The organism is Pseudomonas sp. Q11 (assembly GCF_024494355.1).
GTDB lineage: Bacteria > Pseudomonadota > Gammaproteobacteria > Pseudomonadales > Pseudomonadaceae > Aquipseudomonas > Aquipseudomonas hefeiensis.
Map to the genome: position 1 here is coordinate 1 of NZ_JAKNQY010000029.1, position 57,671 is coordinate 57,671.

Annotated in this window: 49 protein-coding genes and 1 pseudogene (1 of these 50 running past the window's edge); 28 read left to right on the forward strand and 22 right to left on the reverse strand. The window is 61.1% G+C overall.

Annotated elements, in window-relative coordinates; all coding sequences use genetic code 11:
* Positions 1 to 148 precede the first annotated feature (148 nt).
* The 6 genes from recC (at position 149) to MA884_RS23630 (ending at position 11,868) form a co-directional block, all read left to right on the forward strand.
* Positions 149 to 3,601: an exodeoxyribonuclease V subunit gamma gene (gene recC, locus MA884_RS23605; RefSeq protein WP_256232774.1), complete on the forward strand. Its 3,453-nt coding sequence runs from the start codon at positions 149 to 151 to the stop codon at positions 3,599 to 3,601.
* Positions 3,598 to 7,287 carry an exodeoxyribonuclease V subunit beta gene (recB, locus tag MA884_RS23610; RefSeq protein WP_256232775.1) on the forward strand — a complete coding sequence of 1,230 codons (3,690 nt, stop codon included), beginning with the start codon at positions 3,598 to 3,600 and terminating at the stop codon, positions 7,285 to 7,287. Before recC ends, recB begins: the two co-directional genes overlap by 4 nt.
* The gene (gene recD, locus MA884_RS23615; RefSeq protein ID WP_256232776.1) at positions 7,284 to 9,380 is read left to right on the forward strand and encodes an exodeoxyribonuclease V subunit alpha; all 2,097 of its coding nucleotides are present in this window, start codon (positions 7,284 to 7,286) and stop codon (positions 9,378 to 9,380) included. Before recB ends, recD begins: the two co-directional genes overlap by 4 nt.
* 140 nt (positions 9,381 to 9,520) lie before the next feature.
* Complete coding sequence (locus MA884_RS23620; protein WP_256232777.1) at positions 9,521 to 10,096, forward strand: YfiR family protein; 576 nt, start codon at positions 9,521 to 9,523, stop codon at positions 10,094 to 10,096.
* Complete coding sequence (locus MA884_RS23625) at positions 10,093 to 11,361, forward strand: diguanylate cyclase domain-containing protein (protein ID WP_256232778.1); 1,269 nt, start codon at positions 10,093 to 10,095, stop codon at positions 11,359 to 11,361. The genes MA884_RS23620 and MA884_RS23625 overlap by 4 nt, the downstream gene beginning before the upstream one ends.
* 3 nt (positions 11,362 to 11,364) lie before the next feature.
* Positions 11,365 to 11,868 (forward strand): OmpA family protein, encoded by a 504-nt coding sequence (locus tag MA884_RS23630; protein ID WP_256232779.1) that lies wholly within the window; start codon positions 11,365 to 11,367, stop codon positions 11,866 to 11,868.
* Here MA884_RS23630 and MA884_RS23635 read toward each other — a convergent pair.
* Entirely contained in the window at positions 11,865 to 12,812 is a 948-nt protein-coding gene (locus MA884_RS23635; RefSeq protein ID WP_256232836.1) for a LysR family transcriptional regulator, read from the reverse strand. The genes MA884_RS23630 and MA884_RS23635 overlap by 4 nt on opposite strands.
* 143 nt (positions 12,813 to 12,955) lie before the next feature.
* Between MA884_RS23635 and MA884_RS23640 the strand changes: the two genes are divergently transcribed.
* Positions 12,956 to 14,482: a CoA-acylating methylmalonate-semialdehyde dehydrogenase gene (locus MA884_RS23640; RefSeq protein WP_256232780.1), complete on the forward strand. Its 1,527-nt coding sequence runs from the start codon at positions 12,956 to 12,958 to the stop codon at positions 14,480 to 14,482.
* A 10-nt stretch (positions 14,483 to 14,492) separates the two neighbouring features.
* A complete protein-coding gene (gene mmsB / locus MA884_RS23645) occupies positions 14,493 to 15,380 on the forward strand; it encodes a 3-hydroxyisobutyrate dehydrogenase (RefSeq protein WP_139051222.1) in 888 nt (295 codons plus the stop codon).
* A gap of 213 nt (positions 15,381 to 15,593) precedes the next feature.
* Here mmsB and MA884_RS23650 read toward each other — a convergent pair whose 3' ends face one another.
* Positions 15,594 to 15,938 carry a cupin domain-containing protein gene (locus MA884_RS23650; RefSeq protein ID WP_085701337.1) on the reverse strand — a complete coding sequence of 115 codons (345 nt, stop codon included), beginning with the start codon at positions 15,936 to 15,938 and terminating at the stop codon, positions 15,594 to 15,596.
* 95 nt (positions 15,939 to 16,033) lie between these two features.
* The gene (locus MA884_RS23655; RefSeq protein WP_256232781.1) at positions 16,034 to 16,918 is read right to left on the reverse strand and encodes a LysR substrate-binding domain-containing protein; all 885 of its coding nucleotides are present in this window, start codon (positions 16,916 to 16,918) and stop codon (positions 16,034 to 16,036) included.
* 234 nt (positions 16,919 to 17,152) lie between these two features.
* On the opposite strand from MA884_RS23655, the gene MA884_RS23660 reads away from it, so the two are divergent.
* Entirely contained in the window at positions 17,153 to 17,917 is a 765-nt protein-coding gene (locus MA884_RS23660; protein WP_256232782.1) for a sulfite exporter TauE/SafE family protein, read from the forward strand.
* Here MA884_RS23660 and MA884_RS23665 read toward each other — a convergent pair.
* Entirely contained in the window at positions 17,907 to 18,221 is a 315-nt protein-coding gene (locus MA884_RS23665; RefSeq protein ID WP_256232783.1) for a putative quinol monooxygenase, read from the reverse strand. The genes MA884_RS23660 and MA884_RS23665 overlap by 11 nt on opposite strands.
* Before the next feature lie 195 nt (positions 18,222 to 18,416).
* Between MA884_RS23665 and MA884_RS23670 the strand changes: the two genes are divergently transcribed.
* Together MA884_RS23670 and MA884_RS23675 are read left to right on the forward strand one after the other, a co-directional pair.
* Positions 18,417 to 19,007 carry an NAD(P)H-dependent oxidoreductase gene (locus MA884_RS23670; protein ID WP_256232784.1) on the forward strand — a complete coding sequence of 197 codons (591 nt, stop codon included), beginning with the start codon at positions 18,417 to 18,419 and terminating at the stop codon, positions 19,005 to 19,007.
* Between the two features lie 109 nt (positions 19,008 to 19,116).
* Positions 19,117 to 20,028 carry a LysR family transcriptional regulator gene (locus tag MA884_RS23675; RefSeq protein WP_256232785.1) on the forward strand — a complete coding sequence of 304 codons (912 nt, stop codon included), beginning with the start codon at positions 19,117 to 19,119 and terminating at the stop codon, positions 20,026 to 20,028.
* A gap of 93 nt (positions 20,029 to 20,121) precedes the next feature.
* Here MA884_RS23675 and MA884_RS23680 read toward each other — a convergent pair whose 3' ends face one another.
* Complete coding sequence (locus MA884_RS23680; protein ID WP_047229533.1) at positions 20,122 to 20,601, reverse strand: Lrp/AsnC family transcriptional regulator; 480 nt, start codon at positions 20,599 to 20,601, stop codon at positions 20,122 to 20,124.
* Between the two features lie 415 nt (positions 20,602 to 21,016).
* On the opposite strand from MA884_RS23680, the gene MA884_RS23685 reads away from it, so the two are divergent.
* Positions 21,017 to 21,997 carry a DUF6515 family protein gene (locus MA884_RS23685; RefSeq protein WP_256232786.1) on the forward strand — a complete coding sequence of 327 codons (981 nt, stop codon included), beginning with the start codon at positions 21,017 to 21,019 and terminating at the stop codon, positions 21,995 to 21,997.
* Positions 21,998 to 22,132: 135 nt separating this feature from the next.
* On the opposite strand, the gene MA884_RS23690 is transcribed toward MA884_RS23685, so the two are convergent.
* Positions 22,133 to 23,026: a cation diffusion facilitator family transporter gene (locus tag MA884_RS23690; protein WP_256232787.1), complete on the reverse strand. Its 894-nt coding sequence runs from the start codon at positions 23,024 to 23,026 to the stop codon at positions 22,133 to 22,135.
* Between the two features lie 28 nt (positions 23,027 to 23,054).
* A complete protein-coding gene (locus MA884_RS23695; protein WP_256232788.1) occupies positions 23,055 to 23,474 on the reverse strand; it encodes a polyribonucleotide nucleotidyltransferase in 420 nt (139 codons plus the stop codon).
* A 95-nt stretch (positions 23,475 to 23,569) separates the two neighbouring features.
* Between MA884_RS23695 and hrpB the strand changes: the two genes are divergently transcribed.
* From hrpB to MA884_RS23710, 3 genes are all read left to right on the forward strand, one after another.
* Positions 23,570 to 26,086: an ATP-dependent helicase HrpB gene (gene hrpB, locus MA884_RS23700; protein WP_256232789.1), complete on the forward strand. Its 2,517-nt coding sequence runs from the start codon at positions 23,570 to 23,572 to the stop codon at positions 26,084 to 26,086.
* Between the two features lie 110 nt (positions 26,087 to 26,196).
* Entirely contained in the window at positions 26,197 to 27,249 is a 1,053-nt protein-coding gene (locus MA884_RS23705; RefSeq protein ID WP_256232790.1) for a LacI family DNA-binding transcriptional regulator, read from the forward strand.
* A 161-nt stretch (positions 27,250 to 27,410) separates the two neighbouring features.
* A complete protein-coding gene (locus MA884_RS23710; protein ID WP_256232791.1) occupies positions 27,411 to 28,571 on the forward strand; it encodes a mandelate racemase/muconate lactonizing enzyme family protein in 1,161 nt (386 codons plus the stop codon).
* 57 nt (positions 28,572 to 28,628) lie between these two features.
* On the opposite strand, the gene MA884_RS23715 is transcribed toward MA884_RS23710, so the two are convergent.
* Positions 28,629 to 29,708 (reverse strand): endonuclease/exonuclease/phosphatase family protein, encoded by a 1,080-nt coding sequence (locus MA884_RS23715; RefSeq protein ID WP_256232792.1) that lies wholly within the window; start codon positions 29,706 to 29,708, stop codon positions 28,629 to 28,631.
* Between the two features lie 91 nt (positions 29,709 to 29,799).
* A complete protein-coding gene (locus MA884_RS23720; protein ID WP_256232793.1) occupies positions 29,800 to 30,462 on the reverse strand; it encodes a YciC family protein in 663 nt (220 codons plus the stop codon).
* A gap of 178 nt (positions 30,463 to 30,640) precedes the next feature.
* Here MA884_RS23720 and MA884_RS23725 point away from each other — a divergent pair, with 178 nt between their 5' ends.
* From MA884_RS23725 to MA884_RS23735, 3 genes are all read left to right on the forward strand, one after another.
* Positions 30,641 to 31,426, forward strand: coding sequence for a DUF2076 domain-containing protein (locus MA884_RS23725; protein ID WP_256232794.1), 786 nt, complete (start codon positions 30,641 to 30,643; stop codon positions 31,424 to 31,426).
* Between the two features lie 125 nt (positions 31,427 to 31,551).
* Positions 31,552 to 32,031 (forward strand): NYN domain-containing protein, encoded by a 480-nt coding sequence (locus MA884_RS23730; RefSeq protein WP_256232795.1) that lies wholly within the window; start codon positions 31,552 to 31,554, stop codon positions 32,029 to 32,031.
* Positions 32,032 to 32,053: 22 nt separating this feature from the next.
* Positions 32,054 to 32,665, forward strand: coding sequence for a PolC-type DNA polymerase III (locus MA884_RS23735; protein WP_256232796.1), 612 nt, complete (start codon positions 32,054 to 32,056; stop codon positions 32,663 to 32,665).
* Positions 32,666 to 32,799: 134 nt separating this feature from the next.
* On the opposite strand, the pseudogene MA884_RS23740 reads toward MA884_RS23735, so the two are convergent.
* Positions 32,800 to 33,246, reverse strand: a pseudogene (locus tag MA884_RS23740) (Lrp/AsnC family transcriptional regulator); the annotation flags it as partial.
* Positions 33,247 to 33,407: 161 nt separating this feature from the next.
* Between MA884_RS23740 and yedA the strand changes: the two are divergent.
* Positions 33,408 to 34,310 carry a drug/metabolite exporter YedA gene (gene yedA, locus MA884_RS23745; RefSeq protein ID WP_256232797.1) on the forward strand — a complete coding sequence of 301 codons (903 nt, stop codon included), beginning with the start codon at positions 33,408 to 33,410 and terminating at the stop codon, positions 34,308 to 34,310.
* Positions 34,311 to 34,367: 57 nt separating this feature from the next.
* On the forward strand, positions 34,368 to 35,705 hold the full coding sequence (locus tag MA884_RS23750; RefSeq protein WP_256232798.1) for a DEAD/DEAH box helicase: 1,338 nt from the start codon (positions 34,368 to 34,370) through the stop codon (positions 35,703 to 35,705).
* Between the two features lie 130 nt (positions 35,706 to 35,835).
* On the opposite strand, the gene MA884_RS23755 is transcribed toward MA884_RS23750, so the two are convergent.
* The 7 genes from MA884_RS23755 to MA884_RS23785 form a co-directional block, all read right to left on the reverse strand.
* Positions 35,836 to 37,071 (reverse strand): TIGR03862 family flavoprotein, encoded by a 1,236-nt coding sequence (locus MA884_RS23755; protein ID WP_256232799.1) that lies wholly within the window; start codon positions 37,069 to 37,071, stop codon positions 35,836 to 35,838.
* Between the two features lie 160 nt (positions 37,072 to 37,231).
* Positions 37,232 to 38,470 (reverse strand): OprD family porin, encoded by a 1,239-nt coding sequence (locus MA884_RS23760; protein ID WP_256232800.1) that lies wholly within the window; start codon positions 38,468 to 38,470, stop codon positions 37,232 to 37,234.
* A 152-nt stretch (positions 38,471 to 38,622) separates the two neighbouring features.
* Positions 38,623 to 40,362 (reverse strand): biotin carboxylase N-terminal domain-containing protein, encoded by a 1,740-nt coding sequence (locus MA884_RS23765; RefSeq protein ID WP_256232801.1) that lies wholly within the window; start codon positions 40,360 to 40,362, stop codon positions 38,623 to 38,625.
* On the reverse strand, positions 40,359 to 41,978 hold the full coding sequence (locus MA884_RS23770) for a 5-oxoprolinase/urea amidolyase family protein (RefSeq protein ID WP_256232802.1): 1,620 nt from the start codon (positions 41,976 to 41,978) through the stop codon (positions 40,359 to 40,361). The genes MA884_RS23765 and MA884_RS23770 overlap by 4 nt, the downstream gene beginning before the upstream one ends.
* A gap of 9 nt (positions 41,979 to 41,987) precedes the next feature.
* On the reverse strand, positions 41,988 to 42,794 hold the full coding sequence (locus tag MA884_RS23775) for a putative hydro-lyase (protein ID WP_256232803.1): 807 nt from the start codon (positions 42,792 to 42,794) through the stop codon (positions 41,988 to 41,990).
* The gene (locus MA884_RS23780; RefSeq protein ID WP_256232804.1) at positions 42,791 to 43,561 is read right to left on the reverse strand and encodes a LamB/YcsF family protein; all 771 of its coding nucleotides are present in this window, start codon (positions 43,559 to 43,561) and stop codon (positions 42,791 to 42,793) included. Before MA884_RS23780 ends, MA884_RS23775 begins: the two co-directional genes overlap by 4 nt.
* 28 nt (positions 43,562 to 43,589) lie before the next feature.
* Positions 43,590 to 44,822, reverse strand: a complete 1,233-nt coding sequence (locus MA884_RS23785; RefSeq protein WP_256232837.1) for an NRAMP family divalent metal transporter — start codon at positions 44,820 to 44,822, stop codon at positions 43,590 to 43,592.
* Between the two features lie 268 nt (positions 44,823 to 45,090).
* Here MA884_RS23785 and MA884_RS23790 point away from each other — a divergent pair, with 268 nt between their 5' ends.
* The 4 genes from MA884_RS23790 (at position 45,091) to MA884_RS23805 (ending at position 48,041) form a co-directional block, all read left to right on the forward strand.
* The gene (locus tag MA884_RS23790; protein ID WP_256232805.1) at positions 45,091 to 45,756 is read left to right on the forward strand and encodes a GntR family transcriptional regulator; all 666 of its coding nucleotides are present in this window, start codon (positions 45,091 to 45,093) and stop codon (positions 45,754 to 45,756) included.
* A 153-nt stretch (positions 45,757 to 45,909) separates the two neighbouring features.
* Positions 45,910 to 46,479 (forward strand): GNAT family N-acetyltransferase, encoded by a 570-nt coding sequence (locus MA884_RS23795; RefSeq protein WP_256232806.1) that lies wholly within the window; start codon positions 45,910 to 45,912, stop codon positions 46,477 to 46,479.
* Between the two features lie 102 nt (positions 46,480 to 46,581).
* The gene (gene tesB, locus MA884_RS23800; protein WP_256232807.1) at positions 46,582 to 47,451 is read left to right on the forward strand and encodes an acyl-CoA thioesterase II; all 870 of its coding nucleotides are present in this window, start codon (positions 46,582 to 46,584) and stop codon (positions 47,449 to 47,451) included.
* Positions 47,448 to 48,041: an HAD family hydrolase gene (locus MA884_RS23805; protein ID WP_092459762.1), complete on the forward strand. Its 594-nt coding sequence runs from the start codon at positions 47,448 to 47,450 to the stop codon at positions 48,039 to 48,041. The genes tesB and MA884_RS23805 overlap by 4 nt, the downstream gene beginning before the upstream one ends.
* A gap of 143 nt (positions 48,042 to 48,184) precedes the next feature.
* Here MA884_RS23805 and MA884_RS23810 read toward each other — a convergent pair whose 3' ends face one another.
* Both MA884_RS23810 and MA884_RS23815 read right to left on the reverse strand, forming a co-directional pair.
* Positions 48,185 to 49,132, reverse strand: a complete 948-nt coding sequence (locus MA884_RS23810; RefSeq protein WP_256232808.1) for an alpha/beta hydrolase — start codon at positions 49,130 to 49,132, stop codon at positions 48,185 to 48,187.
* The gene (locus tag MA884_RS23815) at positions 49,132 to 50,019 is read right to left on the reverse strand and encodes a neutral zinc metallopeptidase (RefSeq protein WP_256232809.1); all 888 of its coding nucleotides are present in this window, start codon (positions 50,017 to 50,019) and stop codon (positions 49,132 to 49,134) included. Before MA884_RS23815 ends, MA884_RS23810 begins: the two co-directional genes overlap by 1 nt.
* Positions 50,020 to 50,252: 233 nt before the next feature.
* Here MA884_RS23815 and MA884_RS23820 point away from each other — a divergent pair, with 233 nt between their 5' ends.
* Positions 50,253 to 51,029 carry an IclR family transcriptional regulator gene (locus MA884_RS23820; protein WP_256232810.1) on the forward strand — a complete coding sequence of 259 codons (777 nt, stop codon included), beginning with the start codon at positions 50,253 to 50,255 and terminating at the stop codon, positions 51,027 to 51,029.
* Between the two features lie 52 nt (positions 51,030 to 51,081).
* A complete protein-coding gene (locus tag MA884_RS23825; protein ID WP_256232811.1) occupies positions 51,082 to 51,960 on the forward strand; it encodes a DMT family transporter in 879 nt (292 codons plus the stop codon).
* Between the two features lie 201 nt (positions 51,961 to 52,161).
* Here the strand turns inward: MA884_RS23825 and MA884_RS23830 are convergent, their stop codons facing one another.
* Positions 52,162 to 53,499 (reverse strand): MFS transporter, encoded by a 1,338-nt coding sequence (locus tag MA884_RS23830; RefSeq protein ID WP_256232812.1) that lies wholly within the window; start codon positions 53,497 to 53,499, stop codon positions 52,162 to 52,164.
* Between the two features lie 273 nt (positions 53,500 to 53,772).
* Between MA884_RS23830 and quiC the strand changes: the two genes are divergently transcribed.
* Together quiC and MA884_RS23840 are read left to right on the forward strand one after the other, a co-directional pair.
* Positions 53,773 to 55,674, forward strand: a complete 1,902-nt coding sequence (gene quiC, locus MA884_RS23835; RefSeq protein WP_256232813.1) for a 3-dehydroshikimate dehydratase QuiC — start codon at positions 53,773 to 53,775, stop codon at positions 55,672 to 55,674.
* Positions 55,675 to 55,778: 104 nt separating this feature from the next.
* Positions 55,779 to 56,456, forward strand: a complete 678-nt coding sequence (locus MA884_RS23840) for a TetR/AcrR family transcriptional regulator (RefSeq protein ID WP_256232814.1) — start codon at positions 55,779 to 55,781, stop codon at positions 56,454 to 56,456.
* 81 nt (positions 56,457 to 56,537) lie between these two features.
* On the opposite strand, the gene MA884_RS23845 is transcribed toward MA884_RS23840, so the two are convergent.
* The gene (locus tag MA884_RS23845; RefSeq protein WP_371134812.1) at positions 56,538 to 57,389 is read right to left on the reverse strand and encodes a shikimate dehydrogenase; all 852 of its coding nucleotides are present in this window, start codon (positions 57,387 to 57,389) and stop codon (positions 56,538 to 56,540) included.
* A gap of 5 nt (positions 57,390 to 57,394) precedes the next feature.
* Positions 57,395 to 57,671: the 3' portion of a type II 3-dehydroquinate dehydratase gene (aroQ, locus tag MA884_RS23850; protein ID WP_256232816.1), read on the reverse strand. It continues 164 nt past the right edge of the window; the window shows 277 of its 441 coding nt (coding positions 165-441); its start codon lies off the right edge, out of view — the gene reads right to left on this strand; it ends in the stop codon at positions 57,395 to 57,397.

Sequence of the window (57,671 nt, forward strand, 5' to 3'; positions counted from 1 at the left end):
TCCGAAACCCCTATCTGCTGATGCAGGTAGGGGTTTTGTTTTGCCCGCAGGAAAGCTCTTACGACAAGCACGGACAGGTCCCGGCTGTCACAGCCCCCCGACAGTGCTAAGGTTCGGCCCTAGCTTTTGCATTTTCAAGGATGCCTTTATGCCGGACGCGACGTCCTTAAGCCCTGCTTTCATGGTGGTCCATGGCAATCGCCTGGATGAGTTGCGCAGCCTGGTGATCAGCTTGATGCGGCGCTATCCGCTGGGTCCTCTTGAAAATGAAATTGCGCTGGTTCAAAGCAACGGCATCGCCCAGTGGTTGAAGCTGGCATTGGCTGAGGATCCAGAAGACGACGATGCGGGTGGCTGCGGTATTGCAGCAGCCGTTGATGTGCAGTTGCCCGGCAGTTTCATGTGGCAACTCTATCGAACGGTTCTGGGACGAGACGAAATTCCGGCCAAGTCGCTGCTTGATAAAGCTCCACTTACATGGCGATTGATGCGCCTTCTGCCGCAGTTGATCGAGCAGCCCCATTTCGAGCCCCTGCGGCGTTTCCTTACCCACGACACCGACTTGCGCAAGCGTTATCAGTTATCCGAGCGCCTTGCCGATCTGTTTGACCAGTACCAGGTGTACCGGGCTGATTGGCTGGAGGACTGGGCGGAAGGTCGGCACCAGACAAGAAATGTCCGAGGCGAAATCAAGCCGCTCGCACCAGAAAACTGTTGGCAAGCCGAACTGTGGCGGGCCCTTTTGGTGGATGTCGGGGAGCAAGGCATGGCCCAAAGCCGTGCTGGGGTTCATCAACGGTATATCGAGCGCATCAACAGTTTGGAAGTGGCCCCCAGGAACCTGCCCGCGCGGGTGATAGTGTTCGGCATTTCTTCTCTGCCGGCCCAAGCCCTTGAAGCCCTTGCGGGTCTGTCACGGTTCAGCCAGGTTCTGCTGTGCGTCCATAACCCATGTCGCCATCATTGGGCGGATATCGTCGCCGACAAGGACCTGCTACGCCACCAATACAAACGCCAGGCCCGCAAGGCCGGAATGCCCGTCGTCCTTGATCCGCAAACCTTGCACCAGCATGCTCATCCATTATTGGCGGCGTGGGGCAAGCAGGGGCGCGACTATATCAACCTGCTCGATAGCTACGATGACCCCAACAGTTATCGCTCGGTATTTCGTGATGGACGGATCGACCTGTTCAGCGAAGGGAATCCCACGACTCTTCTCAGCCAGTTGCAGGATGACATTCTCGAGCTGCGTCCCCTGAACGAAACCCGGGAACACTGGCCTGCCGTCGATACGGAGCAAGACGGCTCTATCCGTTTCCACGTGGCTCACAGTGCTCAGCGTGAAGTCGAAATCCTTCATGATCAGTTGCTGGCCCACTTCAGTGCGGATCCGGCGCTGCGCCCCCGGGATATCATCGTCATGGTCCCGGACATTGACAGCTATGCACCGCATATCCGCGCTGTGTTCGGTCAGCTCGATAGAGGTGATCCCCGTTTCATTCCCTTCACCCTCACCGATCAGGGCCAGCGGGGACGTGACCCGTTATTGATCGCTGTCGAACATTTGCTCAAGCTGCCGGATAGCCGCTTTCCGGTCAGCGAAATCCTCGATTTGCTCGATGTTCCGGCGTTGCGGGAGCGGTTCGGTATCGATGAAGCTGACTTACCTACGCTGCACCGCTGGATCGAGGGCGCCGGTATTCGCTGGGGCATGAGCGCCGAACATCGTGCGGGGCTGGGATTACCCGCGGAACTTGAGCAGAACAGTTGGCGTTTCGGTCTGCGCCGCATGTTGCTGGGGTATGCCGTCGGCAGTTCGGACGCCTACGACGGCATCGAGCCTTATGATGAAATCGGTGGCCTGGATGCGGCGTTGATCGGTCCTCTGGTTGCGTTGCTGGATGCTTTGGAGGTTGCTCATCAGGAACTCACCCGGCCAGCATCACCGCAAGAATGGGGCTCGCGTCTGCATGATCTGATGCAACTGTTTTTCCAGGCGAGCAACGAACATGACGATTATCTGCTGGCCCAACTCGAAGACCTGCGTGAAACCTGGCTGGAAACCTGTGAGTCGGTTGCCCTGCATGATGAGTTGCCCCTGACTGTTGTTCGAGAGGCCTGGCTGGCAGGGTTGGATCAGGGCCGACTGTCCCAGCGCTTCCTGGCCGGAGCAGTCAACTTCTGTACCTTGATGCCGATGCGCGCGATTCCCTTCAAGCTGGTGTGTCTGCTGGGAATGAACGACGGCGACTACCCGCGAGCGCAGCAGCCCCTGGATTTCGATCTCATGGGCAGCGACTATCGCCCGGGCGATCGTTCCCGACGCGAGGATGATCGATATCTGTTATTGGAGGCGCTGCTTTCAGCCCGGCAAAAGCTCTACATCAGTTGGGTCGGTCGCAGCATCCGCGACAACAGCGACCGTCCTGCATCAGTATTGGTGGGCCAACTGCGGGATCATCTCGCCAGCGGGTGGCGGTTGGCAGACGACAGCAAGGACCTTCTTGAGGCGCTGACCCAGGAACATCCTTTGCAACCGTTCAGTGCTCGTTATTTTCATCAAGGCAGTGCGCTGTTCAGTTACGCCAACGAATGGCGAATGCTTCACGGTGCCCATGAACACGCCGCCCAAAGCCAGGTGCTGGATCCCTATGTTCAGGAAGAGCCCTTGGGCCTTGGGCAACTGCAGGACTTCCTGCGCAATCCCGTCCGGCACTTCTTCAGTCAACGACTCAAAATATTCTTCGAGGCCATCGAGGCCCCTTTGGCGGATGACGAACCCTTCGTTCTCGATGCGCTGCAACGCTATAGCCTGAGCGACAGCTTGCTGGAGGCGGCCTTGGTTCGCCTCGACCAGCCGGATCTGGCACTGGCCACTCATGCCAAAAGACTGCAGAACAGCGGTCTGTTACCGATGGCCGGCTTCGGTGAATGCATGCAACGTGAATTGATCGAGCCTTTGCCTGATTTGCTCCAGCGTTACCAGCAGCTTCTGGCGTTATGGCCCACACCGCTGACCAGTGCCTTGCCCGTCAGCTTGCAATTGCATGGCGTGAGCGTCGAGGGCTGGCTGAGTGGCCTGCACCAGCGTGCTGATGGAGCGGTTCTCACCATCAGCGCCATACCCAACGGTATTGGCTCCCCCAAGACCCGTAAATGGCATCGTCTGATTCGTCCTTGGATCAATCATCTTGTTGCATGTGCGAACGGGCTGTCGATGACGACGGCATTGGTGGCCAGTGATGACAGCTTGCTGCTCGCTCCTTTTGAAGAACCCGTGGCACGGCGGTTGCTCGGCGATCTATTGCAGGCCTGGCAGGCGGGTATGCGCCAGCCGCTTCCCGTCGCGGTGAAGACTGCCTTTGCCTGGCTCGGCCAGAGTGATCCTGCCAAAGCCGATGCGGCTGCCCGAAAAGCCTACGAAGGCGACGGGCAAAACTCTGAAGGTGAGCGGCGGGAAAGTCCGGCGTTGGCCCGGCAGTTTGCTGACTTCGATGCCTTGACGGCCGACGAGACATTTCCCGACTGGTGCGATGCGCTTTACCGGCCACTGCTCCAAGCGCCATGGCGTTCATTGGCCGGCGAGGAGGCACACTCATGAGTCATCAGCCTCCACTCGCCCTGTCTTTCCCGCTACGTGGCAGTCAATTGATCGAGGCCAGTGCCGGTACCGGCAAGACCTTTACCATTTCGGCGTTGTACCTGCGTCTGGTACTGGGGCATGGCGGCCCGGCTACCGGGTTTGGTCGCGAGCTACTTCCTCCGCAAATCCTGGTGGTGACCTTTACGGACGCTGCCACCAAGGAGTTGCGTGAACGTATCCGCACGCGTTTGGCCGAGGCGGCACGTTTCTTTCGTGATGAGATTGCTGCCCCGGACTCGCTGATCGCCGAGTTGCGGGATGAGTTCGATGCCGCCCAGTGGTCTGGCTGTGCGAACCGGTTGGACATTGCTGCGCAATGGATGGATGAAGCGGCTGTCTCGACCATCCATAGCTGGTGCCAGCGCATGCTGCGTGAACATGCTTTTGACAGCGGTAGCCTGTTTACCCAGACCCTGGAAACCGATCACAGCGACTTGCTCGGCGAAGTGCTGCGCGACTATTGGCGGCTGTTCTGCTACTCAATGCAAGGGGAAGCACTGAACTGGGTGCGGACACATTGGGGCGGGCCTGCTGCGCTGCTGTCGCGAGTCAGAGGCCTGTTTTCCAGCGAACGCGATGCTGCTGAGGGACTTGAACCGGCCGAACTGATCGCTGCATCGCTCCAGGAGCGCAGTGCCGCCTTGCTCGATCTCAAGGCACCGTGGCGGCAATGGGCCGTGGAGCTGCTGGATATCTGCCAGCAAGGCGTCGCCAACAAAAGCGTTGACGGGCGCAAGATGCAGGCTCGGTACTTCGAACCGTGGTTCCAGAAAATCAATGCCTGGGTGGAGGACGAAAGCCTTGAACTGTTGGACATTGGCAGCGGATTCACACGCCTGACTCCCGAGGGCATGGCCGAGGCCTGGAAAGGCGAAGTGCCCAGCCATCCCGGGCTGGACGCCATGTCCGGTCTCAAGGCCAGCCTGGAAGCCTTGCCCACCCCCGATGCCGCGGTGCTGCAACATGCCGCGCAATGGGTGGGAGCACGCTTTGAAGCGGAGAAACGGCGCCGCGCGGAGATGGGTTTCGACGATATGCTGCTGCGTCTGGACGCAGCCCTTCAAGCCGAAGGTGGAGAGCGCCTGGCAAGCTTGATCCGCGAACAGTTTCCGGTGGCGCTGATCGATGAGTTCCAGGACACCGACCCGATTCAATATCGGATCTTCGAAAGCATCTACCACATCGCAGAAAGCAACCCTGACACCGGGCTGTTCCTGATCGGTGATCCGAAGCAAGCCATCTACGCTTTTCGCGGCGCTGACATCTATACCTACCTGCGCGCCCGAGAAGCCACTGCCGGCAGGCTGCATACGCTGGGAACAAACTTCCGTTCCAGCCACGCCATGGTCAGTGCGGTGAACCATATTTTCCATAACGCCGAATCCCGCCCGAAAGGGCGCGGTGCTTTTCTGTTTCGTGAAACGTCGGGCAAAAACCCGGTGCCGTTCCTGCCCGTTGAGTCCCAAGGGCGCAAGGAGTCCTTGCAGATCGCCGGGCTACCCGTTGCCGCAATGAATATCTGGCACCTGTCTTCTGATCAGCCGCTTTCCGGGGCGGTGTATCGGCAGCACATGGCGGCGGCGTGTGCCAGTGAGATCACGGCCTTGCTCAACGGCGGTCAATCGGGGCGCGATGGCTTTACGGTCGATGAAAAGACGCTTCAAGGATTACGCCCGGCGGATATCGCCATCCTGGTGCGTGACGGTAAAGAAGCTCAGGCAGTGCGCGACGAATTGTTTGCGCGGGGAGTGCGCAGTGTCTATCTGTCTGATAAAGACTCGGTCTTCGCCTCCCAGGAGGCGCGGGACCTGCTGACCTGGCTCAGAGCCTGCGCCGAGCCGGATGTCGAGCGCCCGCTGCGGGCAGCGCTGGCCAGCATCACGTTGAATCTTGCGCTGACGGAGTTGGAGCATCTCAATCAGGATGAGCTGGCCTGGGAGCGTCGGGTCATGCAGTTCCGTGGCTATCGTACGGTCTGGCGTACCCAGGGCGTGTTGCCCATGTTGCGTCGCCTGCTACATGATTTCGAGCTGCCCCAGGCCTTGATGGCGCGCAGCGACGGCGAGCGTGTGCTGACCAATTTGCTGCATCTTTGCGAGCTGTTGCAACAGGCTGCCGGTGAGCTGGATGGCGAGCAAGCTTTGATTCGGCATCTGTCCGAGCACCTGGCGCTGTCCGGGCAGGCTGGCGAAGAACAGATCCTGCGCCTGGAAAGCGATGAGCAACTGGTCAAGGTGGTCACGATTCACAAGTCCAAGGGGCTTGAGTATCCGCTGGTCTTCTTGCCTTTCATCTGTTCGACGAAACCGGTGGATGGCAGTCGATTGCCTTTGCATTATCACGATGAGGCCTGCAAGGCGCAGATCAGCCTCAAGCCTACCGCCGAGTTGATAGCCAAGGCCGATGACGAGCGTCTGGCCGAGGATCTGCGGCTTCTCTACGTGGCCCTGACCCGCGCACAACATGCTTGCTGGCTGGGTGTGGCTGATCTCAAACGGGGCAATAACAACAGCTCGATCCTGCACTTGTCCGCACTGGGCTATCTGTTGGGCGGCGGTGCGCCGTTAGTCGAGTCGGTGGAGTTGAGACGCTGGCTGGAGGACCTGCAACAAGGCAGCGCAGTGGTCAGCTATCAGGAGATGCCCCAGGCCACCGACGAGCATTACCGGCCGCCACGCAACGAAGCGGTGCTGCTTGAACCTTTGATACCGGTACGTAAAGCCAGCGAAAACTGGTGGATCGCCTCCTACAGCGCCTTGCGGATCGGGGAACGCCTGAGTGCGGGCGGCAATGATGCGCCGGAGAACCCGCAGGCCCAGAAGCTGTTCGACGATGAGCGGCTTGACCCCGACGCCCCAAGGGAAATTGTGGCCGTGGGTGGCGATATTCACCGTTTCCCTCGCGGTCCCGGTCCTGGCACATTCCTTCATGGCCTTCTCGAGTGGGCTGCTGGCGAAGGATTTGAAGCCCCGCCAATCGCCATCGAGGATGCCATAGCCCGGCGCTGCAACCGTCGAGGTTGGAAGGGCTGGATCACCACTCTGGGCGACTGGCTGCAACACCTGATCAAGCTACCTATGCACATAGGTGGCGGCCAGGCGCCGGTGGTGCTTGAGAACCTGTCCCAGTTCCAGGTCGAGATGGAATTCTGGTTTGCCAGCCACAAGGTCGATGTGCTCAAGCTCGACCAACTGGTTTGCCAATTCACCCATGGCGGTGTCGCTCGCGTGGCCGCTGAGCCGGTGTTGCTCAACGGCATGTTCAAGGGGTTCATCGATTTGACGTTCGAGCACGACGGCCGGTATTACGTGGCCGATTACAAGTCCAACTGGCTGGGTGCCGATGACATGGCCTACACCGCGCAGGCCATGGAGCAGTCAATCCTGGACAATCGCTACGACCTGCAATACGTGTTGTACCTGTTGGCCCTGCACCGTCAGCTCAAGGCGCGTCTGCCCGACTATGACTACGATCGGCATGTCGGGGGGGCGTTGTATCTGTTCCTGCGCGGCACCCGCTCAGCCAGTCAGGGCGTTTATTTCACCAAGCCTCCACGGGCGTTGATCGAACAACTGGACCGTATGTTCCAGGGGACGCCCGAGCCCAAGGCTCAACCGGCCTGGGAACAGGGGGAGCTGTTATGAGTCGTTCTTTTGCCGATCTGTTACCCAAATCCTCAGATGACGAGAGTCTTGTGGATCTCGCCCCGCTGAGTCGTGCGGATGACTTGCTGCTGTTGCTCACGCGCTGGGTCGAACGAGGATGGTTGCGCGCCCTGGACAAGGCATTCGTCGCATTTCTCCATGAACTCGCGCCTGAGGATGATCCATTGGTGCTGCTTGCTGCGGCGCTTACCAGCCATCAGTTGGGTCACGGGCATGTCTGCCTGGACCTGTTCGAAACGCTCAAAGAGCCGGATTTCGCCCTGTCGCTGCCGCCTGAAGGCGACTCCCAAACCGGCGTAGAGCTATTGCCCTCGCAAATACTACGGACACTTGATGGTGCTCACTGGTGCAAGGTCCTGGCTGCCAGCGCTTTGGTGGCCTTGGCTGTCGATGAGCATGAAGAAGCGCGGCAACGCCCTTTGGTGCTATCGGGCAAGCGACTTTATCTGCGTCGCTATTGGGCCTATGAGCGGCGGATCGATGAGGCATTGTGTCAACGCCTTGCCGAACATGAAGCGGCGCCTGGTGATCTTCGCGAGCGTTTGAACGGGTTGTTCGGGCCGGCTACAGCCGCTGGCCCGATCGATTGGCAGAAGCTGGCCTGTGCGCTGGCGACCCGGGGAGCCTTCAGCATCATCACTGGCGGCCCGGGTACCGGCAAGACCACCACCGTTGTGCGCTTGCTCGCCCTGCTTCAGGCGCCTGCTGTCGAGGCGGGCAAGCCGCTGCGGATCCGCCTGGCCGCGCCCACGGGCAAGGCGGCGGCGCGCCTGACCGAGTCCATCAGTCAGCAGGTCCGCACCCTCGATGTGGTTGAAGCCGTGCGCGAGCGCATTCCCTGCGATGTGACCACGGTCCATCGTTTGTTGGGCAGTCGGCCTGGTACCCGACATTTTCGCCACCATGGGGGCAATCGCTTGCCATTGGATGTGCTGGTGATCGATGAGGCGTCCATGATCGATCTGGAAATGATGGCCAATCTGCTGGATGCACTGCCGACTCATGCGCGACTGGTGTTGCTGGGTGATAAGGACCAACTGGCCTCTGTTGAGGCCGGTGCGGTGCTGGGGGATTTGTGTCGGGACGCCGAGGAGGGGTGGTACAGCCCCCGGACCCTGGCTTGGCTGGAGTCGGTCAGCGGCGAAAACCTGACGGCCAGTGAGCTGCAGCAAGACCTCGATGGCACTCATGCCCTGGCCCAGCAAGTGGTCATGCTCAGGCATTCGCGGCGCTTCGGTGAGGGCAGTGGGATTGGTCAACTGGCGCGCCGGGTCAACCAGCAACAGCCGGAAAAGGCCCGTCAACTGCTGGTCGAAGGCGAATTCACCGACCTGTTTTCCCTGGCGCTGAAGGGCGAACACGATGGGGCGCTGGAGCGCTTGCTACTCGATGGAAAGGCAGAAGGGCCGAAGGGTTACCGGCATTACCTGAGCCTGTTGCGTCAGCGCCGCCCGGCCATTTCCCGACCGCTTGAGGACGGCTGCTGGACCGACTGGGCTCGGGAGGTCCTGTCGGCTTTCGACGAGTTCCAGCTGCTTTGTGCCGTACGCAAAGGCCCGTGGGGTGTCGAAGGTCTGAATCGACGAATCACCACTGCGCTGCTCAAGGCTCAACTGATCGACAGCGATCACCAATGGTACGAAGGGCGCCCGGTCCTGATGACCCGCAACGACTACGGGTTGGGCTTGATGAATGGAGATATCGGTATCGCGCTCAAGCTACCCGAGCGTGATGGGCCGGATGCGGGCAAGCAGGTTCTGCGGGTGGCGTTTCCTCGTAACGATGGCCAGGGCGGCGTGCGTTTCGTCCTGCCCAGTCGCTTGAATGACGTGGAAACCGTCTTTGCCATGACGGTGCATAAATCCCAAGGTTCGGAGTTCGCCCATACGGCTTTGATTCTGCCGGACGCGCTGAACCCGGTGCTGACCAAGGAGTTGGTGTACACCGCCATTACTCGGGGCAAGCAGTGGTTCAGCTTGGTAGAACCCAGAGCGGGTGTCTTTGAGGAGGCGGTCCGGCGCAAGGTCAAGCGCCTGAGCGGATTGATGCTGGAGCTGGAAGGAACTGTCTGAGCGATCGTCTTCCACGACTCAATACGGTTGACGGCAATTTTGCCCCCTCCCTGTCAGACGCGTCGCGGGACGGTATCTCGCTGGCTTTTGGGCACTGTGCTATCTTTCCGGCACTTATCGCATCGACCAAGAGACTTTCCATGAGTGTGGCTGTTCGGGAGGCAGTGCACAGCAGCGGCTGGAGGCAATATTTGCTAGCCAGCCTTCTGTGCTTGCTGTCGCCTCTGGCGGTTGGCCAGGATCTGGCATCCACGACTCGGGCTCAACAGCGGGCCGAATCCGTCACCCAGGTCGTATTGGGAATTCTCAGCTACGCTCGTTGGCCCGTGGAGCCTGCGCAACTACAGCTGTGCATCGTCGGTCCGACCCAATACACCGACGATCTGGTCAAGGGCACCACCCAGGCCACCGGTCGGCCTGTGACTGTGCAACGGGTACTGGCCGATCACCCCAGCATCGCCACTGACTGTAACGCGGTCTACATCGGCAGGCTGACCGTTGACGAGCGCACCCGGTTGTTTGCGTCCTTGATTGGCAAGCCAGTATTGAGCATCAGCGAAGGGGGCGATCAGTGCACTGTCGGCAGCCTGTTCTGCCTGCGGGTCGGTGACGAACAGGTCTCGTTCGAGGTCAACCTGGATTCGGTGGCGCGCAGTGGCGTGCGCATCCACCCGAGTGTTCTGCAGCTTTCACGTCGCAGGCCAGCAGCGCCATGAATCTGCCCACGGCACGGATCCGTCCCACACTGGGCTCGGTCATTGGTCGCGGTCACCTGATTGTCGCGTTGGTGGCGATCACCATGGCCAGTGTCTCCCTGACGTTGCTCGGTGTACTTGCGTTGCGAGTCTATGCCGATCACAACCTGCACCTGATCGCCCGCTCGATCAGCTATACCGTTGAAGCGGCCGTGGTGTTCGATGATTCAACAGCGGCTACCGAAGCGTTGGCCATGATTGCCTCCACCGAAGAGGTCGCCGATGCCGAGGTGTTCAATGAGCACGGGCGATTGCTGGCCAGCTGGCAGCGGCCGGAAACAGGCTTGTTGTCGGAATTGGAAAGGCACATAGCCAAAACCTTCCTGGAAAAGCCTATCAGGCTGCCAATCATCCATCAGGGACAGGATATAGGTGCAGTCCTACTGTCGGGGCATGGTGGCAGTCTTTTGCGTTTTTTGCTCAGCGGCCTGGCGGGAATTGTCCTATGCACGGCGGTGAGCGCCTGGGTGGCGTTGTATCTGGCGCGGCGTCAGTTACGCGCGATCACCGGGCCGTTGCGCAGCCTTGCCGCAGTTGCCCATGCTGCGCGCAGCGAACGGGCTTTTGACCGGCGCGTACCGCCGGCCGCTATTGCCGAACTGGACAACCTGGGCAATGACTTCAACGCCCTGCTCGATGAACTGGAGTCCTGGCAGACTCACCTGCAAAGCGAGAACGAAACCCTGGCTCACCAGGCCAGTCATGACAGCCTGACCGGGTTGCCGAATCGGGCGTTTTTCGAAGGCCGACTGATCCGTGCACTGCGCAATGCCAACAAGCTCGACGAACAGGTAGCCGTGCTCTACTTGGACAGTGATCGGTTCAAGGGTATCAATGATAACTTCGGCCATGCTGCCGGTGATGCGGTGCTGACGGCGGTGGCGACACGGGTCCGGGCGCAATTGCGTGAAGGTGACCTGGTGGCGCGCCTGGGTGGGGATGAATTCGCCGTATTGCTCGCACCCTTGCACCGGGCCGAGGATGCCGAGCGAATCGCCGAAAAAATCATCGCCAGCATGGAAATGCCCATTCAATTGCCCGGTAATGCCTCGGTGCTGACCTCTCTCAGTATCGGCATCGCCGTTTACCCCGATCATGGCGCCACACCGGGCACCTTGCTCAATGCCGCCGATGCGGCGATGTATCAGGCCAAACGCCTCGCCAGAGGCGGCCAACACACGGCCGGGGCGGAGCCCCCGGTTGCTGATCTTCAAGCCAGGAGCTGACTCGTGCGCCTATATCCTCGACTTTCCCTGCAGCGCTTCGCCGCGCTTTTGTTCATCACCGTTCTGGCCCTGACCGGCTGCCAGACGACACCTCAAAAAGGTCTTACCCCGGCGCAAGTCGCCGTGCTCAAACAACAAGGGTTCGAATTAACCGATGAGGGATGGGCTTTCGGCCTGTCCGGCAAAGTACTGTTTGGCAGCGATGTGGAAACCCTCAACCCGGCCAGTACCGAGATTGTCGAGCGAATCGGCAAGGCTCTGCTGGGGGCCGGAATCGAGCGGGTGCGGATCGATGGCCATACCGACGCATCAGGCTCCCCAACCTATAACGAACAACTGTCGATACGTCGGGCCAACAGCGTGAGCAAGGTATTGATTGGGGTGGGCATGCGCGAAGAAAACGTTCAAACGCGCGGGCTGGGCAGCAGCAGGCCAGTCGCCTCCAACGACACGGTCGAGGGGCGCACCGAAAACCGTCGCGTCGCCATTGTGGTCATCGCCGACTAGTCGGCGAACACCATCTCGCGGCTCTCGCCCATCAGCAGTGGCTGGTTCTGTTCAGTCACTTCGCGGATGTAATCCCACAACAGGGTGATGCGCTTGAGCTTCCTCAAATCCTCGCGGCAGTACATCCAGAATTGTCGAGTGACGGTGACTTCCTCCGGTAGCACTGGCAGCAGGCGTGGATCCTGGGCCGCGAGGAAGCACGGCAGAATAGCCAGTGATCGTCCTTGCTGCGCTGCCACGAACTGCGCGATCACGCTGGTACTGCGCAGATGAGCATGGGCACCGGGCAGTACGTTCGCCAGATAGAGCAACTCGGAACTGAACGCCAGGTCATCCACATAGCTGATGAACGAATGCTTGCTCAGGTCCGCCGGGCGGTGGATGGGCGGATGGCTGTCCAGGTATTGCTGGGTGGCGTAGAGCTGCAGCCGATAGTCGCAAAGTTTGCAGCACACATACGGGCCATGTTCGGGGCGTTCGAGGGCGATGACGATGTCGGCTTCGCGCTTGGAGAGGCTGATGAAGTGCGGCAGCGGGAGGATGTCCACCGAAATGGCCGGGTAGGCATCGACGAAATGACTCAACTGCGGCGTGATGAAGAAGCTGCCGAAGCCCTCGGTACAGCCCATGCGTACGTGACCGGACAGCGCCATCCCTGAGCCTGACACCTGCTCGCAGGCCATGTGCAGGGTGCTTTCGATCGACTCGGCGTAACCCAGCAGACGCTGGCCTTCGGCGGTCAGGATAAAACCGTTGGTCCGGGACTTTTCGAATAGCAGCGTTCCCAACGAAGCTTCCAGCGAGCTGATGCGACGCGACACCGTTGTGTAGTCGACGGCCAGGCGCTTGGCTGCCGTGCTGGCCTTGCGTGTGCGGGCCACTTCGAGGAAAAACTTGAGGTCGTCCCAATTCAGCGACCCCAGGGAGGTGATGTTTTTTTGCATGATGGACCGGTTTTTATGTGCGTTCTTATTAGAAGTTTGCACATCTATACTCCAAAAACCGTCTCATCACCAAGGTGTCTGTCTATGCACCTTGATCTGTGCTGAACCAGCGCTCTCTATAAGAACAAATCCCGGAGGCCAGCATGAACGTTTCCCTTACGCCCAGCGACACCACGCTGCAAAACGTCAAACTGTTGATCGATGGCGAGTGGGTTCAATCCCAGTCCAGCGAATGGCACGACATCGTCAACCCGGCCACTCAGCAGGTACTGGCGAAGGTTCCGTTCGCGACCGCCTCTGAAGTGGATGCCGCCATCGCCGCTGCCCAGCGTGCCTTCCAGACCTGGAAGCTGACACCCATCGGCGCGCGGATGCGCATCATGCTCAAGCTGCAGGCGCTGATTCGCGAGCACTCCAAACGCATCGCCGCCGTGCTCAGCGCCGAACAGGGCAAAACCATCGCTGATGCCGAGGGCGACATTTTCCGTGGCCTGGAAGTGGTGGAACACGCCTGCTCCATCGGCACCCTGCAGATGGGCGAGTTTGCCGAGAACGTTGCCGGCGGCGTCGATACCTACACGCTGCGCCAACCGATTGGTGTGTGTGCGGGCATTACTCCGTTCAACTTTCCGGCAATGATTCCGTTGTGGATGTTTCCGATGGCGATCGCCTGCGGAAACACCTTCGTGCTCAAGCCGTCGGAGCAGGACCCGTTGTCGACCATGTTGCTGGTGGAACTGGCCATTGAGGCCGGCGTGCCGCCGGGCGTGCTCAATGTGGTGCATGGCGGCAAGGATGTGGTGGATGCGCTCTGCACTCACAAGGACATCAAGGCGGTTTCCTTCGTCGGTTCGACGGCGGTCGGCACCCACGTGTATGACCTGGCGGGCCGCCATGGCAAGCGCGTGCAGTCGATGATGGGCGCCAAGAACCATGCGGTGGTGTTGCCTGATGCCAATCGTGAACAGACCCTCAATGCCCTGGTCGGCGCCGGTTTCGGTGCGGCGGGCCAGCGTTGCATGGCCACTTCGGTGGTGGTCATGGTGGGCGCGGCCAAGCAATGGCTGCCGGAGCTCAAGGCGCTGGCGCAAAAGCTCAAGGTCAATGCCGGCAGCGAGTCAGGCACGGATGTCGGCCCGGTCATTTCCAAGCGGGCCAAGGCGCGGATTCTTGAGTTGATCGAGAGTGGTGTGCAGCAAGGGGCGAAGCTGGAACTTGATGGCCGTGGCATCAGCGTGCCGGGTTTCGAGCAAGGCAACTTCGTCGGCCCGACCCTGTTTTCCGGCGTGACGACCGACATGCGTATTTACACCGAAGAAATCTTCGGCCCGGTGCTGGTGGTGCTGGAGGTCGACACCCTTGATCAGGCAATCGCCCTCGTCAACGCCAACCCGTTCGGCAACGGCACCGGCCTGTTCACGCAAAGCGGTGCGGCGGCGCGTAAATTCCAGAGCGAAATCGACGTCGGCCAGGTAGGGATCAACATTCCGATTCCGGTTCCGGTGCCGTTTTTCAGCTTCACCGGCTCCCGTGGTTCGAAGCTCGGAGACCTGGGCCCCTACGGCAAACAAGTGGTGCAGTTCTACACTCAAACCAAGACCGTTACCGCGCGCTGGTTCGATGATGACAGCGTCAATGACGGTGTGAACACCACCATCAATCTGCGTTAAGGAGCCGGACATGAAGATTGCATTTATCGGTCTGGGCAACATGGGCGCCCCCATGGCGCGTAATCTGCTCAAGGCCGGCCATTCGCTGAACCTGTTCGACCTGAACCAGACGGTGCTGGCTGAATTGGCCACATTGGGCGGCACCATCAGCGCCTCACCTCGCGATGCGGCCCAGGGCGTGGCCCTGGTGATCACCATGTTGCCGGCCGCTGCCCATGTCCGTAGCGTCTGGCTGGGTGAAGATGGTGTACTGGCCGGCATCGCCGCCGGTACACCCGCGGTGGATTGCAGCACCATCGACCCGCAGACCGCCCGCGACGTTGCCGCCGCAGCCGCCAAGCAAGGTGTGGCCATGGCCGACGCGCCTGTCTCCGGCGGTACCGGCGGCGCAGCGGCCGGCACGTTGACCTTCATGGTCGGCGCCACCGCTGAATTGTTCGCCACCCTGCAACCGGTGCTGGCGCAGATGGGCCGTAACATCGTGCATTGCGGCGACGTCGGCACCGGGCAGATCGCCAAGATTTGCAACAACCTGCTGCTGGGGATTTCCATGGTGGGCGTCAGCGAAGCCATGGCCCTGGGCGATGCCTTGGGGATCGATACGCAGGTGCTGGCCGGGATCATCAACAGCTCAACAGGCCGTTGCTGGAGTTCGGACACCTACAACCCCTGGCCTGGCGTGATCGAAACGGCACCAGCGTCCCGTGGCTACACCGGGGGCTTTGGTGCCGAGCTGATGCTCAAGGACCTGGGCCTGGCTACCGAAGCGGCGCGGCAGGTTCATCAGCCCGTGGTGCTGGGTGCGGTGGCGCAGCAGTTGTACCAGGCGATGAGTCAGCGGGGCGAGGGCGGCAAGGACTTTTCAGCGATTGTGAACAGCTATCGCAAGCCGCAATAAGAGCTGGGGCATCGGCGGCTTTTTGTGGCGAGGGGATTATCTGTGGGAGCAAGGCTTGCCCGCGATGCAGGCACCTCGTTCTCTCAGAGACCGCATCGCCTGTAATCGCGGGCAAACCTTGCTCCCACAGATACCTCGCTGGCCACAGAACCTGTGCAATTTGGAAAGCTGTTTTCCGAAAGACCATGTCGGGTGGTCTCTCGGTTTTTTGTTTCAGGCAAAGACGAAATATTTACGCACGGTCTCGACCACTTCCCATGTGCCTTTCATGCCTGGCTCGACGACGAAGATGTCACCGGCCCGCAGGTGGATCGGCTCCATGCCATCCGGGGTGATGATGCAGTAACCTTCCTGGAAATGGCAGTACTCCCACTTCACATAGTCCACGCGCCACTTGCCCGGCGTACAGATCCAGGTGCCCATGATCTTGCTGCCGTCTTCGCTGGTGTAAGCGTTGAGGTTGACGGTGTGCGGATCGCCTTCAAGCTTTTCCCATTTGCAGGCATCGAGTACGGGCAGCGGATGGGTATCGCGCAGGACGGTGATGGGGGCGGTCATGTGAACTCCGAAAGAGGCAGAAGAGAGCAGGCACCCTAACGCGCGACATGATCGGGCAGATGCCTGTGCTCGACACCGGCCTATCCAGAAGCGCGTCAGCGGATGGTCAAGTGCGTGGCGAGGGCCTTGGCGTAGGCGGGCAAGTCGTCGAAGCTGCGGGCACACAGTCGCAGTGAGCGTTGAGCCCAGGCCTCTTGCAGCGAGACCCATCGCCAGGAAGGTTCGGGCGGGCGCCGCGCGATCGCGGCCTTTGGCACGATGGCAATGCCCGCGCCATGAGCGACCATGCGAATCACGCCATCAAAACCGTCGGCGCGAATGCGGATGTGCATGCGCCGTCCGGTGTGCAGCGCCTGCTCTTCGAGGTAGATCGCCAGAGCACTGGAAGCGTTCAGGCCTACATAATCATGGCTGAGGGTCTCATTGAAACTCAGCGGTCGGCCGTCAGCCAAAGGATGTTCCGAGGGCAGGATCAATACCAGCGGATCATCGCGAAAGGGGCGGGTCTCAAGGCCATTGGTGTCCACCGCGTCGGAGATGATTCCCAGGTCAGCCGCGCCCTGACGCAGCGCATGGGTGCTCCGTGAGCTGGGCAATTCCTGCAGATCGATGTCGAGGTTGGGATGGGCCTTGAGAAAATCGGCCAGCAACTCCGGCAGGTATTCGGTCATGGCGCTGGTGTTGCACAGCAACCGTACCCGACCTTTGACGCCCCGGGCGTATTCGCCCAGGTCCTGTTGCAGGTGTTCGGCGTGTTGCAGCAACACCCGGGCATGTTGCGCCAGCGCCTTGCCGGCCGACGTAGGTGTAACACCTCGGCGCCCACGTTCGAGCAACTCGATCCCCAGGGAGGCCTCCATGGCCCGGACCCGGGCACTGGCCGCCGCCAGGGACAGATGGCTGCGGGCAGCGCCGGCGGTGATGTTGCCGGTGTCGAGGATGTGCAGGTAGAGACGCAGGTCGGTGAGGTCGAAGTGCATGGGGGATGTGATCCTGTGCCGGGGGCTGTGGTGTCTGGAACATTGTCATCGCGAGCAGGCTCGCTCCCACAAGAACAGTGCATTGCTTCTGAAGGAGCCCGATCCAAGGTGGGAGCGAGCCTGCTCGCGATGGCGTCGACAGCATCAGCAAATTCTTCAGCCTCTTGCTGAGCGATAGGCTGTCTCAGTATATGGCAGATTTAAAACCCGGCAGCCAGGGTCCACGATAGACCCATGAACACACTCATCGCTTTCTATCAGAATCTCGGTCTTATGCTTTCTTTGCTGGTCATCGGCACCTTCCTGCTGGCCGGCACCATCAAGGGCATGATCGGCCTCGGCCTGCCGACCATTTCCATGGGCTTGCTCGGCCTGGCTATGGCTCCGGCGCAGGCTGCGGCGTTGCTCATCATCCCGGCCACACTGACCAACATCTGGCAACTGACCTTTGGCGGTCATCTGCAACCCCTGATCAGGCGCTTGTGGCCACTGTTGCTGGCGATTTGCATCGGCACCGGTCTGGGCACGTTGTGGTTCGATACGGTGGGTGGACCTTGGGCCGTTCGAGCGTTGGGTGGCGCGTTGTTGCTGTATGCGCTGAGCGGGCTGTTGCTGCCGACGTTGCGGGTTGCTGCCAGTGTTGAGCCGTGGCTCGCGCCGTTCTGCGGTCTGCTCACCGGCCTCATCACCTGCGCGACCGGTGTGTTCGTCATTCCGGCGGTGCCGTACCTGCAAGCGTTGGGCTTGAGCAAGGATGAACTGGTGCAGGCTTTGGGGGTGTCATTCACGGTTTCGACACTGGCCCTGGCGGCCGGCTTGCTGTGGCGCGGCGCCTTGGGCAGTGGCGAATTAAGCGCTTCGTTGCTGGCCCTGGCGCCGGCGCTGTTGGGAATGTGGCTGGGGCAATGGCTGCGTCAGCGCATCAGCGCGGTGCTGTTCAAGCGGGCGTTTTTCATGGGTCTTGGTGTGCTCGGCGGCCATTTGCTGATTAGCGGCTAGCCGAGGACGGGCTGAGCATGTCGACGCGGCGGATCTCGAAATCGCGCTCCAGGTACTCCATGCGCTGCTCAAAAAACTGCTTCATGTGCGGCAGGTTTGAATGCACGTCCAAGTGAGCCTGGGATTGCCAGATTTCATAGAAGATAAACAGTGACGGATCTTGCTGGTCGCGCAGCATGTGATATTCGATGCATCCGGGTTCGGCGCGGCTCGGTTCCACGTAGGCACGAAACAGGGTTTCGAAGGCTTCGGCTTTTTCCGGGCGGGTCTTGGCGTGCAGGATGAAACCGTGCAGTTCGCTCATCGGGCGGCTCCTGAATAAAAGTATGCGGATGTTACGGCAAGAATCGCCTGTCTATTCGTGCGTTTAGGTCAAATTAGTTTTGCTGTTGCGGTGCTTACTCCGCCACAAACTCATCGGTACTCTGCCGCCATCATTTTCAATCTTTCCATTGGGTGACCGTTCAACCGTGTCCCCTGGAATCCGATGAGGCTCTCCATGAAAAAAGTCCTGCTGCTCAACGGTGGTAAACAATTCGCTCACTCCGACGGTCGCTATAACGCAACCCTCCATGACACGGCGGTTAGCGTGTTGGACCGCGGCGGTTTCGATGTGAAAACCACTTTCATCGACGGTGGTTACGACATCAAGGAGGAAGTCGCCAAGTTCCTCTGGGCCGACGTGATCATTTACCAGATGCCAGGCTGGTGGATGGGCGCGCCGTGGACCGTAAAGAAATACGTCGATGAGGTCTTCACCGAGGGCCATGGCAGCCTCTACGCCAGCGACGGCCGCACCCGCTCCGATGCTTCGCAGAAATACGGCAGCGGTGGCTTGTTACAGGGCAAGCAATACATGTTGTCGCTGACCTGGAACGCCCCGCAGCAAGCCTTCGATGACCCGACCGACTTCTTTGAGGCCAAGGGTGTGGACGCTGTGTACTTCCCGTTCCACAAGGCCAACCAGTTCCTGGGCATGAGCGGATTGCCGACCTTCCTGTCTGTGGACGTAATGAAACGCCCGGATATCGAGGCCGATGTGGCGCGCTATGAGCAGCATTTGATTGAGGTGTTCGGCCTGAAGGCGTGACCTTTCTTTTGTCACGTATCCCGATACTATCCTGTGGCTCAGGTCCGCTTTGCGAGCCAGCGGGGATAAATCCCCTCGCCACGAGAGAGCGCAATCGACAGGGGGATACGTGAAAGCCAGATCCGACGAATTGCAGATTTTCGTCTGCGTGATCGAGTGCGGGTCGATTTCCGCCGCCGCCGAGCAGGTCGGGCAGACGCCGTCTGCGGTCAGTCGTACCTTGTCGCGCCTGGAAGCCAAGCTCGATACCACGTTGATCAACCGCACCACCCGGCGGATGGACCTGACCGAAGAGGGTAAGTATTTCTTCGAGCAGGCCAAGGGCATTCTCGACCAGATGGATGAGCTGGAGGAACGCCTGTCGTCCCGCCAGAAAAACCCGGCCGGGCGGTTGCGGATCAATGCGGCGTCCCCCTTCATGTTGCACGCTATCGTGCCGCACATCGAAGAGTTCCGCGGGCTTTACCCGGATATCCAGCTTGAACTCAACAGCAACGACCTGATCATCGATTTGCTCGAGCAAAGTACCGACATCGCGATCCGCATCGGCACGCTCACTGACTCGACACTTCATGCCCGATCCCTGGGATGCAGCCCACTGCATATCCTGGCCAGCCCCGTCTATCTGAAGCAGCACGGCACACCTGGCACTGTCGCCGAACTGGCCCGGCATGCACTGCTGGGGTTTGCGCAGAACGAGGGCCTCAATCAGTGGCCGCTGCGTCACGAGCACGGTGATCGCTGGGCGATCCAGCCGGCCATCAGCGCATCCAGCGGCGAGACCGTGCGCCACTTGGCGCTGCAAGGGCAGGGCATAGCGTGCCTGTCGGACTTCATGACCCGTGAAGACATCCGTGCCGGCCAGCTCAAGGTGCTGCTGGCCGATGCCAACAGCGGATATCGCCAACCGATCAACGCGGTGTATTACCGCAACTCCCAACTGGCCCTGAGGATCCAGTGCTTTCTGGACTTCATCCAGGGCAAGCTCGCCGAATACGCCTCGCGGGAATTCAAAGGCTGATTCGTGGCTTCAAGGCGAGTGTGGTTTGGGTTCGGGGGCTGGCCGATGCGCGCGTACGTCGGTGAGCGGCTGTGAAGCGGCGCTCGTTTGTCGTCAGCCACGCAGATGAGTCAGCGGCAGTTCGGTGCTGTTGAGCACCTGATTCAACACGAAACTGGACCGCACACTGGTGACCCCGTCAATCCGGGTCAGGTGGCCCAGCAGCAGTTTCTGATAATGGTCCATGTCCGGCACCACGACCTTGAGTTGGTAATCCGCATCCATGCCGGTCACCAGGCTGCATTCCAATACCTGGGGCAGATTGCGGATGGCGGCTTCGAAGTTCTCGAAACGTTCAGGGGTGTGGCGGTCCATGCCGATGAGCACGTAGGCCGTCAGGCTCAGGCCAAGCATTTTGCGGTCGAGCAGAGCGACCTGACGGGTAATGTAGCCATCGTCTTCCAGTTGCTTGACCCGCCGCGAGCAGGGGGATGGCGACAGGCCGATACGTTCGGCCAGCTCTTGATTGGAAATGCGCGCGTCGCGCTGCAATTCCGCCAGAATGCTCAGGTCGTAGCGGTCAAGTTTGCTCATTGGTCGGGCCTTTGTCCGGATAATTGCTGGATATTATCTATCGCCGGTAAAAAATTGCGCAAGTGATGTTTATTTACGCAATCTTCGCAATCATTCGTCGGTGCTCCAAGCCTATTCTAATCACCAAGATCACTGCTCGGACAAACAGTCCAGTGCGGCCCGCCCAATCAGGCCGGCTGCGGTCGCAGCACCCACCGGTGTCTGGCAGACCCCCGAGCTGCACACTGTCCAGAAGACGGCGTGAGGTGAGCCGACGTCAAAAGCGTCGCGCACGGACGAAGTTCTCAAGGGGAGGCCGACGGGTCTCCCTTTTTTATACCTGCGAAATAATGGCGACGACTGATAACCTGTCGCAGTACCGGCCTAGGCTTTTCCAGTCTCATTCATCAGGCCCTGAACCGTTGTGAGGAATTTCATGAAGTCGCGCATCTGGCGTTTGGCAGGTGTTGGTCTGTTATGGGCAAGTGTCAGTGCGCAGGGAGTGGCCGACGATCAGCAAAATCGTGGCGGCCCGGACGGGCGAGGTGGTAACGGCCAGGGTTATTCAGGCCAACCTCGGCCACAGAGCAATGAGATCATTCGCGGCGACAACAGCCGCCAGTTTGAGGTCCAACCTCACGCTCAAGGCGGCCAGCCCTACAACCGCCCGCCTCAGGATCCCAATGGCCGTCCGCCGCCGCAGCCTGGTAACAGCCTGCCGATCCACGGCCGTCCCGACAGCGTGACCCAGACCCAGGAACCGAAGCCGGGCTACTACCGCGATATCCCGCGCCGCGGCGATGGGTATCCGAACGGTGGGCCACGCCCGGGCCATGACCCTCGCCCGGACCAGCACTGGCCCGGCCGGCCGGACGGTCATGGCAACGGTTGGGGGCCGGGACCACAATACCGTCCCGGGTATGTAATCGACCGTTTCCCGGATCGCAACTACCGCGTGCCTTACCGTGGCCATGACTATTTTTATTCGGGTGGCTACTGGTATCGCCCCCAAGGGCCGCGTTACGTCGTCGTGCAGCCACCACGGGGCATCCGCATCCGTTACCTACCCGATTACGCTCGGGAAGTCTGGATCGGCAGCTCGCTGTTTTTCCTCGCCGCTGGCGCCTATTACATTTACGAAGCCAACACCCAGGATTACGTTGTCGTCGACGCGCCAGTGAACAACCCACAGCCCCAGCCCCAAGGCAACAGCTACGATGTGGTGGCTTATCCGGCCAACGGCCAGTCTCCCGAGCAGGTCAATCAGGATGGCTACGAATGCTATCGCTGGGCGGTGCAGCAGAGCGGTTTCGATCCGCGCAACTACACCTACCCACCCGCGCCGCAAGTGGTGCAGACCTATCGCCAGGCCCAGGGGAGTTGCTTGAGCAGTCGTGGGTATCAGGTGACGTACTGAGCACTCAGCATAAAAAAATACTCCCCTGTGGCGAGGGAGCTTGCTCCCGCTCGGTTGCGCAGCGACCGCAAAACCTGGGCCCGCTGCGCAGGCCAGCGGGAGCAAGCTCCCTCGCCACGGGTTCTGTGTTCGGCGTCAAGCGCCGGCGCCTTTCACCACTTCCGACGGATCCGCGTGCACCAACACTTCCGCTTTCGGAAAGGCGCGGTGTATGGCATCGGCGGCCTGGTCGCTGATGCCGTGGGCCACTGACAGGGTCAGTTCTCCCGGCAGCTCCAGATGCAGTTGCACGAACCAATGGTTTCCTGAGATACGCGTGCGCAGGTCGTGGGCACCCAGTACGCCGGGCACCGCGCAGGCCAGTTCCAGCATGCGCTGGCTGACATCAGGCGGCAGTTCCTCATCCATCAATACCGCGAAGCTTTCCCTGGCGATCTGGATGGCGCTCCACAGGATGTAGGCGGCGATGCCCAGGCCGAACCAGGCGTCGAGTTGATACCAGCCGAACCCGGCCAGCACCAGGGCGACCAGGATGCTGCCGTTGAGCAACAGATCCGAGCGATAGTGCAGCGAGTCAGCGCGCACGGCGTTGGAACCGGTGGCGCGGACGACCCGATGTTGCAGCGCCAACAGGGCCAGGGTCAGCCCCAGGGAGAATACGATCACTCCGACACTGAGCCAGGCCGCCTCCACCGGGACCGGATTTTTCAGGCGCTCGAACGCCTGCAATGCAATCAACACGGCACTACCGCCGATGAACAATGCCTGGGCCATGCCGGCCAGGGATTCGGCTTTGCCGTGGCCGTAACGATGGTCCTCGTCGGCGGGGCGCAATGCGTAATGCACCGCCAGCAGGTTGAGCAGTGATGTGACGCCGTCCAGCGCCGAGTCGGTCAGGCCGGCGAGCATGCTCACCGAGCCGCTCAGCCACCAGGCCAGAGCCTTGGCAACGATCAGAATGAGCGCGACGGCCACCGAAGCTCGGGTGGCCAGGCGCAGCAGGCGAGCATGTTCGGTGCTGGTGGTCATGACGCGGTCGTTCCTTCAATAGCGCCCATCACGCGGCCGGTTTGAGCCCGAGGGCGGCCAATTGCTGCGCGCTGCCCTTGCCCTGGATCAAACGAGGGTCGTCCAGTGGGAAACTGCGGCCCAGTTCGCTCTCCAAAATCGCTTGCAGCTTTTGGTTGTTGACGCTGCCGTCGGCGTTGATGGCTGGCTTGAGTTTTTCTGGCTCGATCTGGACGCTTCTGCCGGGTTCGAAATAAATCGCCCCGGTGGCGAAGTCCACGGCGAACGCGATCAGGCCGGGGATGATGTAGAACAGCAGGCCGACGGCGTCCAGCGCGGCAATCGCCGGGTCGATCTTGCCGTCGATCTGGCCGCGACGGTCGGGGTAGAAAATCGAGCCGCAGGCGCTGATCTGGGTCAGCAGGGCGGCGACCAGAACGCCGCCGATCACGCGAAAGGGAATACGCATAGCAATCTCCTGAGCAGGTAAAGGCGTTGCTGGTTGGAGTCCAGACCACGCTAAACAGTTCGCCGTTATACTCGGCCCTCTGTTTTGGAGCCAGCATGATTTCTTTGCCGATTGATGAAGTTTTACCCGCGCTGCGTCAAGCCTTGGCGTCGCGTCACGAAGCCGTGCTCGAAGCGCCGCCCGGCGCCGGTAAAACCACCCGCGTTCCCTTGGCCCTGTTGAATGAGCCCTGGCTGGCCGGGCAGACCATTCTGATGCTTGAGCCCCGGCGCCTGGCGGCACGGGCGGCGGCCGAGCGGCTGGCCAGCGAGCTGGGGGAAAAGGTCGGTGAAACCGTCGGCTACCGGATTCGCCTGGACAGCAAGGTCGGCCCCAAGACCCGCATTGAAGTGGTCACCGAAGGCATCCTCACCCGCCGCTTGCAGGACGACCCGGCGCTGGAGGGGGTGGGGCTGCTGATTTTCGATGAGTTCCACGAACGCAGTCTTGATGCCGACCTGGCCCTGGCCTTGAGCCTCAACGGCCGGGAGCTGTTTCGCGACGACCAGCCGCTGAAAATCCTGCTGATGTCCGCGACGCTGGAAGGCGAGCGTCTGGCCGGATTGTTGGACGACGCGCCGATCCTGCGCAGTGAAGGTCGCATGTTCCCGGTGGCCGTGCGCTGGGGCCGGCCGTTCCAGCCCGGCGAGTTCATCGAGCCGCGCCTGGTGCAGACCGTGCTCGAAGCACTGCACGATGAAACCGGCAGCGTGCTGGTGTTCTTGCCCGGGCAAGCGGAGATCCGCCGGGTTCATCAGCAACTGGCCGATGCCTTGGGTGAGGCCGGCAATGTGCTGCTCTGTCCGTTGCATGGCGAGCTGGACCTCGCCGCCCAACGCGCGGCCATCGACCCGGCTCCGCCCGACCAGCGCAAAGTGGTGCTGGCCACCAACATCGCCGAAACCAGCCTGACCATCAACGGTGTGCGGGTGGTGATCGATGCCGGGCTGGCCCGGGTGCCGCGTTTTGATCCGGGCAGCGGCATGACCCGCCTCGACACCCAGCGCATCTCCCGGGCCAGCGCCACTCAGCGGGCCGGTCGCGCCGGGCGCCTGGAGCCGGGGGTGTGTTACCGGTTGTGGTCCGAAGACCAGCACGAACAACTGGCCGCTTATGGCAGCGCGGAGATTCTTTCGGCGGACCTGGCCGGGCTGGCCCTGCAATTGGGACGTTGGGGCGTGACCCCGCAGCAATTGGTCTGGCTCGACATTCCGCCCGCCGCCGCTTATGCCCAGGCGCAGGATCTGCTGCAACGCCTGGGCGCGCTGGACGGCGAGCAACTGACCCGTCATGGCCAAGCCATGGCCGAACTGCCGGCTCACCCGCGCATCGCTCATTTGTTGCTGCGTGGGCAGTCGCTGGGGTTGGCGGACATGGCGTGCAACGTCGCGGCCCTGTTGGGTGAGCGAGACATTCTGCGCGGTGCCGGGGCGGACCTGCACACGCGCCTGGCGTTGCTGTCTGGTGAAGAGCGGGCGGCCCGTGGCGCCCAGGCCGGGGTTCAGCGGGCGCGGCAACTGGCCCGGCAATATCGCGGTTACCTGCGGGGCAAGGCCGAAGACGCCGTCGCCGACCCCGAACATCCGCGCTGGCTGGGCGCGCTGTTGGCGTTGGCCTACCCGGATCGTGTTGCCCAACAGCGGCGGCCCGGCGGGGCGGAGTATCGCCTGGCCAATGGCCGTGCAGCGTTGTTTGCCGAAGCGGACAGCCTGATGAAACAGGCGTGGCTGGTGATCGCCGACCTGGGCAGCCGTCAGGGGCAGCGGGAAGAGCGGATCTACCTGGCGACGGACTTCGATCCGGCGCTGTTTGATTCGGTGCTGGCCGAGCAGGTGCGCACGGTGGATCAACTGGATTGGGATGAGCGTGAAGGCGTGCTGCGGGCCGAGCGCCAGCGCAAGGTCGGCGAACTGGTGCTCAGCCGTGAACCACTGACTGGCCTGGATGAGTCGGCCCGCAGCCAGGCGCTGGTGAACCTGGTACGGCGCAAGGGCCTCGAGTTGCTGCCCTGGACGCCGGAACTGCGGCAATGGCAAGCACGAGTGGCCCTGCTGCGCCGGCTCGACCTGGAAGCCAAGGGCGAGAGCGATTGGCCAGATGTCAGCGATGGGGCGCTACTGAACACGCTTGAGCAGTGGTTGATGCCGTACCTGGGACGCGTGTCGCGCCTCAGTCATTTCGCCAGCCTGGACCTGTCGAGTATCGTCCACAACCTGCTGCCCTGGCCCTTGCCGCAACGGCTGGATGAATGGGCGCCCCATCATCTGAGCGTGCCCTCGGGCTCGTCGATTCGCCTGGACTACAGCGAGCATCCGCCGATTCTGGCGGTACGCTTGCAGGAACTGTTCGGCCTGGCCGACACCCCACGCATTGCCGGCGGCCGACAGGTCGTCAAACTGCACCTGTTGTCACCAGCGCGGCGGCCGGTGCAGGTGACCCAGGATCTGGCGAATTTCTGGCGCAGCACCTATGCCGAAGTAAAGAAAGACCTCAAGGGACGTTATCCCAAGCATTACTGGCCGGACGATCCGCTGGTGGCCGAAGCCACGGCACGGATCAAACCCCGTAAGTGAAAATCCGCCGGTTTGGCCCGCCAGCACGGGGGCGCAAATGGTAGATTCACCGACCCATCAACTGCTTTATACGCAGTCCCGGTTACTTGGCTTCAGATTCGGAACCGTTCATGGCAAAGAAACCAGCAGCGCCCACCTCCCAGGCACCGATGACCGTGACCACCAAGGGTTCGAGCCTGACGTTGATCGACGTGGCAAAGATTGCAGGCGTTTCGCCAATGACTGTTTCCAGGGCTTTGCATCGCCCGGAACTGGTGAGCGAGAACACGCGGGAGAAGGTCCGCGAAGCGGTGCGCCAATCGGGCTATGTGCCGAACATGCTGGCGGGTAGCCTGGCGAGTAACAAAAGTCGTCTGGTGGCGATTTTTCTTCCCACCATCGCTAACTCCATTTTTGCAGACACTGTGCAATCGCTGATGGACCGCCTGACCCAAGCGGGCTATCAAACCCTGCTGGGTCTGACAGGCTACAGCGCGGAACAGGAAGAAAAGCTGCTTGAAGCCGTACTCGGTCGTCGTCCGGATGGCATCGTACTGACCGGTACGCTTCATACCGAATCAAGCCGCTTGCGCCTCGCCCAAGCGGGAATTCCTGTGGTCGAGGCCTGGGATCTGAGTGAAGACCCTTTGGACATGCTGGTTGGCTTCTCCCATGAAAAAGTCGGACAAGAGACAGCGCGACATTTGCTTAAAAAGGGTTACCAGCGCTTTTCTGTGGTGACCATCAGCGACCCTCGTGGCCTGCGTCGCTGCAACAGTCTTGTCGCCGAGCTGCAGCGCCAGGGCATTGAGGAGGTGCCCATGGAAGTCCTGGCGCCCCCCGCCACGCTGGAGGTGGGGCGAGAGGGGCTTCGGCGGCTGCTGGATCTGCCGGTGCGCCCCGACATCGTGGTGTGCAGCTCCGATACCGTGGCTCAAGGTGTGTTGGCGCAAGCAGCTAGTCTTGGCCTGCAGGTGCCCGCTGACCTGGCCGTCATGGGATTCGGCGATCTGAGCAGCGCGGCGCAGGTTTACCCGGCGCTGTCGACCGTCAGCGTCGACGGCGGCAGGATTGGCCTGCAAGTGGCTGAGGCGCTGCTTGAGCGGTTTGAAAATCCCGGTGCCCATCTCAAGCCCGTGCGGATTGACACCGGCTTCACGTTCATCGACCGCGCCAGCACCTGAACCTGGCAATCGATTTTCCGGGGATTCACGGGATTGAATGATTGCGCAATCAGTGTAGTATCGAGTCAAGAGGCCTTCTGTAGCACCGACGAAGGTCTTTTTTATGTCTTGCGATGATTGCGCAATCATCGCGCTTTCAGACCCTGTCCAAGGAGAGTCCTATGCTCGTACAAAAACAATCGCTCAAGTCCTCCGACGACGACCGGATTGCCTGGGTTCGTGTCGCTTCGGTCATCCTGCCGCTGGCCAATCCCATCAGTGATGCCAAGGTGCTTACCGGCCGGCAAAAGCCGATGACTGAAATCGCCATTTTGTTTGCCGAAATCGAGACCGTCGATGGGCATCAGGGCCTGGGTTTCAGTTACTCCAAACGTGCCGGCGGGCCGGGACAATTCGCTCATGCCAAGGAAATCGCCCCGGCGCTGATCGGTGAAAACCCCAGTGACATTGCCAAGCTCTGGACCAAGCTGTGCTGGGCTGGCGCATCGGTGGGCCGCAGTGGTATGTCGACCCAGGCCATCGGTGCGTTCGACGTGGCGTTGTGGGATCTGAAGGCCAAGCGCGCCAACCTGTCGCTGGCGCGCTTGCTCGGTGCTCAACGTGACTCGGTGCGTTGCTACAACACCTCTGGTGGCTTTCTTCATACTCCGCTCGATCAGTTGATGAAGAACACTGATCTCTCGCGAGAAAAGGGCATTGGCGGCATCAAATTGAAAGTCGGGCAACCGGATTGCGCCATCGACATTGAACGGGTCAGCACGGTGCGCAAGCACTTGGGCGACAACTTTCCGTTGATGGTGGATGCCAACCAGCAATGGGATCGCCCGACGGCCCAGCGCATGTGTCGGCAATTTGAAGCGTACAACCTGATTTGGATTGAAGAGCCGCTGGACTGCTATGACGCTGAAGGCCATGCCGCGTTGGCGCAGCAGTTCGATACACCGATCGCCACCGGCGAAATGCTCACCAGCGTTGCTGAACACGCGGAGTTCATCAAGCAGCGCGGCGCCGACTTCCTGATGCCCGACGCGCCACGAGTAGGCGGTATCACCCCTTATCTGAAGGTCGCATCAATGGCCGACCAGGCGGGCCTGATGCTGGCCCCTCATTTCGCCATGGAACTGCACGTTCACCTGGCCGCCGCCTATCCGACCGAGCCTTGGGTCGAGCATTTCGAATGGCTTGAGCCGCTGTTCAACGAGCGTCTGGAAACCCGTGACGGTCGGATGCTGGTGCCCACCCGTCCGGGTTTGGGGCTGACGCTGAGCGACCAGGTCAAACCCTGGACCGTTCAGGAAGCTGAGACCGGTATTCGTCCCTGACTCACCCTGGGCGTCCGGCTTGAGCCACATTCGTCTGGCGAAGAATGTGGCTTGGAATCACGGCGTGGCCGGCAACAGGAATCGTGCAATCACCGGCAAATGATCGGAGATACGCAACGTATCGTCCTGCCGCACCCGAGCCTCGACCCGTTTGATCCGAGGACTATAGAACAGGTAGTCGACGGTACGGTCAGGGCCGTTGAGGCCAGGGTCATTCGGGTAGTGGGTCAGCCAGTGGCGGCGATCGATGCCGCTGGCCTCGTTGTTGGTGGGGATCATCGGGTATTTGTCCCACAGCAGGTGTAGAGGGCTGTCGGCGGAGTAGGGTGTGCGCTGCGCGGCAGGCAGGCGCCGGTATTGGCCCAGGGGGAGCAGATTGAAGTCGCCGCCGATCAGCCAGGGTTTGCTTCGCGATTCAAGTTTGTCCAGTACCTTGCTCACCGCTTTGACCTGGTTCGGCAGGGTCTCATCCGGCTGCGTGGCCCGTTCCAGATGGGTGTTGAGCACGACCAGGTGGCCGCCACTGCTCAGCGGCAGGTGACTGACCAACAAGGCATTTTTTGGCTGGAACTGACGGCTGATGAAATTGGCCCCGGCCACCGGTAACTGCACCCGTTCCGCTTGATCGATGCGGTAACGGCTCAACGTCGCCAACTGCCGGCCAACGCTGCCAAAGATATGCGGGTCGGGGATGAAGTCGGCTTTCCAGTCAAAGGCGCTGGTGCTGCACGGATACAGATCGGTCAATCGTTCCTGCAACAACTTGAGCTGGTTCTGGTAGTCGCTGGCCTTGGCGCCGTCGTCCAGTTCCTGGAGCAACACGATGTCCGGTTGCTCGTCGCGAATGACCCTTGCCACTTCGTCGAGGCTGAAGGCCATGTCTTCGAGGGTCGGGCTTTCATCATTACCCTGGGCCAAGTCGTGCCAGAACACGTAGCGCTTGCCGGCCAGGAACTGGACATTCCAGGTCATCACCTTCAATGCCTGGCCAGGCGTGAGCGTTGCGGTGTTGGCGGCGCAACTGACCGGCAGTGCTTCCCGGGGTTCTGGGCGCCAGGTCAGGCTGTAGATCGACAGGGCGGCCAGGCCGAGAATCACCAACAGGCCCAGCAAGGTGTAGCGCAATAGACGGGTCATGGCTCGACTTAAATGGGCAATACGCAAAAGTGATCCCGAGCATAACCGAGAGCAGTTGCCGAGCCCAAGCCCGTAACCTTCGCAGTCGTCGTCAGCGGCTGTCAGGTTTTTCCGCGACCAGCATGAACATCCGGAACAGCACCACGGTGGTGAACAGCTGCAGGAAGCTGTGAACGCTGTCGATCAGCAAGGCGATCAGCGGGTTCTGGGGTGGCGGATACACCGACAGGCTGGCGCCCTTGAGTAGCCACAGCGGGATCATCACGCAAAGAATGCACAACAGGATGCGCCAGAAATTGCCGCGGGTCAGGCGCAGGCTTTCCTTCATGGCCGCCAGCGGAGTCAGGCCGCGCAGCACCAGCAGGTATTCGCCGAAGGCCAGGACCACCATCAGCCAAAGGCCCGGCAGGAAGTACAACGAGATGCCGACCAGGATCAGCAACGTATTGAGTGCGGTCAGCAAGGCAAAGCGTGGCCACAGGGTCAGGGACGTTGCGAGAAGGTCACGGGGACGGGGCGCTTCGCCGCGACTGCGGGCGTCGAGAAACAGAATGAGCGCGGTGGTGTACAGCGGATATATCAGCAGCCCGACGATCAGGCTGTAGCCGGAGAAACCTTCGGGGCCGACGGCGCTGTCCACACCTTGTTGCAGCACGGCCTCGAGTATCACCAGCGGCAGGCACAGCTGGGCGATCCGGCCAAGATGGCGCTTGAAGAAATACAAAGAGTCGCGCAGCACGTCAAACGGATTCATGAGTCGGTATCGCAGGTCAAAAAGCGGTCCGACACTTTAACCGATCAGGCGCCTGCACAAGCAAACGTAAACATCTGGTAAAGACCATTGAAACCTCTGTGCCCAGCCCCATTACTGGCTGGCACCGGTCCTGTGGGACCGGCATGGTTTTTCTACCCGGCAATCTGATGAGGTCGCCATGAACAGCGAAGAACAAACCCTGATCGACGGACTGTTTTCACGGCTGCAACAGGCCGAAAAGGATTCAGCCCCGCGCGACGCCCAGGCCGAGGCGCGGATCAAGGAACATATGACCGGCCAGCCCGCGGCGGGCTATTTCATGACCCAGGCGATTCTGGTGCAAGAGACGGCGCTCAAAAGCCTCGACGAGCAGAACAAGCAACTGACCCAGCAGATCCAGCAGTTGCAGGCTGATTTGCAACAGGCCCGCCAACAGCCTCCGGCGCCCAGCGGTGGTGGTGGTTTTCTCTCGAGTATTTTCGGTGGCAGCTCGCGTGACTCCCGTCCAGCATCCGCTCCAGGTGCTTCGCCAACCAGCGGTGGCGGCTGGCGCGAACCGCCGCGGCCTGGCTTCAATGCGCCATCCCAGCAGAACTACGCCCCTCCCCAACAGAACTACGCCGCGCCGCCGGCAAACTACGGCGCTGCGCAACAGCAGGCGCCTGGGGCCGGCAGTTTCATGAGCGGCGCGCTGAAAACCGCGGCGGGCGTGGCCGGTGGTGTGATGCTGGCCCAGGGCATCAGCAGTCTGTTCCACGGTGCCCAGCAGCCTCAGGAAGTCGTCGAGGTCATCGAGCAGGAACCGGCCCAACCGGTCAACGACACGGCAAGCAGTGACAGCGGCTGGGGCGATGACTCAAGCGTCGCCGGTAACGATGCCTATGGCAGCGACCAGGGCGGTTTCAACGACGCCGACTACAGCGACGATTCATCCTTCTTCGGCGATGACGATTCCTTCGTCTGACCTGCCATTCGTCCGGGGCGCCCTGGTGCCTCGGACCGATTATTCGCGGAACATTCCTCTGGGCTGGCATACTGGGCAACTTTTCGGGCCCGCGCTGCTGGCTTGTGCATTCAAGAGGAAACGCGGTGAAAAAAATCGCAGTGTTCGCCGATGTCCAGAACCTCTACTACACCGTGCGCCAGGCTTATGGTTGCCATTTCAACTACGCGGCCTTGTGGGCCGATGTCAGCAAGCAGGGGCAGATCGTCGAGGCCTACGCTTATGCGATCGATCGCGGTGACAGCAAGCAGCAGCAATTCCAGCAGATCCTGCGCAACCTGGGGTTTGTCGTGAAGCTCAAGCCTTATATCCAGCGCAGCGACGGCTCGGCCAAAGGTGACTGGGACGTGGGCATCACCCTGGACATCATGGATGCCGCCGATCATGTTGACGAAGTGGTGTTGGCGTCCGGTGACGGTGACTTTGACATGCTGCTTGAGCGCATCATCAACAAACACGGCGTCCAGGCGGTGGCCTATGGCGTACCGGGGCTGACGGCCAACTCGCTGATCCGCGCCGCCAGCCGCTATGTGCCGATCGAAGGCGCGTTGCTGCTCAAGAATTGATTGTTACGGAGTTCAGACAGGTTTGGAACGCATCGCAGTCATCGACTTTGAAACCACCGGCATCACGCCGAGCAGCAGTTGCCGGGCCACCGAAATCGCCGTGGTGATTCTCGAACAGGGCCGGATTGTGGATCGCTATCAGAGCCTGATGAACGCCGGTGTGCGTGTGCCACCGTTCATCGAGCAACTGACCGGCATCAGCAACGCCATGCTGCGCAGCGCCCCGCCCGCGGAAAAGGTGATGAACGAAGTCAACGAGTTCGTCGGCATCACGCCGCTGCTGGCCCACAACGCCGCGTTCGACCAGAAGTTCTGGGACTTCGAACTGGGCCGGATCAAGCGCACCCGTTTGCAGAATTTTGCCTGTTCACTCCTGCTGGCCCGGCGCCTGATGCCGGCGGCGCCGAACCACAAGCTCGGCACGCTCAACACCTTCGCCGGCCTGCCCCACACCGGCCAGGCTCACCGGGCCATGGCCGACGCCGAAATGGCCGCCAACCTCACCGCGCACCTGGCGACGCAACTGCGGCAACAGCACGGGCTGCGGGAGTTGTCCCACGATTTGCTGTGCAGTTTGCAGAAAGTGCCGGCGGCGAAGATCAACGAGCACCTCAAGCGCCATCGCGGCTTTTAAACACACCGCAAAGCAACTGTGGGAGCGAGCCTGCTCGCGATAGCGTCGGTTCAGTCGGCACCTAAGTTGACTGATACACCGCCATCGCGAGCAGGCTCGCTCCCACAGTTCTGATATGTGTTGGCGCGATTATTCCCATTGCCTTCCAACTGCCCCAACGGCACGCGCTTTTCAATCGCGCTGGACAGCACGATCGAGGTCTTGCTGAAGCCAAACTTGGCGATGCGGTTGATCAGCTCTTCCAGTTCCGGCATCGAGCCGACCGCCGCCTGCATGATCACGCACGGGTCGCCCGTCACCCGATGGCATTCGGTCAGTTGCGGGATCCTGCACAGCTCATCGTAAGTCTTCTGGTTGCCGTGCTGGTTCATCCGCAGTTCGATGACGCATTGGACCGGCAGGCCGATCTTCGCCATGTCGACTTTCGCCTGGTAGCCGGTGATCACGCCGCTGGCTTCCAGTTTGCTGACCCGCTCGGCCACGGCCGGGGCCGACAGGTTCACTTTACGGGCCAGTTCGGCATAGGACGCACGACCGTTTTCCAACAGGGCGCTGAGCAGCATGCGATCGTATTTATCCACGGTTCGGGCTCCCGGAGGGCTGACTTTCGAAAGTGCGGTTTATAGCGCCAATCTCCGTGTTTTGAAAAGTGTACGGTTCGGATAAACAGGTTTTGTAACTTATTTTCCGCCTGTCGCCTTTCTAGAATAGCGTCTCTCATTGTCCTGATTTCGAGCTGACCATGCCTGGCCCACGCCGTTTCCCCTTGCCATTGATCGCTGCATTTTTTGCCTTGTACGTCATCTGGGGGTCGACCTACCTGGTGATTCGCATCGGTGTGGAACATTGGCCGCCGTTGTTGCTGGCCGGGATTCGCTTCGTGATCGCCGGGTCGCTGATGTACGGTTTCCTGCGCTGGCGCGGGGCGCCGGCACCGACCTGGGCGCAGTGGAAGGCGGGGGCGGTGATCGGCGTGTTGTTGCTCAGTTTCGGCAATGGCGCGGTCAGTGTCGCCGAGCACACGGGCGTGGCGTCCGGGGTGGCGGCGCTGGCCGTGGCGACGGTGCCGCTATTTACCTTGCTCTGCGGATATTTCTGGGGCGCCCGTAATACCCGTCTGGAGTGGGCGGGGATTGTGCTGGGGTTGATCGGCATTGCCATGCTCAACCTCGGTTCCAACCTGCAATCGAGCCCACTGGGGGCGACCTTGCTGCTGTTCGCGGCGGCATCCTGGGCCTTCGGTTCGGTGCTGAGCAAGCACCTGCCGCTGCCGGCGGGAGCGATGGCCAGTGCCGTGGAAATGCTGGTGGGCGGTGTGGTGCTACTGATCGGCAGCGTGGCCAGCGGCGAACGCCTGGACCGCATTCCGCCGCTGGAAGGCTGGCTCGCGCTGGCCTACCTGACCTGCTTCGGTTCGATCATTGCCTTCAACGCCTACATGTACCTGCTCAAGCACGTACGTCCGGCGGCGGCCACCAGCTATGCCTACGTCAACCCGGCGGTGGCGGTGTTGTTGGGCATTGTGTTCGCCGGTGAAACCATCGGAAGCGAGGAGGCCCTGGCGATGTTGGTGATCATCAGTGCCGTGGTGTTGATCGGATTGCCCCAGTGGCGCAAACCCAAGCCTGCGCCGGCCGAATCCTGATTTAGGGTAAACTGCCGCGCATTGCACACCTTGCGCTGATTTTCCTACGGTACTTCCATGACCTTCGCCACCCTTGGCCTGATCGACCCCTTGCTGCGCGCCCTCGAGACGCTCGGCTACCAGACCCCGACCCCGGTGCAGGCCCAAGCCATGCCGGCGGTGCTGGCCGGTCGCGACCTGATGGCCGCGGCCCAGACCGGCACCGGCAAAACCGCCGGCTTTGCCGTGCCGCTGTTGCAGTTGCTGACCACCGAGGGGCCGAAGGTCAGCGCCAACTCGGTGCGGGCGCTGATTCTGGTGCCGACCCGTGAACTGGCCGAGCAGGTTCACGAAAGCGTGCGCCAATACGCGCAAAACCTGCCATTGAGCACCTATGCGGTGTACGGCGGCGTCAGCATCAACCCGCAGATGATGAAGTTGCGCAAAGGTGTTGATCTGCTGGTCGCCACCCCGGGACGCTTGCTCGACCTGTTTCGCCAGAATGCGCTGAAGTTCAACCAGTTGCAGACCCTGGTGCTGGATGAAGCCGACCGCATGCTCGACCTGGGCTTTTCCGAGGAACTGGCGAATATCTACAAAGCGCTGCCGAAGAAGCGCCAGACGCTGCTGTTCTCGGCAACGTTCTCCGACGCGATCCGCTTGCTGGCCGGGCAAATGCTCAATGATCCGCTGAGCATTGAGGTCAGCCCGCGCAACGTCGCCGCCAACACCGTCAAGCAATGGGTGGTGACGGTGGACAAGAAGCGCAAGCCAGAGTTGTTTGTGCACCTGATGCGCAAGAACAAGTGGAAACAGGTGCTGGTATTTGCCAAGACCCGCAACGGTGTCGATGCGCTGGTGGAAAAACTCCAGGGCATGGGCGTCAATGCCGACGGCATTCACGGCGATAAACCCCAGGCCACCCGCCAGCGGGCGCTGGACCGTTTCAAGGCCAGTGAAATCCAGATCCTGGTGGCCACCGACGTCGCCGCTCGGGGGCTGGATATCGAAGATTTGCCGCTGGTGGTGAATTTCGATTTGCCAATCGTCGCCGAGGATTACATTCACCGTATCGGTCGTACTGGCCGGGCGGGCTCCACCGGGGAAGCGATTTCCCTGGTCTGCGCCGATGAAGTGAATCTGCTGTCAGCCATCGAAACCCTGACCCGTCAGACGTTGCCACGGCAGATGGAACAGGACTTCGAGCCTGAGCATCGGGTGCCGGACACCGATGCCAGCGGCCAGGTCATCAAGAAGCCAAAAAAGCCGAAGAAACCGAAAGCCTCGGGCGGTGGCGGCAAGCGCAACCTGGGCAAGTGGGTCGACAGCGGAGACACTTCGCCCGTGGAGCCCTCGGTCAAGCCGGTGCGCAAAGTACCGGTGTTCAATACCGGGCCGCGTAAGCGTAAGCCTTGAAATCAATGGCCTCCTGGGACCTGTAGGAGCTGTCGAGCGAAGCGAGGCTGCGATCTTTCGATCTTTCGATCTTTCGCTCACGACTCAATGGTCTGGGACAAGATCGCAGCCTCGTTGCACTCGTCAGCTCCTACGGATTCAAGAATTCCAACATTCCCAGCCCCGCCGCCCGGCCGCTGGCAAAGCAGGCCGTGAGCAGATAGCCGCCGGTCGGTGCTTCCCAGTCGAGCATTTCCCCGGCGCAGAACACGCCAGGCATCTGCGTGAGCATCAGGCGTTCGTCCAGGGCTTCGAAGGTCACGCCACCGGCACTGCTGATGGCTTCGTCCAACGGTCGGGTTTTCACCAGGGTAATGGGCAAGGTCTTGATTGCCTGAGCCAGCCGCGCCGGGTCGGCGAAACAATCGGCGGGCGTTTGCTCGCGCAACAGCGCAGCCTTGACCCCATCGATCCCCAATTGACTGTGCAGGTGCTTGGCCATCGAACGTGAACCGCGAGGCTTGCTCAACGCTTGCTGGATCTTGTCCAGCGGCCGGCCCGGCAGCAGGTCCAGATGGATCGTCGCGCTACCGTGCTGGTTGATGGCTTCGCGAATCGGCGCCGACAGGGCATAGATCAGACTGCCTTCGATGCCGGTGGCGGTGATCACGCACTCGCCGAGGCGCGGTTTGTCGTCGTTCAGGCCGATGGCGACATTTTTCAGCGGGGCACCGGCGAATTTGCTGACCATCAGATCGCTCCAGGCCTGCACTTGGAATCCACAATTGCTCGGCTGCAGTGGCGCCAGGGCTATGCCGTGCTGTTCCAGGGGCAGCATCCAGGCACCGTCCGACCCCAGGCGTGACCAGCTGCCGCCGCCCAGGGCCAGCAGCGTCGCGTTGGGCTGCAACGCCTTTTCGCCGTCGGGGGAGGCAATTCTCAAGCTGGCGTCCGGGTTCCAGCCAAGCCAGCGATGGCGGGTGTGAATCACCACGCCGGCATCACGCAGACGCTTGAGCCAGGCGCGCAGCAACGGGGCGGCTTTCATGTCGGTAGGAAATACTCGCCCGGAGCTGCCGACAAAGGTATCGATGCCCAATCCGTGAATCCATTCGCATAACTCGTGCGCACCAAATGCCCGCAGCAGCGGGGCGATATTGGGCGCGCGTTCGCCGTAGCGGGACAGAAACGGCGGGAAGTCTTCCGAGTGGGTGATGTTCATGCCGCCGACACCGGCCAGCAGGAATTTTCTGCCCACTGAGGGCATGCCGTCGTACAGGTCGACCTGTATTCCGGCCAGGCTCAACACCTCGGCCGCCATCAGGCCGGCAGGGCCACCGCCGATAATGGCGACGTTCGGGGTATGGGGGCGGACGGTTGGGGTCATGGCGTGAGCTACGGAGGACGGGAATAAGCGGGGCATTCTATCAGCACAGATCCCTGTGGGAGCGAGCCTGCTCGCGATAGCGATCTGTCAGCCAACATCCATGCAAGCTGATCCGCCGCCATCGCGAGCAGGCTCGCTCCCACGGGGAGGGCGATGATTCTTAGAGCGCTAAGGTGTAGCTCACGATCAGACGGGTCTCATCCAGGTCATTGCCAAAGTTCGAACGAACCGTCGCATTCCTGAGTTTGACCCCGAGGTTCTTCAGTGAACCACTTTGGATCACGTAACCGATGTCGGTATCGCGCTCCCATTCTTTGCCCGTGTTACCGCCTGCGAGCTGGGCATTGTCGCCGTTGACATAGCGCGTCATGAAGGTGAGCCCGGGAATGCCCAGTGCGGCGAAGTTGTAGTCATAGCGCAGCTGCCATGACCGCTCCTGGGTGTTGGCGAAATCGTTGATCTGCACGAAGTTGACCAGGTATGGGTCGCTGTTGGCGATGTAGGGGAACGGATCGTCTCCGCTCATGCGCTGATAGGCGGCCGTGAACACATTGGAGCCCAAGGTGTAGGAAACCAGCCCGTTCGCTGCCCGGTTATCGAGAGGACGGAAATGACCGTCATCGGTACTTTTCGAATAGCGCAGATCGAACTTCAGCGACTGTTGTGCGGCGAGGGGGATTTCATAGACGACGCCGCCAAAGAACTGTCGATAAACATTTTCCAGGTTGCCATAAAACAAACTGGTGCTGAGGGCTTTGTTGAAACTGTAAGTACCACCGGCAAAGCGGAAGTCATCACTGACACCGCCGATGCGGTTACCGGTGAAGTCCTGATAGTTGGAAGAACTGTTGAATTTTATTTGTTCCAGTTTGCCCCCTTGCAGAACCCACTGATCAATGTCGCTGGAAGTCAGTAGCGCGCCTTCGAAAGTAGACGGCAACAGGCGCGTGTCATTGCTCGATACCACGGGTGTGCGGAAGGCGAGTGAGCCAACTTTCAAAACGGTTTGCGAAACTTTCGCCTTGGCCGTGAGTTCGAGTTTGGAATATTCGTCCTGTGAGCCGCTACCGTTTTTCGAACCCAGGTCAGCCGGCAACAGGCCCGTGCCACCGGAACCATCACCGCCGTCAAGCTTGAGGCCGAGCATGCCAACGGCGTCGACGCCCAGGCCCACGGTACCGGCGGTATAACCGGACTCCAGGCGCAACATGACGCCCTGCGCCCATTCTTTTGCCGCGTCACGCTGGGCCGTGGGTGGACCGTTGCGAAAGTCGCGATCAAAGTAGAAGTTTCGCAGTTCCACACTGGCCTTACTGTCGGCAATAAAATCTGCAGATGCCGTCAATGGAAAAACCAACGCGCAGGTACCCGCCACCGCAAAAGCCTTGTTGATCAACATGCTCTTTATGCTCCAGATAACGCCAGATTTCAGGGTTGTGTTTTATCGTGAGTGTCTATGCAACATGACATCGAACATTTTTTGCGGGCAGCACGCGGCAACCGGGTTATTCACCCGTTGCGCGTGTTACCTGCGTAAGGAAAACGTTTGGATCAGTGAGCGGTTTCGATACGGCCGATGATTGAACCGGCTTCGAAATAGGCGCCCGCCTGTTCAGTAATCCGCACCTTGCCGTCAGAAGGGGCCAGGATCGATGTTTCCATTTTCATCGCTTCGATAACGGCGACCACTTGCCCGGCGTTCACCGCTTCGCCGTCTTCCACGACCCAGGTATGCAGATTGCCCGCGACCGAGGTGCGTAGCGCCTGCGGATCGGCCTCTTCGCTCGGGGTCGTGTTTTCGCCCGCTGTGGCCGGGGCGTTCAGGCTCAGACCGCGCAACAGCTCGGCCGGCAGGCCCAGTTCGTGGCGCTTGCCGTCGATTTCCACGAACGTGCGTAACACCCCGGGGTCGGCCGACAGGACGATGCGTGGTGCGAGGGTGATCTGGTCGGCGAAATCGGTTTCGATCCAGCGCGTATGCACGGCGAATTTATCGGTACCGGTGAAGTCCTCATGGTCCATCACGGCCCGGTGAAAGGGCAGTACCGAGGCGATACCCTCGATATTGAATTCGGCCAGGGCGCGCCGGGCGCGCACGATGGCCTGTTCGCGGGTGGCGCCCGTGACGATCAGCTTGGCCATCATCGAATCGAAGGTGCTGGGCACTTGCGAGCCGCGGGTCACGCCGCTGTCCAGGCGTACGCCCGGGCCAGAGGGTGGCTGGAAGGCGGTGATGTGGCCGGGGGCGGGCAGGAAGCCCTTGCCCGGGTCTTCGGCGTTGATGCGAAATTCGAAGCTGTGGCCACGCGGGGTCGGCGTTTCGTTGAAGGACAGGGGGAACCCATCGGCGATCCGCAGTTGTTCGATCACCAGATCCACGCCGGTGGTTTCTTCGGTCACCGGGTGCTCGACCTGCAAGCGGGTGTTGACCTCGAGGAACGACAGGGTGCCATCCTGGCTGAGCAGGAACTCCACCGTGCCGGCACCGACGTAACCGGCTTTGGCGCAGATATCCTGAGCGGATTGATGAATACGCTGGCGCTGTTCGTCGCTGATGAAGGGTGCTGGCGCTTCCTCCACCAGTTTCTGGTTGCGTCGCTGCAGCGAACAGTCCCGGGTCCCCACCACGACCACCTTGCCGTGTTTGTCAGCGAGGATCTGCGCTTCGATATGCCGAGGACGGTCGAGGAACTGTTCGACGAAACATTCGCCACGACCGAAGGCCGCTTCGGCTTCGCGCACGGCCGAGGCGAACAGTTCGGCGACCTCGTCCAGACGCCAGGCGACTTTCATACCGCGTCCGCCGCCGCCAAAGGCAGCCTTGATGGCAATTGGCAGACCGTGCTGTTCGGCAAAGGCCAGTACTTCGGCGGCGCTTTCGACCGGGCCAGGCGTACCGGCCACCAGAGGCGCGCCGACCAGTTGGGCAATTTTCCGCGCCTCGACCTTGTCGCCGAGCACGTCGATGGTCTCCGGATTGGGACCGACCCAAATCAACCCTGCGTCGATCACCGCCCGGGCGAAGTCGGCCCGTTCAGACAGAAAACCATAGCCGGGGTGCACGGCATCGGCGCCGCTGCGTTTGGCGACGGCGATAAGTTTGCCGATATCCAGGTAGGTCTCGGCCGGGCGTTGGCCATTCAGTGAGTAGGCCTCGTCGGCCTGGCGCACGTGCAGGGCGTCGATGTCCGCGTCGGCATAGACCGCGACAGACTGCACACCGTAGTCGCGGCAGGCGCGGGCGATGCGGACGGCAATTTCACCACGGTTGGCAATCAGTAATTTTTTCATGGAAGTTTTTTCACATCGGCAGTTGAAGAAGAGGCTTGCGTAATGGGTTGAATCTCTTTGAAGCCGTCCACAGGGTTGAAGCGAATCTGCGCATTGATAGGTATCTGGCCTGCCAGGTCGAGATGGTAGCTGGCGACTGCGGCGATCACCGGATAGCCGCCGGTCAACGGGTGATCGGCGAGAAACAGAACCGGTTGGCCGCTGGCCGGAACCTGAATGGCGCCGACGCAAGTGCCTTCGCTGGGCAACTCCTGGTGATTGCTGCGCGCAAGCGGCATTTCACCGGCCAGACGAATACCGACGCGGTTGGACTGTGAGGTAACGCGCCAGAGCTGACTGCCCAGACGCTGGATGGCGTCTTCGGTAAACCAGTCGGTACGCGGGCCCATGACCACGTCGAGGGTGACGATGTCGCTCGCCGTTGGCAGTTCAAAGGCCGGCGCTTCGTTCAGCGATACGCTGGTGCCCGTGCTGAGTGTCGCAAAACCCAGGCGGTCACCGGCTGCCAGGGCGGGGGGGCCGACTTGGGCCAGGGTATCGGTGGACAGGCTGCCAAGCACGGGCGTGACGTCGAAGCCGCCGCGAATCGCCAGGTAGCTGCGCAGTCCCGCCTTGGGTGAACCGAGGCTGACGCGATCGCCCTCGTCCAATTCGATGGGTTGATAGTTGGGCGCTTGCCATTGCAGGCCGCCGGCCGTGGTGATGCTGATCGGAGTCTGGGCGCCGGTGACAGCGATCACGGCGCGACCATGGCAGACAACACTCAAACCGCCGAGTATCGCTTCGATGCAGGCCATGTCCGAGCGGTTGCCCACCGCGCGGTTGGCGGCTCGCAGGGCACTCAGGTCCAGCGCGCCGGATTTGGACACACCTTGGCCGGTCTGGCCGGGACGCCCCAAATCCTGCAGCACGCTGTGCAGCCCGGGGGTGAGGATTTCCAGGCAGGCGCCGCTGGGTGGGGCGGCGCATGTCGGCGGGTTGGGCACCGGCAAACCGCTGGCCGGGAGAGGGCCGGCATCGGTAAAGCGGACCTTGTAACCGGGACGTAGCAACGCCGGTTCATCGCGGTTCAGATCCCACATTCGCGAGGGCGTTACGCCGATGATCTGCCAGCCGCCGGGGCTGGCTTGTGGATAGACGCCGCTGAACTCGCCCGCCAAGGCTACGGCGCCGGCGGGTATGCGGGTGCGCGGGGTTTGCCGGCGCGGCACCTGGAAGCCGGCACCTCCGGTGAGGTAGGCGAAGCCCGGAGCGAATCCGCAGAAGGCCACGCTGTAGTCATGGGCAGTGTGACGTTGGACTACCTCGGCGCGGCTGATCCCCAGCAGCGTGGCGACCTCGTCGAGGTCTTCACCATTGTAGTGAACGGGGATTTCCACCCGGCGATGCTCGATCGCGCGGCGCTGGCTCAGGTCCTGGCCGGCGATACGGTTGACCAGCGCCTGGCGTTCGATGGCGCTGGGGCGGAACTGGATCAGCAGCGTTCGTGCGGCAGGAATGATTTCCTCCACGCCAGCAATAGGCTCGGCCATCAGGGCGTCGAACAACGCCAGGGTCTCGTCCAGGTCTTTCAATTCGACAAGCAGGGCGTCCAGGTTGACGGGTAGAAAACGCACAGGAAACTCCTAGACGTGGTAGGTGCTATCAGGCACATCGGTGATGAACATATGGCCAGGTGAATGGGTAATGGCGAAGGGCACGCCCGACGCCATGACCGCTGCCTGGGGCGTTACACCGCAGGCCCAGAACACCGGGATCTCGCCGGGTTCGATACGAACGGCGTCACCGAAATCGGGTCGATTCAAGTCCTGGATGCCGAGCAGCGCGGGCTCGCCGATGTGCACAGGGGCACCATGGACCGAAGGATAACGCCCGGAAATACTCGCGGCCTGCGCTACACGATCGGCCGGGATCGGGCGCATGGACACCACCATTTCACCGTGCAGACGTCCGGCCGGACGGCAGGCACGGTGGGTCCGGTACATCGGTACGTTGCAGCCATCGGTGATATGCCGCACTTCGATGCCGGCCTCTTGCAGGGCCGTTTCGAAGGTAAAGCTGCAACCGATCAAAAAGGCCACCATGTCGTCGTGTTCGGCCCAGGCCTGAGTGGCATCACTGACTTCCTCGGCCAGCTTTCCATCACGCCAGATGCGGTACAGCGGGATGTCGGTGCGCAGGTCGGCCCCTTCAGCCAGCAGCGTACTCGGACTGCCGGCGTCGCTGACGTCAAGGATCGGACAGGCTTTGGGATTACGCTGGGCGTACAGCAAGAAGTCGTACGCCCAGGCGCGCGGCAGGGCGATCAGGTTGGCCTGGGTCATGCCCGGTGCGATACCCGCCGTGGGGGCGACCAGGCCATTACGGTAAGTGGTGCGTGCATCGCGGGCAGCGGCAATCGCCGCCTGGCGGGCGAGATCGAAGGCTCTCATGGGCGAGCTCCGGCAAAGGGCTGCAAGGACATGTTTGCCTGTTCCAGTACGCGGCGCAGCTCGCGGGCCATTTCTACCGCTGCCGGGCTGTCGCCATGGACACAGATCGAGTCGGCCTGGATGCGGGTCAAGCTGCCATCGATGGCTTCCAGGGTGCCGTCTTCAACGAGACGCAGCATGCGTTGGGCCACGAGCTGGGGATCGTGCAGCACGGCCCCGGGCTCGCGGCGAGAGACGAGGGTGCCCTGTGGCGTATAGGCGCGGTCAGCGAAGGCTTCGGCGACACACTGCAAACCCTCGTTACGGGCCAGTTCAATCAGGCTTGAGCCTGCCAGGGCAACCAATATGAGGTTGGAGTCGACCGCGCGGATGGCTTCGATCACGGCCAATGCCTGACGGCGATCGTGGGCAATGGTGTTGTACAAGGCGCCATGGGGCTTCACATAGCGCACGCAGGTGCCGGCGGACTTGGCCAGGCCCTGCAACGCGCCGATCTGGTAGATCACGTCGGCAGTCAGCTCATCACTGGCCACGTCCATGTTTCGTCGGCCAAAGCCCACTTTGTCCGGGTAAGCGACATGGGCGCCAATGGTGACATTTTTTGCCACCGCAGCTTTCAATGTGCGCAGGATGCCGGCCGGGTCACCGGCGTGAAAACCGCAGGCGACATTGGCGCTGGTCACGACATCGAGCATCGCGGCATCGTCGCCCATGCGCCAGGCGCCAAAGCTTTCGCCCAGGTCGCTGTTGATATCTATCGTTGGCATTCACGTGACTCCTTGTTCGTTATCGGGCTCAGGCAACGTTGAGGAAGGCGAAGATCGGCCCAACGGATTTGATTGCCATGTACCAGGTCAGCAGGCAGGTCAGGGCGCCCAGCACCAGTAGCCAGCGTGGGTAATGGTAACCGTCCATGAGGTCGGACCGGCGCCAGCCGACGTAGATAAAGATGCTCAGGCCGATTGGCAGTATCAGGCCATTGAAACCGCCCGCGAAGAGCAGCAGTGCGGCGGGAGCCGTTCCCATCAGGACGAAGATCAACAGCGACAGGGCGATGAACACGGTGGTGGCGCGGTTGCGACCCTGCTCGGTGATGTCCGGCTTGAACACGGTGATAAAGGAAATGGAGGTGTAAGCGGCGCCGATCACGCTGGTGATACTGGCGGCCCAGAGGATGAGACCGAAGACGCGCAGGCCGAACTGCCCGGCCGCTGCCTGGAAGGCTTGTGCGGCCGGATTGGCGCTCTGACCCGAGGTGTCGATGACTACGCCGCTGGCAACAACGCCGAGGATGGCGAGAAACAGGATGTAGCGCATGAGGCCGGTGACCATGATGCCGCCCAGGGCTGCTTTGGTCACTGCCTGGAGATTTTCTACCCCGGTAGTACCGCGATCCAGCAGTCTGTGAGCCCCTGCATAGGTGATGTAACCACCGACCGTGCCGCCGACAATGGTCGTAATGGTGGCGAAGTTGATCTGGTCCGGAAGTACGGTCTGGTAGAGGGCTTCACCCAGTGGCGGGTTAGAGGCAAAGGCCACGAACACCGTCAAGCCAATCATCACCAGACCCAGCACGACAATCAGTCGGTCGATGGCCAATCCGGCGCGATGGGAGAGGAAGATGCCGATGGCCAGCAGGGCGCTGAGACCGCCGCCCCATTTTGCATCAAGCCCCAATAGCGCATTCAGACCCAGCCCGGCACCGGCGATGTTGCCGACGTTGAACACCAGCCCGCCGAAGATCACCAGCACCGCCAACAGGTAACCACTGCCTGGAATGGCTTTGTTGGCCACGTCTGCGGCACGCATTCGAGTCAGGGTGACGATACGCCAGACGTTCAGTTGAACCACGAAGTCGATCAGAATCGACGCCAGAATACCGAACGCAAATGCCGCCCCCATCTTGGCCGTGAACGTGGCGGTCTGGGTGATGAACCCAGGGCCGATGGCGGACGTCGCCATCATGAAAACTGCTGCGATCAGGGAAGAGCGTCGCGTCTTTGTAAAATCTTGAGCGGTCTGTGTCACGGCTGTCTGTGTCACGGCATCATTCCTGCGGGTGGGAGATTTTTTTTATTGAGCAACGAGCGTGCCAGGACTCAATTATCAGCCTCTATGTGTTGATCTATAGCGCCTGGATTGTTCAACAATCAATTTGATAGAAGGCTACAACTTGCACCGAATTGTAACCTTGTCACTCGTGCGTGTTACTTAATGATGCAGGCAGGCCCCTGGCGCCTTGCCATGCACCAAGCTCTCGTGGAACATCGTGGCTTTCTCTTATCCTGGATTGCACATGAACGACGTTTCACCTTCCCTTCCTCGCTCGCTGGGAGAGTCCATCACCCAGGAAGTCCGCAGAATGCTGGTCGAAGGTGAACTGGTTCCGGGCCAACGGCTGTCCGAAGCGGCCCTGGCCGAAAACCTGCAGATTTCCCGCAACACCTTGCGGGAAGCGTTCAGGGTCCTGACCCGCGAGGGTTTGCTCAAGCATGAGCCCAATCGCGGAGTAAGCGTGGCGGTACCCGACATGGCGTCGATCATCGACATCTATCGTGTACGCCGTTTTATCGAATGCAAGGCCATTGCCCAGGGGTACCCGCTGCATCCGGGAGCGTTGCATATGCGCGAAGCGGTGGAGGCGGGCATGCGAGCGCGTGAAGCCAAGGACTGGAAGGCTGTTGGCACCGCCAACATGATGTTCCACAAGGCTATCGTCGAACTGGCCGACAGCCCGCGATTGGTGGTGTTCTACGGTCAGATATCGGCCGAGCTGCGGCTGGCGTTCGGGTTGCTCAAAGATCCGCAATTCCTGCATATGCCCTATGTCGATATGAACGTTTCAATTCTGCGTTGTATCGAAGAAGGACGATCAGAGGAGGCAACCCGGTTGCTCGAAGCCTATCTGGTGCAATCGGAGCGCACCGTTCTGGCTGCTTACGAACGCAGTCTGAACCGATAGCACCCGACGAGCGCGACGAACTCCTCGCCAGCAAAGCCAAGCCTGTCGATAATTGATACCTGGCGCAGCCGCGTGGTTCACGGCGGCCGTGGGCAGTTTATTTGGGCGTTGAGATTTCGCTTGAGTAGACGTTGGGGCATGGAGAGGAAGGAAATGGAGCCGATACTGGAACTGGAAAGCGCACGGCTGCTACTGCGCCAGTGGCGCGACGCGGACTTGCCGGAGTTTGCCGCCATGTCTGCCGATGCGCAGGTGATGCGTTATTTTCCGGCGCCCTTGAGCCGTCTGGAAAGCGCCGCGCTGATCGGGCGTGTGCGTGGGCATTTTGCCGAGCATGGTTTTGGTTTGTGGGCCCTGCAGCGCAAGGATACCGGGGCCTTCATCGGCTTTACCGGCTTGGGCGTGGTCGGGTTCGACGCGCACTTCACTCCGGCGATCGAGATCGGCTGGCGTCTGGCCCGGGAGCACTGGGGCCTGGGTTATGCCAGCGAAGCCGCATGGACGGCCCTGCGCTGTGCCTTCGATCGCCTGGGGCTGGAAGAGGTGGTGGCGTTCGCCGCCGTCGATAACCTGCCCTCGCAGAAGGTCATGCAAGCCATCGGCATGCATCATGACCCGGCCGATGACTTCGAACACCCAAAGCTCGCGGTTGGTCATCCATTGCGTCAACATGTGCTCTATCGCATCAACCGTGAGCAGTGGCTACAGACCCTGCACGGTTAGCCAACACGGACGTTTACAATGCCCGCCACAATGGCCTGGGCCAACAATCGATCCACCGTCGCGGCACCGACTGCGCGGTTGAGCTGTGTGAGGAAAGTCTGAATGAGCCACGTGTTGGAAGATCTGGTCGACCTGCTGACCCTGGAACCCATCGAAGAGAACCTGTTTCGCGGTCGCAGTCAGGACCTGGGGTTTCGCCAGTTGTTCGGCGGCCAGGTGCTGGGCCAGTCACTGTCGGCAGCCAGCCAGACCGTGGAAGAGGCCCGTCATGTACATTCGATGCACGGTTATTTCCTGCGCCCGGGCGATGCGGCGTTGCCGGTGGTCTACCAGGTGGACCGGGTGCGTGACGGCGGCAGTTTCAGCACCCGCCGGGTCACGGCGATCCAGAAGGGCAACCCGATTTTCACGTGCAGCGCTTCGTTTCAATACGACGAGCAGGGTTTTGAGCACCAGAACACCATGCCCCAGGTCGTCGGGCCGGAGAACCTGCCTTCGGAGCTGGAACTGACCCAGCAGCGGGCGCACCTGCTGCCCGAGCACATGCGGGAAAAGCTGCTGTGTCCCAAACCGATCGAGGTGCGCCCGGTTACCGAAAAAGATCCCTACAATCCGCAACCGGCCGATCCGGTCAAGTACGTGTGGTTCCGGGCCGATGGCGCGTTGGCAGACTCGCCGGCCCTGCATAAATACTTGCTGGCCTACGCCTCGGACTTCGGTTTGCTGACCACCTCGATGCTGCCCCACGGCAAATCGGTTTGGCAAAAGGACATGCAGGTCGCCAGCCTCGACCACGCCTTGTGGTTCCATGCCGATCTGCGGGCCGATGACTGGTTGCTCTATGCGATGGACAGCCCGTGGGCCGGCAATTCCCGTGGGTTTTCCCGTGGCAGCGTGTTCAATCGCACCGGACAGTTGGTGGCATCGGTGACCCAGGAAGGCCTGATCCGCCACCGCAAGGACTGGGCATGAGCCTGGCCGATGTGCGGCACTGGGTATTCGACATGGACGGTACGCTGACCATCGCCGTGCATGATTTCGCGGCGATCCGCGTGGCCCTGGCAATCCCGGCCGAAGACGACATTCTGACCCACCTGGCGGCATTGCCGGCCGACGAAGCCGCGGCCAAGCATGCCTGGTTGCTGGAACACGAGCGGGACCTGGCGCTCGGCTCCAGGCCTGCGCCGGGGGCGGTTGAGCTGGTGCGCGAGCTGGCGGGGCGGGGTTATCGCCTGGGGATCCTGACGCGTAACGCCCGCGAGCTGGCCCACGTGACCCTGCAAGCTATTGGCCTGGCAGACTGTTTCGCCGTGGAGGATGTGCTGGGCCGCGACGAAGCACCACCCAAACCCCATCCAGGCGGCCTGTTGAAACTGGCCGAGGCCTGGAGTGTGGCGCCCGAGGCGATGGTGATGGTGGGCGACTACCGTTTCGACCTGGACTGCGGCCGTGCGGCGGGCGCACGGACGGTATTGGTGAACCTGCCGGACAATCCGTGGCCGGAGCTGGCGGACTGGCATGCGCGCGATTGCGGGGAGTTGCGGCGAATGCTGTCGGCTTGAAAGATGGGTTGACTGATAGATAGCTATCGCGAGCAGGCTCGCTCCCACAAGGGGTTTGCGTCGATCAAGAAGTGTGTGTCCACCGCAGATCTACTGTGGGAGCGAGCCTGCTCGCGATGAGGCCCTGTCTACCACTGCAAAACTCACTGACCAAACAACACCCTCTGCCCCTCAGCCGAATTGAACATCCCATCCCCATCATGCCCAACCCCGGGCACTTCGATCAGCCGCTGATTCAGCCCTTCGGGATGACGCCGGGTCAGGTAGTCAAAAAAGAACTGCCCGCGCAGTAACCGGTACGGCCCTTGGGTCTGCGCTTCACAGCCTTTATCCAGCGCCGGATGTTCCGGGTTGATGTCCTGTTGCCCAAGCAGATAAACCATGTCGCGCTTGATGTAGTTGTCTTCCAGTTGAGCGGGTGTCTGCCCGGCTGCATAGGCGGGCAGGTTCTGCAGGCCGTACTTCCACTGGTTGAAACCGGGACAACCGGCCGGGTCGAAGGCCATGGGGCGCTGTGTATCGAAATAGGCATAGGAGGACGGGTTGGCGATGACAAATCTCGGGGCGATCCGGGTCTGGCCGCGCGCGAGCAAGGCGTAGCGCTGCGCGACCTGTGCGCCGCCGGAATGCCCTGCGATGACGATCTCTTTCACCTCGGGAAACTGCTGCCGGTCACTGACCCGGGCAACGATATCGTCGATGACCTGAAAGGAACTGACCGCATTGGGCCCTGTGGATAAGCCGCCGGCCATCCACTCGTTGCCCTGCCAGCGCAGGAGATCATTGGGCAACTGATGGCGGGCAACGTCATGTTCGTTGAGAAACTGCGGGGCGATGATCAGGGTCGTGGCCAGTTGACCAGCATGTGCGGCGGCCTTTTCAGCGCTGTGCAGATACGTCTGGGCGTTGCGCCGCCGGCCATGGAGGATGATCAACACGCGCTGGATAGACGCCGGGGGCGGACTCACGCCGACGACCATGGCCCCGGACTTGAGTTGCAGTCGCCCTTGAGCGACCACGTTCACGCCCTGTTCGTCTGCCTGGGCAAAGGTGCAGCACAGCATCAGGCTGAGGAGGACGCCCCATTTCATTACAGATTTTTCGCCGCGAAGGTGTCGCATTGGCTGACCTGACCCTGGGCGAACCCGGTCTTGAACCAGCGAACCCGTTGCGCCGAAGTGCCGTGGGTAAAGGAGTCCGGCACCACCCGGCCCTGGCCTTGCTGCTGGAGGCGGTCATCACCGATGGCGTTGGCGGCGGTCAAGGCCTCTTCGACGTCCCCCGGCTCCAGCCAGTTCAGGCGCTTCTGCGCATGGTTGGCCCAGACGCCCGCCAGGCAATCGGCCTGTAATTCCTGGCGTACCAGCAGACCACCATCGCCTTCCATCTGGCGACCCTGGCGGCGAGCCTCCTGGATTTTTGCCGACACACCGAGCAGTGTCTGGACATGATGCCCAACTTCATGGGCGATGACGTAGGCTTGGGCGAAATCCCCGGCGGCGGAGAACCGTTGGGACATTTCCTGGAAGAAACTCATGTCCAGGTAGACCTGTTTATCGGCCGGGCAATAGAACGGGCCGGTGGCTGATGAAGCGAGGCCGCACGCCGAGTTGACCCGACCGCTGAACAGTACCAGTTTGGGTTGCTGGTACTGGCGCCCGGCCTGCTGAAAGACTTGGCCCCAAGTGTCTTCAGTATCACCGAGGATCGAGCGCACGAACTCGGCCTGTTCATCGTTCGCGGGCGGCGCCTGCCGGGTTTGGGAGGAGGCGGGGGCCGAGGTCTGGTCCATCTGTCCGGCCAGTTGCCCAAGAATCTGCATCGGGTCCTGCCCGGTGATCCAACCGATGCCGACGATCAGGACAATGGCCGTCAGGCTCAGTCCCTTGCCGCCGCCGAAACGCATCCCACCGCCGCCACCACCGTCACCGCGGGCGTCCACCACGTTGTCACTGCGGCGACCTTTTTTCCATAACATGTGGGAATCCTCTGATTGACCGTGTGAAGAGTGTTGCCGCTGAGTGGGTTTGCCGCCAGTTCACGGACAGACATTCGCAGTGAGTCTAGCTTTTGCAGGCCCAGGGCGTACGCCTGAGCTCTCAGGCAATCACTACGGGTTTTGGTTCATCGGTTGACAATGAATGTCTGGTTCCAGAATTTGCATTACACTTCTCATATTTTGGAATCAGCGTCTCTCATCTGGATGTTTTCATGGCCGGCAGTCAAATCGAACGGGTTTTCAATGTGCTGGAGAGCCTTGCCAGCGATCCCCACGGCTGGGCTCTGCAAGGGTTGGCCGAACAATTACAGATTCCCAAGAGCGCCACGCACCGCCTGCTTGCTGAACTGACGCGCCTGGGTTACGTGCGCCAGAATCCCGAGAACCTGCGTTATCACTTATCGACCCGACTGGTCGCCCTGGGCTTTCGCTACCTGTCGCGCAGTGGTGCCGACATCGTGCAGCCGGTGCTCGATCGCCTGGCTCAGGAAAGCGGTGAACTGGTGCGCCTGGGCGTGATCGAGGGTGATCGCCAGACCTGGATTGCCAAGTCCCAGGGCGCCCGGTCCGGGTTGCGCTACGACCCCGACATGGGCCGCGAGGCGCCGTTGGTCTATACCGCGTCGGGTCATGCCTGGCTGGCGTGCATGAGCGACGCCGAAGCGCTGTCGCTGGTGGACCGCCAGGCGCTGAAAATGCCGGTGGACGTGGGACCTAACGCACCGCGCAACAGCGTTGAATTGCTTCAGTACCTGCGCCAGGCCCGTGAGCAGGGCTATGCCTGTGTCGAGGAAAGTTCGGCGGTCGGCACCTCAGCCATTGCTGCCGTGGTGCGTCATCCGTTGGATGGCCGGGTCTTGGGCGTGCTCAGTATTGCCGGGCCCACCGCGCGGATGACGCGATCGAGGCTGCATGAGCTGGCGCCCACTTTGCTTGCGTTCACCGAGGAATTGTCACACGCCAGCCAGGCGTCGGAGTTGTTCAGCTGAATTCACCGTCGCAGACATTGGCTCCCTACATCAAGCAACGCAGGATTCCTACATGACCGTCAGCACCCCGCTTTCCGGCGTCAATCAGGCCTTCAAGGGCATCCTGTTGATCCTCTGCGCGACGTTCCTGTTCTCCAGCCATGACGCCTTGTCCAAATACCTTTCAGGGTTCTATCCGATCATCATGGTGGTGTGGGCGCGTTATCTGGTGCACACGCTGTTGATGGCGGGGATTTTCCTGCCGCGTTCGGGGCTGCGGGTGCTGCGTACCAAGCGTCCGTTATGGCAGTTGGCGCGTGCGTTGTGCCTGTTGGGTACCAGCCTGTTCTTCACCACGGCGCTGCTATACATCCCTTTGGCGGAGGCGACCGCGGTTAACTTCCTGGCGCCCGTGCTGGTCACTGCATTGTCGGTGCCTTTGCTGGGCGAGCACGTGACGCGCGGCCAGTGGATCGCGGTGATCTTCGGCTTTATCGGGGTGTTGATCATTGTCCATCCGGGCGGTGACCTGTTCACGCCGGCGGTGTTGTTGCCGTTCTGTTCGGCGCTGTTTTTCTGTTTCTATCAACTGCTCACGCGCAAACTCAGCGAGATCGACAGCCCCACCACCAGCAATTTTTTCGCCGGGCTGTGCAACACGTTGGTGATGAGCGCGCTGGTGCCGTTCTTCTGGCAGGTGCCAAGCCTGACGCACGGGGCAATGATGCTTGCGCTGGGGGCATGCGGGATGACGGCGCACCTGATGCTGACCCAGGCCTTCCGCTTCGCCGCCCCGGCGCTGCTTGCGCCCTTCGGGTATTGCCAGATTGTGTTTGCCGGTCTGCTGGGCTGGTTGCTGTTCAGCCATACGCCGACGCTGACCACGGTGTTCGGCATCGTGCTGATCTGCCTCAGCGGGCTGGCGGCAGCGTGGCAACAGCGCCGGAGCTGACGCGGACCGTGGTGGGATCGATTGTGGGAGCAAGGCTTGCCCGCGATGCAGGCCCCTCGGTCCACTTAGGACCGCATCGTCTGCATCGCGGGCAAGCCTTGCTCCCACATGGGATGCATCGCGGGCGAGCCTTGCTCCCACATGGGATGAATCGCGGGCAAGCCTTGTTCCCACATGGGATGAATCCCGGGCTGACGGGTATCAGCTTTCCAGCGTCGGCACCTTGCGCGGCGCCATGAAGTACATCCAGATCAGGGCAATGAAGTACATCGCCGGGATCAGGGTGAACAGTACGGTGTAGTTGTTGTGGGTCACCGTGAGGATATGGCCCACCAACTGGGTCATGAACATCCCGCCGATGGCGGCGCACATGCCGCCGAAGCCGAACACCGTACTCATCATGTGCTTGGGCGTGTAGTCCATCACCAGGCTCCAGATATTGGCGGTCCAGGCCTGGTGCGCGCCGATGGCCAGGGAAATGGCAAACACTGCCATCCACAGGTTGCTTGTGCCGGCGGCCATGATCACGCCGATGATGCAGCAGGCGAACAGCAACATGGAAACCAGCCGTGCCTTGATCGGGTTCAGGCCGCGGCCGATCAGGAATGAAGACAGAATCCCGCCGCCCACGCTGCCGAAATCGGCGGTGAGGTAGATGATGATCAGCGGGATGCCCATCTGGGTCACGTTGATGCCCAAGTTGTATTGCTGGTTCAGGAACGGCGGCAACCAGTAGAGGTAGAACCAGAACACCGGTGCGGTGATCGAGTAGGCCAGGGCGAACGCCCAGGTACCGCGCATGCGCAGGATACGGGAGAAGGGCACGCGGACCTGATCGGGTTCGTCCTGGGCCTGGATGTAGTCCAGTTCCGACTGTTTGACGCTGGGATGATCCTCCGGGTTGAAATATTTCAGGCCCCAGAACACCAGCCAGATCCCGCCGAGGGCGGCCATGCACAGGAACGCAGCCTGCCAGCCCCACACCTGCAGGACCAGCGGTAGCAACATTGGCGTGAACATCGCGCCAACGTTGGTCCCGGCGTTGAAAATACCGGTCGCCACGGCCCGCTCACCGGCCGGGAACCATAGCCGCGTGGTCTTCACGCAGGCCGGGTAGTTCGCCGCTTCGGTCAGACCCAGAATAAAGCGGCAGACCATGAAGCCCACCGCCGAGGTGGCCAGGCCATGGGCGCCGGTCGCCAGGCTCCAGAGCAGTACGGCGCAGAAGAACACGCGCTTGACGCCGATCCGGTCGATCAGTCGGCCTTGCAACACGAAACCGATGGCATAGCCAACCTGGAACCAGAAGTTGATGTTGGCGTAATCCATCGCCGTCCAGCTCATCTCCTTGGCGAGAATGGGCTGCATCACGCCCAGTGCGGCGCGGTCGATGTAGTTCAGGGTGGTGGCGAAAAACACCAGGGCGAGCATGCCCCAACGGGTCTTGCCCACGGCCAGGGCGCCGCGGATCTTGTCACCGACGCCAGCGTTCGTAGCACCCAGGACGGGGGGCAGGCGGGAGCTTTGGGAAGGAATCATAACGTGTACCCGTTTTTTGAAATTCTTATGGTGTGGTCTGGGTCTGTCCAGAGAGGCCGGTGATCAGGCCGGCCTCAATGAGGGGCCGATGGTGCGCAGTGAGCAAAAAACCGTCAATTCGTTGATCGGGCATTGTGTTCGATAATCGCCCAAAAAACTAACCGAATGGTACATATTAAATTGCTGAAACAAACCTTCAGCTCAATAATCGGCCCACTCTTTCAAAAGCGGCACACCTCTGTGTAGCCGATGCCTGTCCCGGGAGCCGAAGTCATGCAGCGTTCCATTGCCACCGTGTCCTTGAGCGGTACCCTGCCGGAGAAACTTGAAGCCATTGCCGCCGCCGGATTCGACGGCGTGGAGATCTTTGAGAACGACCTTCTCTATTACGATGGCAGCCCTCGGGAAATCAGGCAGATGTGCGCCGACCTGGGCATCGCCATCACGCTGTTCCAACCGTTTCGGGACTTTGAAGGTTGTCGTCGCGAACGCCTCGCGCGCAATCTGGAGCGGGCCGAGCGCAAGTTCGACCTGATGCAGGAGCTGGGCACCGACCTGGTGCTGGTGTGCAGCAACGCCTCGGCTGACAGTCTCGGCGATGAGCAGATTCTGGTGGAGGACCTGCGATTGCTGGCCGAACGAGCCGGTGCGCGAGGTTTGCGCATCGGTTACGAGGCGCTGGCCTGGGGTCGACACGTCAACACTTATCAACAGGTCTGGAACATCGTGCGCCAGGCCGACCACCCCAACCTGGGCGTGTTGCTCGACAGTTTCCACACCTTGTCCCTCAAGGGCGATCCGAGTGCGATTGCCCAGATCCCCGGCGACAAGATTTTCTTCGTGCAAATGGCCGATGCGCCGATCCTGGCGATGGATGTCCTGGAATGGAGCCGGCATTTCCGTTGCTTCCCGGGCCAGGGCGAGTTTGATTTGCCGGGCTTCCTGGCACCGATCATCAAAAGTGGCTACACCGGGCCACTGTCGCTGGAGATTTTCAACGACGGTTTCCGCGCCGCGCCACCACGGGCCAATGCCGCCGACGGCCTGCGTTCGTTGCTGTACCTGGAAGAGAAGACCCGCCAGCGGCTGGCCGAAGAAGCTGAGCCGGCGAGCAATGCTGACATCCTGTTCGCCACACCACCGGCCAGTGAATACAACGGTATCGAATTCCTTGAATTTGCGGTGGACGACAACCTTGGCGCGAAGCTGTCCCATTGGCTGGAGCGGCTGGGGTTCGTCAAGGCTGGCCAGCATCGCTCCAAGAACGTGAGTCTGCTGCGCCAGGGCGATATCAACCTGATCCTCAATGGCGAACCCTATTCTTTTGCCCACAGTTTTTTCGAAGCCCACGGGCCATCGCTGTGCGCCACCGCGGTGCGGGTCAAAAGCAGCGCCAGTGCCCTGGAGCGGGCCGTGGCCTACAAGGGCCAGCCTTATCGCGGCCTGGTGGGGCCCAACGAACTGGAGTTGGCGGCGGTGCGCGCACCGGACGGCAGCCTGATCTACCTGGTGGACCAGGACGCCGACGTCTACGGCACCGATTTCAACCTGCAACCGGGCGCTGTCATCGGTGCCGGACTCAAGCGCATCGACCACATGGCGATGGCGCTGCCGGCCGATAGCCTCGACAGCTGGGTGCTGTTCTACAAGAGCCTGCTGGATTTCGAAGCCGACGACGAAGTGGTGTTGCCTGATCCGTATGGTCTGGTAAAGAGTCGTGCCCTGCGTAGCCGTTGCAGTTCGATCCGCTTACCGCTCAATATTTCCGAGAACCGTAACACCGCGATCTCACATGCGCTGTCCAGTTATCGCGGCTCCGGCGTGCACCACATCGCCTTCGACTGCGATGACATCTTCGCCCAGGTCAGCCGCGCCAAAGAGGCCGGTGTGCCGTTGCTGGACATTCCGCTCAACTATTACGATGACCTGGCGGCGCGTTTCGATTTTGACGATGAGTTTCTTAGCGAGCTGGCGTATTTCAACGTGTTGTACGACCGTGACGCCCAGGGCGGTGAATTGTTTCACGTCTACACCGAGCCGTTCGAAGGGCGCTTCTTCTTTGAAATCATCCAGCGCAAGAACGGTTATGCCGGCTACGGCGCCGCCAATGTCGCGGTACGGCTGGCAGCCATGGCCAAGTCCCGCAGCGGTGGCTTGCGGCACGCCAAGTTGTAGGGAAATCGTAAATGCGGCGGTAAAGGGCAACCCCGTGGCTTGGCTTGACTGCGCGGTGCGGCCCATAATCGCCAACCTGTGCAGTGATGGCCGTGAGCCCCGCAATGACTATGAATTCAGAGCTTTCCGCAGACCTCGACGAACCAGTCGTCGAGCCGCGCAAGAGTCGCAAGAACAACCCGGAGAAAACCCGGGAAAACATTCTTCAGGAAGCCATCGTCGAGTTCGTCCAGCAGGGCCTGTCCGGGGCTCGGGTCGACGCCATTGCTGAGCGCATCCACACGTCCAAGCGCATGATCTACTACTACTTCGGCAGTAAGGAGCAGTTGTACGTCGAGGTCCTGGAAAAACTCTATGGCGATATCCGCAACACCGAGGGCCGCCTGCACTTGGCGGAGCTGGCCCCGGTCGATGCGATCCGGCGCCTGGTGGAATTCACCTTCGACCACCATGACCGCAATGTGGATTTCGTGCGTATTGTCTGCATCGAAAACATCCACAACGCCGAGTACGTCAAGCAATCGGGCGCAATCAAGGCGATGACCAATACCATCCTTGATTCCCTGGGCGTGATCCTGCGCCGAGGTGCCGAAGAGGGGGTATTCCGCGCCGGCCTCGAACCGCTGGATGTGCATCTGCTGATCAGTTCGTTCTGCTTTTATCGCGTGTCCAACCGCCACACATTCGGTGAGATTTTTCAGATCGATTTGCCGGACGAAGCGATCAAGCAGCGTCATCGCCAGATGATTTGTGAGTCGGTGTTGAAGTATTTGCAGGCTTAAAAGATCGCAGCCTTCGGCAGCTCCTACAGACGTTCGCAATTCCCTGTAGGAGCTGCCGAAGGCTGCGATCTTTTCAGGTTTTCAGTGACTCATGCTCTGGAAATGCTCCAGCATCCGCTGCGCATCCGGCGCCACGCCGCTGAACAGCTCGAACGCCTTCACCGCCTGGAACACGGCCATGTTGCCGCCATCCAGCGTGCGGCATCCCAGGGCGCGGGCGTTGCGCAGCAGTTCGGTTTCCAGCGGGAAGTAGACAATTTCCGCGACCCACAACTGGCCCCGCAGCAGCTCCACCGGCACCGGCATGCCCGGCAGTTTAGCCATGCCCATGGGCGTGGTATTCACCAGGCCGTCCGCCTCGGCCATGGCGGTAGGCAAATCATGCCCGGCCCGGGCGCGGCCAGGACCGAAGTGTTGATTCAGGTTGTTTGCCAGCGCTTCGGCGCGGCTGACTTCAACATCAAAAATGCTCAGCGTCTGTGTGCCTTCTGCCAACAGCGCGTGGGCCACCGCCGCGCCTGCGCCACCGGCACCCATCTGGACCACGTGCTTGCGCGCCACTTCACCCAGGCCGCGGCGAAACCCTTCAGCGAATCCCAGGCAGTCGGTGTTGTGGCCGATGCGTTTGCCCGCCTTGAACACCACGGTATTCACCGCGCCAATGCCCCTGGCCTCCGGCGACAGCTCGTCCAGCAGCGGGATGATCGCCTGTTTGCAGGGAAAGGTGATGTTCAGGCCGGTGAAGTTCATGCGCTCGGCGGCCTTGAGCAAATCGGCCAGGGCGCCGCTGTCGAGTGCCAGGGCGTCGAGGTCGATCAGTCGATAGAGGTAGCGCATGCCCTGGGCATCGCCCTCGCGCTCATGGAGCGCAGGGGTACGCGAAGCCTGGATGCCCGCACCAATCAGGCCGGCAAGCACGGTGATATTCGACATGCTCATCAACCCTTCAACCGCTGACTGAAATGTTCCAGGGCCAAGCGATAACCATGACTGCCAAACCCGCACATCACACCGATGGCGACCGATGAAACAAAGGAGTGATGACGAAACGTTTCGCGGGCGTGAACGTTGGACAGATGCACCTCGATCACCGGGACTTCGCTGGCGACCAGCGCATCACGAATCGCCACCGAGGTGTGGGTCCAGGCGGCCGGATTGATGACGATGCCAGCACACCGGCCCCGGGCGGCGTGAATCCAGTCCAGCAGTTCGCCT

Coding starts and splice junctions, on each gene's coding strand:
- recC (WP_256232774.1), top strand. CDS start 149: ATGCCGGACGCGACGTCCTTAAGCCCTGCTTTCATGGTGGTCCATGGC.
- recB (WP_256232775.1), top strand. CDS start 3,598: ATGAGTCATCAGCCTCCACTCGCCCTGTCTTTCCCGCTACGTGGCAGT.
- recD (WP_256232776.1), top strand. CDS start 7,284: ATGAGTCGTTCTTTTGCCGATCTGTTACCCAAATCCTCAGATGACGAG.
- MA884_RS23620 (WP_256232777.1), top strand. CDS start 9,521: ATGAGTGTGGCTGTTCGGGAGGCAGTGCACAGCAGCGGCTGGAGGCAA.
- MA884_RS23625 (WP_256232778.1), top strand. CDS start 10,093: ATGAATCTGCCCACGGCACGGATCCGTCCCACACTGGGCTCGGTCATT.
- MA884_RS23635 (WP_256232836.1), bottom strand. CDS start 12,812: ATGCAAAAAAACATCACCTCCCTGGGGTCGCTGAATTGGGACGACCTC.
- MA884_RS23640 (WP_256232780.1), top strand. CDS start 12,956: ATGAACGTTTCCCTTACGCCCAGCGACACCACGCTGCAAAACGTCAAA.
- mmsB (WP_139051222.1), top strand. CDS start 14,493: ATGAAGATTGCATTTATCGGTCTGGGCAACATGGGCGCCCCCATGGCG.
- MA884_RS23650 (WP_085701337.1), bottom strand. CDS start 15,938: ATGACCGCCCCCATCACCGTCCTGCGCGATACCCATCCGCTGCCCGTA.
- MA884_RS23655 (WP_256232781.1), bottom strand. CDS start 16,918: ATGCACTTCGACCTCACCGACCTGCGTCTCTACCTGCACATCCTCGAC.
- MA884_RS23660 (WP_256232782.1), top strand. CDS start 17,153: ATGAACACACTCATCGCTTTCTATCAGAATCTCGGTCTTATGCTTTCT.
- MA884_RS23665 (WP_256232783.1), bottom strand. CDS start 18,221: ATGAGCGAACTGCACGGTTTCATCCTGCACGCCAAGACCCGCCCGGAA.
- MA884_RS23670 (WP_256232784.1), top strand. CDS start 18,417: ATGAAAAAAGTCCTGCTGCTCAACGGTGGTAAACAATTCGCTCACTCC.
- MA884_RS23680 (WP_047229533.1), bottom strand. CDS start 20,601: ATGAGCAAACTTGACCGCTACGACCTGAGCATTCTGGCGGAATTGCAG.
- MA884_RS23685 (WP_256232786.1), top strand. CDS start 21,017: ATGAAGTCGCGCATCTGGCGTTTGGCAGGTGTTGGTCTGTTATGGGCA.
- MA884_RS23690 (WP_256232787.1), bottom strand. CDS start 23,026: ATGACCACCAGCACCGAACATGCTCGCCTGCTGCGCCTGGCCACCCGA.
- MA884_RS23695 (WP_256232788.1), bottom strand. CDS start 23,474: ATGCGTATTCCCTTTCGCGTGATCGGCGGCGTTCTGGTCGCCGCCCTG.
- hrpB (WP_256232789.1), top strand. CDS start 23,570: ATGATTTCTTTGCCGATTGATGAAGTTTTACCCGCGCTGCGTCAAGCC.
- MA884_RS23705 (WP_256232790.1), top strand. CDS start 26,197: ATGGCAAAGAAACCAGCAGCGCCCACCTCCCAGGCACCGATGACCGTG.
- MA884_RS23710 (WP_256232791.1), top strand. CDS start 27,411: ATGCTCGTACAAAAACAATCGCTCAAGTCCTCCGACGACGACCGGATT.
- MA884_RS23715 (WP_256232792.1), bottom strand. CDS start 29,708: ATGACCCGTCTATTGCGCTACACCTTGCTGGGCCTGTTGGTGATTCTC.
- MA884_RS23720 (WP_256232793.1), bottom strand. CDS start 30,462: ATGAATCCGTTTGACGTGCTGCGCGACTCTTTGTATTTCTTCAAGCGC.
- MA884_RS23725 (WP_256232794.1), top strand. CDS start 30,641: ATGAACAGCGAAGAACAAACCCTGATCGACGGACTGTTTTCACGGCTG.
- yedA (WP_256232797.1), top strand. CDS start 33,408: ATGCCTGGCCCACGCCGTTTCCCCTTGCCATTGATCGCTGCATTTTTT.
- MA884_RS23750 (WP_256232798.1), top strand. CDS start 34,368: ATGACCTTCGCCACCCTTGGCCTGATCGACCCCTTGCTGCGCGCCCTC.
- MA884_RS23755 (WP_256232799.1), bottom strand. CDS start 37,071: ATGACCCCAACCGTCCGCCCCCATACCCCGAACGTCGCCATTATCGGC.
- MA884_RS23760 (WP_256232800.1), bottom strand. CDS start 38,470: ATGTTGATCAACAAGGCTTTTGCGGTGGCGGGTACCTGCGCGTTGGTT.
- MA884_RS23765 (WP_256232801.1), bottom strand. CDS start 40,362: ATGAAAAAATTACTGATTGCCAACCGTGGTGAAATTGCCGTCCGCATC.
- MA884_RS23775 (WP_256232803.1), bottom strand. CDS start 42,794: ATGAGAGCCTTCGATCTCGCCCGCCAGGCGGCGATTGCCGCTGCCCGC.
- MA884_RS23780 (WP_256232804.1), bottom strand. CDS start 43,561: ATGCCAACGATAGATATCAACAGCGACCTGGGCGAAAGCTTTGGCGCC.
- MA884_RS23790 (WP_256232805.1), top strand. CDS start 45,091: ATGAACGACGTTTCACCTTCCCTTCCTCGCTCGCTGGGAGAGTCCATC.
- MA884_RS23795 (WP_256232806.1), top strand. CDS start 45,910: ATGGAGCCGATACTGGAACTGGAAAGCGCACGGCTGCTACTGCGCCAG.
- tesB (WP_256232807.1), top strand. CDS start 46,582: ATGAGCCACGTGTTGGAAGATCTGGTCGACCTGCTGACCCTGGAACCC.
- MA884_RS23805 (WP_092459762.1), top strand. CDS start 47,448: ATGAGCCTGGCCGATGTGCGGCACTGGGTATTCGACATGGACGGTACG.
- MA884_RS23810 (WP_256232808.1), bottom strand. CDS start 49,132: ATGAAATGGGGCGTCCTCCTCAGCCTGATGCTGTGCTGCACCTTTGCC.
- MA884_RS23815 (WP_256232809.1), bottom strand. CDS start 50,019: ATGTTATGGAAAAAAGGTCGCCGCAGTGACAACGTGGTGGACGCCCGC.
- MA884_RS23820 (WP_256232810.1), top strand. CDS start 50,253: ATGGCCGGCAGTCAAATCGAACGGGTTTTCAATGTGCTGGAGAGCCTT.
- MA884_RS23825 (WP_256232811.1), top strand. CDS start 51,082: ATGACCGTCAGCACCCCGCTTTCCGGCGTCAATCAGGCCTTCAAGGGC.
- MA884_RS23830 (WP_256232812.1), bottom strand. CDS start 53,499: ATGATTCCTTCCCAAAGCTCCCGCCTGCCCCCCGTCCTGGGTGCTACG.
- quiC (WP_256232813.1), top strand. CDS start 53,773: ATGCAGCGTTCCATTGCCACCGTGTCCTTGAGCGGTACCCTGCCGGAG.
- MA884_RS23840 (WP_256232814.1), top strand. CDS start 55,779: ATGACTATGAATTCAGAGCTTTCCGCAGACCTCGACGAACCAGTCGTC.
- MA884_RS23845 (WP_371134812.1), bottom strand. CDS start 57,389: ATGTCGAATATCACCGTGCTTGCCGGCCTGATTGGTGCGGGCATCCAG.